Source organism: Burkholderia sp. COPS (assembly GCF_019425585.1).
In the GTDB taxonomy this organism is placed as follows: Bacteria; Pseudomonadota; Gammaproteobacteria; order Burkholderiales; family Burkholderiaceae; genus Burkholderia; species Burkholderia cepacia.
Genome location: NZ_WIXR01000009.1, coordinates 1 through 56,203 on the forward strand (window position 1 = coordinate 1; position 56,203 = coordinate 56,203).

Consider the following 56,203-nt stretch of genomic DNA (forward strand, 5'->3'; position numbering starts at 1 on the left):
GAAGCGCGACAGCATCGAGAAACGGCCCGGGCGCGCGCGGCCGGCGCCGGTGCTCGCGGCGCCGGCAGACACCGGTGCGGACGAAGTGGAAGCGGAGGTTCTCATCGTGGCGTCCTCACTGCGTCAGCACGACGCCGCTGGCCGGCGACCACGACACGAACACGTCGTCGTTCCACGCCGGCGCGTTGTCGTTCATCAGGTGCGAGCTCGACAGGTTCGACACCACCGTCTTGCCGCTCGGCAGGCGCACGTGGTACAGCGAGTAGCTGCCCATGTACGCGATGTCGGTCACGACGCCGCGTGCCCAGTTGTGCTTCGAACCGGGCTTTTCGCGCGACACGTGCACACGCTCCGGGCGCACCGAGATGCCGACCGGCATCCCGAGCGGGCCCGTCACGCCGTGGCTCACGTACATGCGCGCCTCGAGATCGTCGCTTTCGACGAAGATGTGGTCGGGTTCGTCCTCGACCACGCGTCCTTCGAACAGGTTGGTCGAGCCGATGAATTCGGCCGAGAAACGGCTGTTCGGGTATTCGTAGACTTCGCCGGGCGAGCCGATCTGCACGATCTTGCCTTCGCTCATCACCGCGAGGCGGCTCGCCATCGTCATCGCCTCTTCCTGGTCGTGCGTGACCATCACGCAGGTCACGTCGACCTTCTCGATGATGTTCACGAGTTCGAGCTGGGTCTTCTGGCGGATCTTCTTGTCGAGCGCGGACATCGGCTCGTCGAGCAGCAGCAGCTTCGGGCGCTTGACCAGCGAGCGCGCCAGCGCGACGCGCTGCTGCTGGCCGCCGGAGAGCTGATGCGGCTTGCGCTTCGCGTACTTGCTCATCTGCACGAGCGCGAGCGCGTCGGCCACGCGTTCCCGGATCTCGTTTTTCGGCGTGCCTTCCTGCTTCAGGCCGAACGCGACGTTCGATTCGACCGTCATGTGCGGGAACAGCGCGTACGACTGGAACATCATGTTGACCGGGCGGCGGTATGGCGGCAGCGACGCGAGGTCCTCGCCGTCGACGAAGATCTTGCCGGAGGTGGCCGTTTCCAGCCCGGCGAGCATGCGCAGCAGCGTCGACTTGCCGCAGCCGGAGCTGCCGAGCAGCGCGAACAGTTCGTTCTTCGCGATCGTCAGGTTCACGTTGTCGACGGCCGTGCTGTCGCCGAATTTCTTCACGACGTTTTCGATGCGGACGAACGTGTCGTTCGGCTCGAGCATGTGGGTCGTCGGTCGATGCATAGCATCAGGTGTACTGAATGAATCCCGTTTCATGATGGTCCGTTTCAAGCAGGTAAGCGAATCTCAGGCGTCACGCGCGACCGGCGGCAGTCGAGCCGTGCTGGCGGAGAGGGATCGAGCGATTCCTCATCCGGAATGAATGGCGCAACGAAACAGGTAGGGAAAACGCACGGCGATCGATGGCGATCAGTCGCGAACGACCGCGGCCACCCCGCTGGCTGTCATGAAGATTTCATCGGTTTTCATCGGGCTTTCCGCACGTTTCCGTCGTCTCCAGTGCGAATTTTTAAACCCGTCAAAAACCTTTTGGATCGCGGATTTCCGTTCCGGACATTGAACGGGATCGATGTTTGGGAAGGCGGGAAAACGGGGGCACGACCGGCTTCGCGCGGCAGCGCGGGCGCCCCGGCGGCACGGGCGCCGCCGGATGACACGGAAGACGAAACGGAGGGTGGGGAAAACGAGCAGCCGGGCGGCTGCAACGCGCGGCCTGGGCGCCGCGCGGGTCGCGTCACTTCGCGTTCAGTTCCTTCCAGCGCCGGTACACGTCGATCGCGCCGCCGTGCTTCTGCTGCACCATCGGCAACCGGCGTTCCTCGATCGGCTTCGCATATTCGGCATAGAACGTGTCGAGCTCGAAATACTTGCGGTCGTCGCGGTAGAACGGCGCATAGTCTTCGCGCGTCGTGATGTAGACCACGCGTTTCGGGCTGCAGTAGTACAGCGAGCCGAGGCACATCGGGCACGGGCTCGCGAGAATGTAGATCTCGCAGTCGGTCAGGTGCTCGGTGCCGAGCTTGCGGCACGCGTCGCGCACCGCGAGGATCTCGGCGTGCGCGGTCGGATCACAGGTCTGCGCGACGAGGTTCGGGCTCTCCGCGACGATCTCGCCGTCGCGGACGATCACCGTCGCGAACGGGCGGCCGCCCTCTTCCACGTTCTTCATCGCAAGATCGATCGTGCGTTTCACAAAATCCATGGCTGCGTCCTCGTTGAAACGGAATGGCGGGAACGTGCGGCGGCTTCAACCGGCCGATGCACGTCGGGCGGGAACCTGCGCGGCACCGCTGCCGCGGCGCCGCGCCGGCGTCAGAACGGCTTGGTCGGCAGGTACTTGCCGTCGAACGTGATCACCGCGCGCGAACCGCCTTCCGGATCGTCGACCTTCTTCACGTCGAGCCGGAAATTGATCGCGCTGATGATGCCGTCGCCGAACTTCTCGTGTACGAGTGCCTTCAACGTCGTGCCGTACACCTGCAGCATTTCGTAGAAGCGGTAAATCGTCGGGTCGGTCGGCACGCGATCGTCGATGCTGCCGCGCAGCGGGATCGTCTGCAGGAGCAGCACCGCGTCGTCGTCGAGGCCGAGCTTGTCGGCGACATTGCGCGCCGCATCGGCCGGCAGCGCATGCTGGCCGAGCAGCGCGGCCGTCACGAACGCTTCGCTCAGGCCCGTGCCTTCGGTGAGTTGCGCGAACGACAGGTTCTTGCGCGCCTTCGCGAGAACGACGGTCTCCGCGAGCGCGTGGCGGGCGGTCTGGCTGTGCTGGGACTGGATCATGGCAATTCCTCGTGGGTAGGTTGGAGCGATTCAGGCCGCGACGGGAAGCGTCGCGGGCATGGCGCGGACCTCGGGATGGTCCGCCAGGGAGACGAACCGGCCGGTCGCGCCGTCATGGGCGTCGATGCAGCCCGATTCGATGTCGTAGACCCAGCCGTGCAGCGCGAGCCGCCCTTCTTCGAGCGCGAGCCGCACGGCGGGGTGCGTCTTCAGGTTCGCCAGTTGCGCGACGACGTTCTCGCGCACCATCGAGTCGATCCGCTCGCGTTCGCTGCGATGCGTGCGCGCCTCGTTCACGACGCGCGCCGAATCGGCATAACGCAACCAGTGGCCGACGGCGGGCATGTGATCCATGCACTGGCAGGTGGCAATCGCGGTCATCGCGCCGCAATCGGAATGGCCGCAGATCACGACGTCGGTCACGCGCAGCGCGGCCACCGCGTATTCGACGGACGCCGACACGCCGCCCGGCTCGGGGCCGTACGACGGCACGATGTTGCCGGCATTGCGGATCACGAACAGGTCGCCCGGTTCGCGCTGCGTGACGAGTTCGGGCACGAGCCGGCTGTCCGAGCACGAGATGAACAGCGCGCGCGGATGCTGGCTGCGCGCGAGATCGCGGAACAGCGTGGCGCGCGCCGGATACGCGTCGCGCTGGAACTTCAGGAAGCCTTCGATGATGTCCTTCATCGCGTGTTCTCCGGTGCGGGTGGAATCGATGAAGAGCAGGTTACGCCGGGCTTCCAATAAGGTAAAAGACTGATTTATGATCCACCGGATAAGCAGGACTTATAGGAACCGCCATGCTGCTGCGCCATATCCACTACTTCCTGGCCGTCGCCGAGCATCGCAGCTTCACGCGCGCGGCCGCCGCGCTGCATGTGTCGCAGCCCGCGCTGTCCCAGCAGATCCGCCAGCTCGAGGAGACGCTCGGCGCGCAACTGTTCGACCGCACCGGGCGCGTGACGCGGCTGACCGACGCCGGCGACGTGTATTTCCGCTATGCGCGGCAGGCGCTGCACGATCTCGCGGAAGGCCGGCGCGCCATTCACGACGTGCAGGATCTCAGCCGCGGCTCGCTGCGCATCGCGGTCACGCCGACCTTCACGAGCTATCTCGTCGGGCCGCTGGTCGAGGCGTTTCACGGCCGCTATCCGGAGGTGTCGCTGTCGGTGCGCGAGATGTCGCAGGAACGCATCGAGGCGCTGCTCGTCGACGACGAGCTCGATGTCGGCATCGCGTTCGACGAGGTGCAGACGGCCGATATCGCAGCGGAACCGCTGCTGGTCGAAACGCTCGCGCTCGTCGTGAACCGCAGGCATGCGCTCGCCGGAAAACGCAAGGCCGGCCTGCGCGCGCTGCACGACGCGCCGCTCGTGCTGCTCACGGCCGAGTTCGCGACTCGCGTGCAGATCGACCGCTATTTCCGCGAACACGACGTGCGGCCGCGCGTGTCGATGGAAGCGAATTCGCTGGGGGCCGTGATCGAGATCGTGCGCCGCACGAACCTCGCGACGCTGCTGCCCGCGACGATCGCGAGCGGGCACGACGATCTCGTCGCCATCGCGCTCGATCCGGCCGTCCTGCGGCGCACGGCCGTGCTGCTGCAACGAAAGGGGGCATACCGGAGCGCGGCCGCGCGCGCGTTCGTCGAACTGGCGCTGGCGCATGGGGCGGGGCCCGTCAGGCGCGCGCGATGACCTCGGCCGCCGGGGCGCACGGCACGCGCGCTGGCGCTACCGGCGACCGATCGTGCCGCCGAACCGACTCACTGGAACACCGACATGCCGAACCTGCTACGCCGCCTGATACTCAACCCGGTTGCCGTCGCGGCATTGCTGGCGGGCGCGGCCTGGTGGATCCACGCACAAACGCGCGCCGACGGCCCGTATCGCGTCGTGGGATTCAACTACACCGATCGTGGTGTCTACAGTTTCGTGGTGGATGGCTTCGGCGCGGGCAGCGTGCACGCGCGCCAGTTCGGCGGCGGGGGCGGCACGATGTGCTGCATGAGCGTGCCGCGCGGCAAGAAGACCTGGCACGTCAGGATCACGTACGATCTGACGCCTGAAGAAGACGCCCGGAACCAGGCGCCCGACATCGTCGAAACCGACGTCGCCGTGCCGGCTTTGCCGAACCGGCGCGACGGTTATATCGAGTTTCACTTTCTACCCGGCCGCAAGATCGACGCCCGATGGGTGGCGTACCCGACGATGCCGCGCATGCGTGCCGCCGGGTAATCGGGAAGGGACTGCGCAGCCCACCCGCCCGGCACTGCGTCAGTTGTAACCGAGGATCGCCACCGCCGCGACGTCCGGCCGATCGATCGTATTCCCGACGAGCGACGTCATCGGCTCCTGCAGCACGGCCTGATATGACGTCACGCGCGCGGCCTCCGGCACGCCCGCGTCATCCGGTGCCGGTTCGTCGAACGCGGCATCGAAACCGCTGTAGAACTCCGGTTGCTTCTGCGAAAAAGTCATCTCCACTCCTTTACCTGATCAAGTTTTCGATGTTCTAACCGACCTGCTTCAACGCCGCCGCATGCACCGCCGCGCCGTCATGTGCGCCGTCATGCACGGCCTCCGATCGCGCCAGCTGCGCGCGCGTGCGCCGCGTGATGTGAATCACCGCGAACACGACAGGCGCGATCAGCAGGCCTTCCGCCAGTTCGGGATCGACCGGCAGGTTCATCACGTGCAGCGCCTTGAACGCCGCCGTCGCGAGCGACAGCACGTAGTACGAAATGGCGGCCACCGACAGCCCCTCGACCGCGTGCTGCAGATGCAACTGGTTGCGCGCGGTGCGCTCCATCCCGGCCAGCAAACGCGTCACGTCCTTTTCCTGCGCGAGGTTCACGCGCGTGCGCAGCAGGTCGACCGCCCGTGCGATCCGCGCGGCGATCTGTTCGTGGCGTGCCCATACGCTGCGACAGGTTTCCATCGCCGGCGCGAAACGCCGCTCCATGAATTCGGCGATCGTCGGCATCCCTTCGATGCGTTCCTCGCGCAACTCGTGGATGCGTGCCAGCACGAGCTTCTCGTACGCCCGCGACGCACTGAAGCGCGCGCCCGATCCCGACAGCGACTCGACCCGTACCGCCAGATGCGTGAGCTTGACGAGCAGCGCGGTGTCGTCGCCGTCGGCGCCGCTCGCGTCCATCCGCTGCATCAGCGCATGGAGCGCCGCGTGGATCTCGTCGAGCTCGCGGCTCATCCGGCGCGCGACGGGCAGCGCCAGCAGGGCCATCATCCGGTACGTCTCGATTTCATGCAGGCGCTGCAGCAGGCGGCCGCCCTGCTCCTCGCGGAAATCCTCGTCGACGACGAGAAAGCGCATGAAACCGTCGTCGCGCACATGCCAGTCGCAGAACACCTTGCCGCCGCCGAGCACGTTGCTGCCGACGAGCGCGGGCCCGTCGATCCAGCGGCGCAGGTCGCCGCAGACGAGCCGCGCGGCGTCGCCCGTGAGCAACTCCATGCGCACCGCGACGAAGCGGATGCCGGCGAGCCGCGCGAACCACGCGGCCGGAATGCCCTCGATCGCGAGATCGTCGAAATAACCGGTGTCGCGACGCGGCGCGACGAACGTGAAGGTCGAGAATTCGGTGTGGCGCTCCCACTTCAGGTGCCAGCCGCTCGGCGACTGCACCGCGTAGTGCGTCGCGCCTTCGTGCGGCGCGGCGATGCCGGTATCACGGCACAGCGCGTGCAGCAGCGTTTCGTGGATGTCGGGCTGGCCGTCCGCGTAGATCGCGTAATGCGTGAGCGACACGGCTTCGGCGAGCCGCAGGAACGGCCGGGCATGTAATTCCGCGGCCAACGCGGCGCGCAACGGATGGTCCATCATCGATACACCACGCTTCCCTGTTCAGTCCCGCACGCCGGATCGTCCGGCCCGAATGCCGCGCCGCCCTCGGGCGAAACGTCAGCGTGATCGCACTATGGCAGACACACAGCAACAATAAAAACGCATAATGCTGATCGTTACGTTCAGTTTTCCTGATACCCATGAAGATGCTCGATCACGACGTGCTGGCCACCGTCGTCGCCGTCGCGGAGACCGGCAACATGACCCGCGCGGCCGAGGCCGTGAACCGTTCGCAGTCGGCCGTGAGCATGCAGATCAAGAGCCTGGAAGACGCGATCGGGCGGCCGCTGTTCGTGCGCAAGCCGCGCAGCATCGTGCTGACGCGTGAAGGTGAGGTGCTGCTGGGATTCGCCAGACGAATGCTGGCGCTGCGCGACGAGGCGTGGGCGGCCGTGGTGCGGCCGGAAGTGACCGGCAAGGTCGTGATCGGCGTGCCGGACGACTATGCGTCGTCGCTGCTGCCGTCGGTGCTGAAGAAGTTCTCGGCGACCTACCCGAAGGTCGAGATCCAGGTGATGGGGCTGCCGAGCAGCGCGCTCGCGCCGCTGATCAAGGAAGGCACCGTCGATCTCGTCTGCGGCACGCGCATCAAGGGGCTGTCCGGCGACTTCATCCGCCACGAGCCGATGGCGTGGGCCGCGATGACGAACGGGCCGCGCGTGTGGGAAGAGCGGCCGCTGCCGATCGCCGTGTTCATGCCGGGCAGCGTCGCGCGCGAGAACGCGATCCGCAGCCTCGAACGCGCGAAGGTGCCGTACCGTACCTCGTATGAAAGCCCGAGCCTGCTCGGGCTGCTCAGCATGGTCGAGGCCGGCCTCGCGGTCGCGCCGCTCGCGCGCTGCGCGATACCCGCGCAACTGTCGATGCTCGGCCGCGCGCACGGGCTGCCCGACCTGCCGCCGCTCGAACTGATCCTCGCGCGCAGCACGAAATCGAAGCGGCCGCCGTGCGACTTTCTCGCGGAGCAGTTGATGGAAGACCTGCAGCGTCAGACCGGGCAGACCGGCGACGCGTGATCAGCGCATCGCGCCGAAACCGGCCGCGCCCAGTGCCGCGTTGACGTTCGCGGCCACCCGATCGACGAGCGCCTCCAGCGTATCGCCGCATACCTGCGTGTGTTCCGGCGCGACGTGCTCCGCGCGTTGCCAGCCCCACTGCGCGCCCGACGTGACCGACAGCGTCGCGCCGAAGCGGTTGCCGTGGCGGCGGCCGAAGGTGCTCACGCGCCGCCCGGCCACGTAGTCCTGTTCGGGCAGACAGAGCCGGATCTCGACCGCGACCTGGTCGCGATCGTTGACGCGCGCGGCCGGGCTGACCGTCGCTGCGAACACCTTGCCGATCCGCCAGGTCACGAAGCGCTCCCAGGCTGCAAGCGGCCCGCCGGCCGCGTCGACCCGCTCGGTGTCCACCGACCACTGATGCCGGTCGGGCACGACGATCGCCTGATGCAACAGCATTTCGGCCACGCGCACCGTCGTCACGAGCTGACGCTCGAGTTGCTGGCCCGACGGCAGCGACGCCGTCCGTAACCGGACGCTCGCCGGCCGCACGACAGGGACTGCTTCCAATAGATCCATGACTCCTCCGCATGCATGATCGGCACCGCGCACGCAGCATCGCGCGCCTGTCCGCCGCCTGACGGCGGACGGCACGGCGACCGGCGACCGGGCGGCGGATCGGACAAGCCATCAAGGAACGAACCACCATCCACGAGCAACAGCCGTTCCCGGCTTCACCGTGCCGTCGGCCCCACGCGCAACCGGCGCGCGACCGGCCCGATCACCGCATCGGCCTGCTGCGCGATCAGCATGCGCAGCGTGAAATCCAGGTCTTCCGGCGCGATGTCGAAGTGCACGTGGACCACGTCGCGCACGGCACGCGCGCCGACGACGTACACGCCGAGCGGGGAATGCAGCAGCGCCGCGAGCCGCGCGTGCGCGTGTTCTCCGGAGTCGGCCGTCAGCGTGACGGGCAACTGCAGGCGCGGGCGCGGCGGCGGGAACGGAATGACGTTGTCGGGTGCCCCGGCGCGCAACTGGCGGCCGGCGACATCGAAGGCGGGAACGGGATGAATGAAGGTCATGGAGCGGACGGAAGCCGTCTCGGCTGTTCGACACGTCCCCAGCTTAGAAGAGACCGCATAAACGTCGTGCAAAAAAACGGGCCGTCCGTGCAAAAAACGGCACGGGGGACACAACACGTCAATGACCAGTGGCCAGCGGCTGGCCGCCGGCCGTGCAGTCGCGATGCGCGCGCCGCGACCGCACGCCAGCCGCCACGATTCGCGCCATCACGCCGTGCGTCGGCCGCCGCGCTACGCGAACGCTTCGAGCGACGCACGCCGCCGCTCGTCGACCATCGATTCGATCAGCGACACCAGATCGTCGGTCAGCGGATCGCAGATGCCCGGCGAGCGATGCAGTTCGAGATCGGCCGCCGGCAGCAGCGGCAGCCCGTCCGTCTCGTCGAGCACGCGCCAGTTCTCGGGCAGCGTGCAGCGGTCGATCATCGTCACGGCCGCGCCGTGGTTCACCGCGATCTTGATGCCGGTCGGGCTCTGGCTCGTATAGACGACGTGATACGGCCGCCCGGCCGTCGCGAGCGCCTGCAGCCCGCGCTGCCGGTAGCAGCACGTCTCCGGAAACAGCGCGAGCGGCACCGACGCCTGCGGGCCGAGCACGAAATCGCGGTGCGCGGCCCACACGACATCGTGCCGGCCGAGCAGCCGCCCGCCCGCGTTCGGCCCGTGCCGCACGACGAGCGCGACGTCGAGCTCGCCGGCCTGCAGCCGTTCGAGCAGTTCGAGCGACGTGCGGCAATGCACGTGAAAGCGCGCGCCCGGCCGCATCGCATAAAACGACTTCAGCAGGTCGGGCAGCCACAGCTCCGCGTAGTCCTCCGGCAGCCCGAAGCGCACGACGCCACGATCGCTGCTCGCCTGCTTCAGCGCGAGGATCGCGTCGTTCTGCACCTGGATGATGCGGCGCGCATGGATCAGGAAATTCTCGCCGTCGCGTGACAGTTCGAGCCGTCGGCTGTTGCGCATGAACAGATGCGTGTCGAGCCGCTCCTCGAGCGTGCGGATGCGCAGGCTGATCGTCGACTGCGTGCGATGCAGTTGCCGGGCCGCCGCGGTGAAACCGCCGCTCTCGACCACGGCGACGAATGCCCGGATCAGTTCCGGATCGAGCGAACTGAGCTTCGACCAATCGGGCCTTTGAATGGCAGCCATCGGAATTACTCGCTTTCGAAAAAAGAAGGGAAGACGAAAGATAGGGCTCGGAGTACGCCGATTGTTGTCCGGATGCGCCCGGCCCTCCAACCCCTGCCCGGGTATGACAAACCCGGAGCCGGTACGCGAATGCCCACCCGCCGATCCCGCCCCGCCCGCCGTCACGACACCGGCCGAGGCCCGCCCGGCGGGCGTCCGCGTGACGGGCCAAGGGCTTTCCCGGAGACGACGAAAACTCATAGCCCGATCAGGAAACATCGATTCACCGGCCGCGCCGCGGCCCACCACAATCGCCTCACACCCAACCTCATCGACGAGACATCGCAATGACCGCATCCCAACCCAGGCAGCTTTACATCGGCGAAGGCTTCGAAGGCCCCGGCGTCAACCTCGCGCACATCAACGTGCTGGTCGGCCCGCGCAACGGCCCCGCGGGCCAGGCGTTCGCCACGGCCCTCGCGACGCCGTCGGCCGGCCATGCGCCGTTCGTCGTGATCGCGCAGCCGGGCGTGCCGACCAAGCCGCTCACGCTGTACGTCAACAAGGCGCAGATCGCCGGCGATTTCCACGGCAACGCCACGTGGGGCGCGTCGCAGGCCGGCATCGCGAAGGCCGTCGCCGAAGCGCTCGAGAACGGCACGCTGCCGCCCGAAGCGGAGAACGACTGGGTCGTCGTGTCGGCGAACTGGGTGAACCCGCAGACCGACGATCTCGATGCCGTGTTCGAGAACAACTATCGCGCGTGCCGCACCGCGATCGTCGCCGCGATGGAAGGGCTGCCGCATCGCGACGCGGTATTCGCCGCCGCGCGCGACGTGTCGAACCCGTTCTACACCCCGAAGAAAAACTGAAGACGACAAGCGGCCGACACAAGGCCGCACCTGGAGGAAGCATGGAATACGTCCGCCTCGGCCAGTCCGGCCTGAAGGTGTCCCGCCTGTGTCTCGGCACGATGAACATGGGCACCCCCGACTGGAAACCCTGGATCTTCGACGAAGCGCAGAGCGAGCCGATCGTGCGCCGCGCGCTCGACGCCGGCGTCAACTTCATCGATCTCGCCGATTTCTATTCGACGGGCGTCGGCGAGGAAGTGGTCGGCCGCATCCTGAAGCGCAACGCGCGCCGCGAGGAGCTCGTCGTGACGACCAAGGTCGGCTACGACATGGGCAGCTACCCGAACGCGGGCGGCCATTCGCGCAAGCACGTGCTCGACGGCATCGACGCTTCGCTGAAGCGGCTCGGGATGGATTACGTCGACATCTTCATGCTGCACTTCTTCGACGTGAACACGCCCGTCGAGGAAACGATGAGCGCGCTGCACGACATCGTGCGCGCGGGCAAGGCGCGTTATATCGGCGTATCGACGATGTACACGTGGCAGTTCGCGAAAATCATGCAGGCCTGCGAACGACACGGCTGGGACAAGCCGATCAACATGCAGCTGCAGCTGAACCTCGCGTATCGCGAGGAGGAACGCGAGATGGTGCCGTACTGCATCGACCAGGGCGTCGGCGTGTCGGTGTTCAGCCCGCTCGCGCGCGGCCTGCTGACCTGCGAGCCGCAATCGACGCGCAACCAGACCGACTTCTTCACCGCGCAGATGTACGGCGATGCCTCATCGCTCGCGATCGCGGAATCGGTCGCGAAGGTCGCGAAGCGCCGCGGCGTGCCGCCCGCGCAGATCGCGCAGGCGTGGGTGCTGAGCCGCCCCGGCGTCGCGAGCATGCTGGTCGGCGCGGATTCCGTCGCGCAGTTCGACAGTGCGCTCGGCGCGCTCGAGACGCAGCTCACCGAAGAGGAATTGCACGAACTGGAGCGCAACTACACGCCGTGCGACCTGATCAACGACTACACGGCCGGCAAGCGCATCGCGCGCGCGTCGCGTCCGGCGCAAGGCAGTTTCGCGACGGACTGAGGCCCTGAAGGAACGACACACGATGAACGAATTTCTGAGGACCGGCCATTACATCGGCGGTGAATGGCACGAACCGCATGGCGCGAGCGATGCAACTTATCCGGTGCTGAACCCCGCGACCGGCGAGACGATCGCGAAAGTCGCGAAAGGCGGCGCCGACGACACGCAGCGCGCCATCGACGCAGCCGCGCACGCGTTCCCCGCGTGGCGCGCACTGACCGCGAAGGAACGCGGCGCACGCGTGAAGCGCTGGGGCGAACTGATGCTCGAACATCGCGACGCGCTCGCCGAGCTGCTGACGCGCGAGCAAGGCAAGCCGCTCGCGGAAGCGCGCGGCGAAGTCGCGTACGCGGCGAGCTTTCTCGAATGGTTCGCGGAAGAAGCGAAGCGCATGTACGGAGACGTGATCCCGAGCCCGAAACCGGATGCGCAGATCGTCGTCACGCGCGAGCCGGTCGGCGTCGTCGCGGCGATCACGCCGTGGAATTTCCCGCTCGCGATGATCACGCGCAAGGCCGGCCCCGCGCTCGCGGCCGGCTGCACGATGGTGCTGAAGCCGTCCGAGGAAACGCCGCTGTCGGCGTTCGCGCTCGCGGTGCTCGCCGAGCGTGCGGGCGTGCCGGCCGGCGTGTTCAACGTCGTGTCCGGCGACGCGGTCGCGATCGGCGAGACGCTGACGAGTTCGCCCGTCGTGCGCAAGCTGTCGTTCACGGGCTCGACGCGGGTCGGCAAGCTGCTCGCGAAGCAGTCGGCCGACACGCTGAAGAAGCTGTCGCTCGAACTCGGCGGCAACGCGCCGTTCATCGTGTTCGACGATGCCGATCTCGATGCGGCGGTCGCGGGCGCGATCGCGTCGAAGTTCCGCAACACGGGCCAGACCTGCGTGTGCGTGAACCGCTTTCTCGTGCAGGACGGCGTGTACGACGCATTCACGCGAAAGCTCGCGGACGCCGTGCGCACGCTGCGCGTCGGCAACGCGCTCGCGGGTGAGGTCGACCAGGGGCCGCTGATCAACGAAGCGGCGCTCGGCAAGGTCGAGCGGCACGTGGCCGATGCGGTCGCGAAGGGTGCACACACGCTCACCGGCGGCAAGCGTCACGTGCTCGGCGGCACGTTCTACGAGCCGACCGTGCTGACCGGCATGACGGCCGACATGCTGATCGCCGAAGAGGAAACCTTCGGCCCCGTCGCCGGCTGCTTCCGCTTCACGACCGAGGAAGAGGCCGTCGCCGCGGCCAACGATACGCCGTTCGGGCTGTCCGCGTACTTCTATACGCGCGATCTCGGCCGCGCGTGGCGCGTGTCGGGTGCGCTGGAAAGCGGAATGGTCGGCGTCAACGACGGGATCATCTCGACCGAAGTCGCGCCGTTCGGCGGCGTCAAGCAATCGGGGCTCGGCCGCGAAGGCTCGAAGTACGGCCTCGACGAATACGTGGAACTCAAGTACACGCTGATGGCCGGCCTCGGCCGCTGACCGCTCCCCGCGGTCGACCCGCGCCGCGCGCCGCCCGGCCGCGCGGCGCCTTTCACGGCGCTCGCGGCGCAGCGCCGCGCCGCCTGCGCGCGCCGCCGCGCGCCAGATAACAATCCAGGAGGCAGCTTGACCCAAGCCAACGTTCAATCCGGCACCGCGCGCGCGTTGCCGCTGTCGCGTGGCGCCGATGCGCCGCGCCGCCCCGTCGCGCTCGACGACGTGCCGCTCAACCGTTTCCACGTGAAGATCGCCGGCCTGACGTTCGGCGCGCATTTCACCGAAGGCTACACGCTCGGCACGATCGGCTACGCGCTCGCCGCGCTCGGCAGGCAGATGCCGATCGACGCGTTCTGGATGGGGATGATCGGCAGCTCGGCGCTGATCGGCATCTTCTTCGGCAGCCTCGTGTTCGGTTGGCTGTCCGACCGGATGGGCCGGCAGAAGATCTTCCTGACGAGCTTCGTGATCATCACGGCGGCCGCGTTCGCGCAGTTCTTCGTCACGTCGCCGCTCGAACTGTGCGTACTGCGCGTGCTGATCGGCTTCGGGATGGGCGGCGATTTCACCGTCGGCCACGCGATCCTCGCCGAATTCTCGCCGCGCAAGCATCGCGGCGCGCTGCTCGGCTCGTTCAGCGTGATCTGGACGATCGGCTATGTCGCCGCGAATGTGCTCGGCCTTGCGTACGGCGACGCCACGCCCGACGCATGGCGCTGGCTGCTCGCATCGGCTGCCTTGCCTGCGCTGATCGTGCTGGTCCTGCGAATCGGTACACCCGAATCGCCGCGCTGGCTGCTCGGCAAGGGCCGCGTGCAGGAAGCACGCGCGATCGTCGCGAAGCATTTCGGGCCGCACGTGATGCTCGACGGCTCGGCCGAACCGCATGCGAATGCCGGCTTCGCGCGGCTGTTCCAGCGTGACCTGATCCGCCGCACGCTTTTCAACTGTGCGTTCTTCGTGTGCCTCGTGATTCCGTATTTCGCGATCTACACGTTCCTGCCGACGATCCTGAAGACGATCGGCCTCGCCGAGGGCTTCGGTGCGGATTTGCTGCTGAACGCGTTCCTCGTGCTGGGCGCGCTGATCGGCATCTGGCTGACGATCCGGCTGTCGCGACGCGGTTTCCTGATCGGTTCGTTCGCGGTGACGTGCGCGTCGCTCGTCGCGCTCGCGGTGCTGCCGTCGTCGGCGGCCGTCGCGATGATCGTCGCGTTCGCGATCTTCACGCTGACGATGTCGGCGTTCAGCAACCTCGTCGGCGTGTTCCCGCCCGAGTGCTTCCCGACCGAAGTCCGCGCGAGCGGCGTGGGTCTCGCGATCGCGTGCAGCCGGCTCGGTTCGGCGATCGGCACGTTCCTGCTGCCGGCCGGCATCGCGACGCTCGGCTTTCACGCGACGATGTTCGCGCTCGCGGGCGTGCTGCTGGTGGGGATGATCGTGTCGATCGCGTGGGCGCCGGAGACGAAGCATCTGACGCTGGAGGAGGCGTCGGGGCATTGACGCGGGAGGCGGGCTGCGTGCCCGCCTGCTTCGTCACGCTCGAGGCTTTCGCTTCGACTCGCCGCCGATGCGCGCCGGCGGTGCTGATCGCGATTCGAACGAACCCGGCCTTGGCCGGGTTCGCGCATTCCGGGCGCGATGCAGTGCGCGCGTTCGTTCAGAACAGAATCGACGCGTAGTCCCGCGCGCCGTGCAGGATGTGAAGAATGTCGATCCGCGCCGGCGGATCACCGACGACCCGATAGAAGATCTGGTAGTTGCCGTGCACGCGGTGCCGCACGCCGTGACGCTCGAAGCGCGGCACCAGTGGAAACGCGAGCGGCATCGCGGCCAGCCCCAAACACTTGTCGCGAATCTCCTGCACGAACGTCACGGCGCGTTGCGGGTTGTCGCGTGCGATGTAATCGGCGACCGCTTCGAGTTCGTCAATCGCAAAATCGGACAGGCGCACGATCAGGCCTGCCGATCCGCCTGCGCCCGATACTTCGCCTCGAGACGATCGAAGACTTCCGCCGCCTCGGCGCCGCGTCCTGCTTCCGCATCGGCCAGGCTGCGCGCGATCACCGCGTCCAGCGCATTCAGTTGCGCCTCGCGATCCTGGATCAGGCGCACGCCTTCGCGCAGCACTTCGCTCTTGGATCCGTAGCGCCCCGATTCGACCAGCTTCGCGACATAAGCCTCCAGTTGCTGGCCCAGTTCCGCACTGATCATGTCGACCTCCCGACCGGATTGAATTCGATCCGCCGAGCGTACCCCGGTTATCAACTATTATCAAGAAGACACGCTCCGGACGGACCGGCACGAACACTTTCACGGCCGATCGGGTGAATGGACGGAACGGGATTCAGGCAGGCTGCGGCGGCGCCGGCATTCATCCGGGTTTCGCCTTCACTCGTGTAGCCTTGCCGAACGACCACCATGCGGACACCGATCATGATTGAAGACATCGTCACGCCACAACCCGGCCTGAAGGTCTACCCGCCGGACACCGACGTCTTTGCCGAGCCCGATGCCGCACTCGCGCGCCATCTGCATCCGCTCGTGTCGATCGACCTGGCGACGGTCGATCCGTCGTGGCAGGGCTGGATCCACCTGCTCAGCCCGGTCGAACCTTATGACGGGCTCGTCGGGCAGGACACGGCCGCGTACCACAACGACTATCTTCGCGCGAACTGGATCGGGTTCCGGCTCGACGATAACAACCGCTACACGCTGCTCGGCGACCCGCGCTACTTCTATCTGGAAAACCCGCCCGCCCCGCGCGACGCAGCCTATCGCAAGGAACTGGAGGCGCATTACGCCGAGCAACAGGCCAGCATCGAAGCCGCGCGCAAGCGGTTCGCCGAATACGGCGTGCTCTACTCGTCCAACCGGTACGCGCCGGACGAGCGCGATTTCAGCCGGGAAAAGCCGTGCAATCTCGTCGACCAGCTTGGCGGATCGGTCGGCTGGGGCAACTGGTCGGGCACGTCGGATTTCCCGGTCGACGACAGCGATCCGGACGACATCCGGCCGATCGGCCCCGACGGTGCGCGCTTTCGCTTCGTCGCCGGCGTGACCGGATGGGAATATCGCGCGGCGGGCGCCGACTGGATTCTCCTGTTTTACGAACCGGTCAGCCGCGTGGCGCTGCTGACGTTCGACTGGTCGTAAGGCGGGCGGGACGGCAGGCGTTCCGCCTCGCGGTTGGCCGTTCGGCGGACTCTGCACGGCGGATTCGCGGCGATATGCTGGGGTTTTCCGCTTTTCGACCGCAACCATGCCCGCCCGCCTTGCCGACCTCAGCCATGTCCTGCCGTACGAGACGACGTACTTCGACGATCGGCTCGCGGTCGAACGAAACGGCCTGGATATTTCCGCGTTGCTGGGGGTGGACGGTCACGTTCCCGACGCGTTGCTCGTCGCGTTATGCGGCGCGCCGTCCGGCTCCGACATTCAGGCCTATCTCGACAGCGCCGGCAAGTTGACGTTCGCCGTCACCCATCCGACGCTGATTCGATCCGAAAACCGGATATCGGTATTCCGAACCGTTGATACGCGAGTGCTTGAACTCCGTGCAATCGATCTGGCCGACGGCGCGGTCGCCGGACTCGGCGCGGCAATGCTCTGGAGAATCGTTCGAGCGTGTGATACGTTGGACATCGCCCGGATCAGTGCCTTGGCGATGGGTGGCCGCAAATCGCCGCCGGAACCCGGCGGGCCCCGGCTCCATGGATACTACGCATGGCCGAGGTTCGGTTTCGATGCGCCCATTCCGGGCGCGCATGCGGATGAAGCAGCCCTGTTCCAGTATTTCCAGGGATATCCGGTCGGGTTGGCCGACGGGTCGCTTCGATCCCTGCGCACGCTTTATGCGACCCGGGTTGGGCGAGACTTCTGGCGAGTCGCCGGCTCGCATCGGTGGATGACATTCGACGTTACGCCGCATGGTGCATCCGTGCTGACACTGCAGGATTACTTGATCGAGAAGGGGATTTACGGATGACGGGAAAGCACGGCCGAATCGCCGGATTCCACGTTGCGCGGCCTTCGGCGGCACGCAGTCGCACAACGAGCGGGAATCGTGTCGTCCGGCGCGCAGAAATGAGACGGCTCCTTGAAGAATTCCTCGCGAGCGAACTCCGTCGCAGTCTCGCGCGTACGTCCGCCGTCGAGCTGGCCGCACCGCCGGCCGGCGCGTCGGCGCCGCCGCCGAGAGCCGTCTTCAACGTGGGACGCATCGATCCGTCGAAGTCCACGTTGCCCATCATCTCGGAAGCCGAAGCCAAAGCTATCGGGGGCCGGGAAACGTTCATGCACTTCGGTCTGGATCCCGATCTGTACACCGCGACGTGTGACACTCTCTGACAGATCGGAATGGGAGGATCGGTGCGTGAACGATCGACGTGCGTCGTCGTGATCGACGCGCGCATCGCAATCCCCCCGTCCGCGCCCCCTACCCCTTCCGCCCCACCTGCTCCCGCAACCACGCGGCAAACGCAAGCACGTGCTCGACCGCGACACTCTCCGGCTCGACATCGAGCCAATAGCCGAACGGCCCGATCGGCTGCACCGGCGACAGCCGCACGAGGCTGCCTTCGGCGATCTCCTCCTCGATCATGTTCAGGTCGACCACCGCGAGCCCTGCCCCCTTGCGCGCCGCGCGGATCGCCTGTTCGAGCGTGGAAAACTCGATGCCGTCGCCGATCCGCGCCACCGGCACGCCCGCCTGCTCGCACCAGTCGGCCCACAGCGTCAGGCGCTTGCCTTCGTGCAGCACATGCAGCGACGGCAGCCGGCCGAGCAGCACGTCGAGCGCATCGCCGCGATAACGCGGCGCACCGACGAGCGCATGCCGCTCCATCATCAGCAGCTCCGACTGCATCCCGGCGCGCGACGCGCGCCCGAAGCGGATGTGGCAATGGCAATCGTCGGCCGGCTCGGTGCGGATCGACAGCTCGACGTCGGGCAGCGTCTCCGCGAGCGTGCCGAGCCGCGGCGAGAACCACTGCGTCGCGAACGTCGGCGGCAGCGACACCGTCAGGCGCCGCTTCGCACCCGGACGCGTGGCGGCGACTTCGTCGACGCCGCGCTCGATCGTGTCGAACGCCTGCCCGATGAACGGCAGCAAGCGCTGGCCGGCCTCGGTCAGGCGCACGCCCTTGTGATCGCGCTCGAACAGCCGCGCGCCGAGCGCTTCCTCGAGCAGCCGGATCTGCCGGCTCACCGCCCCCTGGGTCACGCACAGCGAAACCGCCGCACGGTTGAAGCTCAGGTGACGCGCGGTCTCCTCGAAAAATCGCAGCGCGATCAACGATGGCAGGCGTCGCATGATGTGTGTCCCCTTCGTTCGTATCGTTCGTATCTTTAGTGTCGTTCGTGCCGTTGCCGGCCGTCACCGCCGTCCATCCCGCGTGCCGCCCGATCACAACCGTGCGCGACAGCCGCCGCGCCGTAAAACCCCCGAGGGCCCGCCCCCTCGTTCGCCTCCATTCATCGTCCCCGCGCCCGCGCCGCCCGCCTACAATAAGCATCCCGCACCAAACACGACACCGCCCCGTGAGACGCAAGATGCCGGCGCTGAACGCGCTGAAAGCCTTCGAGATGGCCGGCCGCACAGGCAGCTTCACGCGCGCGGCCGAACTGCTCAACGTAACGCAGAGCGCGGTGAGCCGCCAGGTTCGCCAGCTCGAGGGCCAGCTCGGCGAAACCCTGCTCGAGCGGCGTCATCACCAGCTCGAACTGACGGCGGCCGGCCGCGTGCTGCTGCGCGCACTGCAGCAATCGTTCGACAAGATCGAGCTGACCGTACGCAGCCTGCAGGAAAAAACCCACCTGAACCGCCTGCGCGCGAACGTGCCGCCCACCTTCGCCGCGCGCTGGCTGATGCCGCGGCTCGGCCGGCTGCGCGACGCGCATCCCGAATTCGAGCTGAGCCTCACGACCCGCATTCACGACAGTCTCGGCGAATCGCGCGTGCTCGACTGCGCAATCCGCTTCGGCGACGGCGAATGGGACGGCTTCGACAACGCACTGCTGATGCAGGAGCAGCATATCGCCGTCTGCGCACCCGCGCTGTATGCGCGGCTGCGACAGGACGGCGCGCCGATCGACCTGAACCGCTTCACGCTGCTGCACGTGCTCGCCACCGACGACCAGCGCTACCTGACCTGGCAGCACTGGCTGAAGGCCGCCGGCATCGCCGACGTCGACACGCGCGGCGGCTACGAATTCGACCTGCTCGACCACGCGATCCGCGCGGCGATCGACGGCCTCGGGATCACGATCGCCGATCGCCACATGGTCGCGCGCGAACTGGCGACCGGGCAGCTGATGCAGGTGCTCAACGTGCACGTCGACGGCCATCAGTCGTACTGGTTCGTCACGCGGCCCGAACAGACGAACCTGCCGCACATCGTCCAGTTCCGCGACTGGCTGCAGCAGGAAGTGTGGCTCGCGAAGCGCCACCTCGAACCGTCGTCGCCGCTTCCGCAAGTGCCGCTGGCCTGACACGCGATCCGCCTCCCGCCGCCGACCGCTGGCCGCTGGCCGCTGACCGCCGGCCGCCGGCCGCCAACCGCGGGCGACACCTTACCGGCTCCCGCACAGGTCCGCACGCTGAGCGGTCGAAAATACGACAGGGCCGCCGCCCGCGCTCCATCCCGCCACCACCGCAGCAGCCTTGCCGGACGGCCGACTCCGGCCGATTCGCCGAGTAACGTGCGTTTTTCTCATGCCCGGCACGAAAATAAGTCGTTTGTCGTGCGCTAAACGCATGAAGAGAATGGCCTCTGTCCCGTGCCGCGCGTGTCGCCACCCGAAGCGATCCGCCTGCATTCATCGGAGGAGTCACTTCATGCGCACCGAACGCAATTACGTGAACGGCCGTTTCGTCGCCCCGGAAAGCGACGCGTTCATCGTCGTCCACAATCCCGCCACCGAGGCGCCGTTCGCGCGCGTGCCGGCCGCGACGCCGGCCGACGCACTCGCCGCCGTCGACGCCGCGGCCGCCGCGCAGAAGGTGTGGCGCAAGCTGCCGAGCGCCGAGCGCGCCGCGTACCTGCACCGCTTCGCCGACGCGCTGACCGCGCGTGCACCCGAAATCGGCGCGGCGCTCGCGCAGGAATCCGGCAAGAGCGTCGAGGACGCGTCGAACGAAGCCGTCTACGCGGGCCAGATCACGCGCTATCACGCCGAGTGGGCACGCCGGATCGAGGGCGAGATCATCCCGAGCGACACGCCCGACGAAAACCTGTTCCTGCAGCGCGAGCCGATCGGCGTCGTCGCGTGCCTGATCCCGTTCAACTATCCCGTCTACACGCTGCTGCGCAAGGTCGCGCCCGCGCTGATCGCCGGCAACACCGTGGTCGTGCGGCCGAGCAACCACACGCCTGTGTCCGCGTTCGAGATCGCGAAGGCGGCCGACGAGGCGGGCTTCCCGCCGGGCGTCGTCAACATCCTGACGATGGATCACGCGACGGCCGAAGCGCTGTGCACGCACCCGGCAGTCGGGATGATCACGCTGACCGGCAGCGTGAACGCCGGCCGCAAGGTGCTCGATTACTGCAAGGCGAACATCGCGAAGCCGTCGCTCGAACTCGGCGGCAAGACGCCCGCGATCATCGAGCCCGACGCCGATCTCGAACGCGCGGCCGCTGCACTCGTCGCGTCGAAGACGACTCATTGCGGCCAGCTCTGCACGGCGATCGAGCGCGTGTACGTGCACGACAGCGTGCACGACCGTTTCGTCGCACTGCTGAAGGAGAAGATGGCGGCCGTACGCATCGGCGACCGGGCGGAGGACGCCACGCGGATGGGCCCGCTCGTCAGCGCATCGGCACGCGCGCACATCCACGGGATGGTCGAACGCGCGATCGCGGCAGGCGCGACGCTCGAAACCGGCGGCGCGATCCCCGACGGCCCCGGCTTCTTCTACCCGGCCACGCTGCTCACCGGCGTGCGGCAGGACATGGAGATCGTGCGGGAGGAGACCTTCGGCCCGATCATGCCGGTGCTGCGCTACGCGACGATCGACGAAGCGATCGCGCAGGCGAACGACCACCAGTTCGGCCTGTCGTCGGTGCTCTACACCGAGCACTACCGCACCGCGATGACCGTCGCGAACGCGATCGAAGCCGGCGAACTGTACGTGAATCGCACGCCGGCCGATCCGTACCAGGGCTTCCACGCCGGCTGGAAACGTTCGGGCCTCGGCGGCGACGACGGCAAGCACGGGATGCTCGAATTCACGCAGACGCGCCTCGTCGTCATGAAGTACTGACACCGCGATACCCACGCACCGTTTCCGGCGCGCATACCAGGGCACCACGCCACGCCGCGCGCCGGCCCTGACCAGACCATAAAAAAACTGCAGGCGTCCGCCTCAAGGACGCCTGATGGAGGAAGACATCATGCCGACCCAACCGTCGACGCCCGCGGCGTCGCTCGCGTTGCAAGACGAAGCGCTCGCCGCTCATGCGTCGCAGCATTCCCGCGCGCAACGTTACCTGCAACTGCTGCTGCTCGTGATTGCCGCGGGCGCGATCTATCCGATGCTGTATCTGCGGCAGGTGTACCAGCCGACGATGCTGCAGTTCTTCCATATCGACGACGTGCAGCTCGGCTACCTGTACTCGTCGCTCGGCACGATCTTCCTCGTCAGCTACCTGCCGAGCGGCTGGCTCGCCGACCGCCTGTCGCCGCGCTGGCTGATCTGCTTCTCGCTGCTCGCGACGGGCGCGCTCGGGCTCGTCTACGCGACCGGGCCGTCGTTCAACACGCTCGTGCTGATCTTCGGCGGCTGGGGGCTGACGACCGGCCTCACGTTCTGGGCCGCCGTGATCAAGCGCGTGAACATGATCGCGGGCCGCGACGAACAGGGGCGCTTCTTCGGGCTGCTCGACGGCGGCCGCGGGCTCGTCGAGGCGCTGCTCGCGACGGTCGCGATCACGCTGTTCGCCTACGTGACGCAGGCGCACGGCGGCACCGACGCGGCCGGCTTCAGGCTCGTGGTGCACCTGTACGCGTTCTTCTGCATCGCGCTCGGCGTGCTGCTCGCGCTGGTGAAGGATCCCGCGGGCACGAGCGGCCGTGCGGCCGCCGCGAAGCGCCGCACCGGCAGCGACCGCCAGGGCAACGTGCTGACCGACCTGAAGACGCTCGCGGCGATCCCCGAGCTGTGGCTCGTCGCCGCGATCGTGTTCTGCGGCTACCAGGTGTTCTGGGCGACCTACAGCTTCTCGGCCTATCTGCACGAAGGCAATTTCGGGCTCAGCGCGACGGCGGCCGGCTTCATCACGACGCTCAAGCTGTGGATGCGCCCGATCGGCGGCATCGGCGGCGGCTTCCTCGGCGACCGCGTATCGAAGGTGTCGGTGCTGTTCTGGGCGCTGCTGCTCGCCGCGCTGTCGCTCGTCGGCCTGATCGCCGCGCCCGCGCACAGCCCGCAGGCGATGCTCGTCGTGCTCGTGCTGTTCATCGGCATCCTCACCTACGCGATCCGCGGCCTGTACTGGTCGCTGCTCGACGACTGCAAGGTGCCGGCGCATTGCGCGGGCCTCGCGATCGGCCTGATCTCGGTGCTCGGCTATTCGCCCGACGTGTTCGTGCCGCTGATCAACGGCTACGTGACGCAGACCTGGCCGGGCGCGCACGGCTACCAGCTCTATTTCGGCTATATCGCGGCCATCGCGCTCTGCGGCGCGGGCGCGGCCGCCTTACTCAAATACCGTCTCACCCGCATTCACCGAATCCAGGAGTCCGCATGAAGATCGTTTCGCTCGAAACCCATATCGTCGCCGTGCCGCCGCCGCATGTCGGCGGGATGTACTGGATCTTCGTGAAGCTGAAGACCGACGACGGCATCGAAGGCGTCGGCGAGATCTATTCGGCGACGTTCGGCCCGAAGGCGATGGCCCCGATCATCGACGACGTGTTCGAACGCCACCTGCTGAACCGCGACCCGCATCACGTCGAACGGCTGTTCCGCCAGGCCTATTCGAGCGGCTTCACGCAGCGACCGGACCTCACGATGATGGGCGTCGTCAGCGGCCTCGAAATGGCGTGCTGGGACATCATCGGCAAGGCCGCCGGCAAGCCCGTGTACGAACTGCTCGGCGGGCAGATCCACGAGCGGCTGCGCTCGTACACGTACCTGTACCCGAAGAACGCGAAGGGCGAATACGACTACGACGATCCCGATCTCGCGGCCGAATGCGCGGCCGAAAACGTGAAGCTCGGCTTCACCGCCGTGAAGTTCGACCCGGCCGGCCCGTACACGGCCTACTCGGGCCACCAGCTGTCGCTGGACGTGCTCGACCGCTGCGAGACGTTCTGCCGCAAGGTGCGCGAAGCCGTCGGCAGCAAGGCCGACCTGCTGTTCGGCACGCACGGGCAGATGGTGCCGTCGTCGGCGATCCGGCTCGCGAAGCGGCTCGAGAAGTACGACCCGCTGTGGTTCGAGGAGCCGGTTCCCCCGGGCCAGGAAGAAGCGATCGCGCAGGTCGCGAAGCACACGTCGATCCCGATCGCGACCGGCGAGCGCCTGACCACCAAGTACGAGTTCCACAAGCTGCTGCAGGCGGGCGGCGCGTCGATCCTGCAGCTGAACGTCGCGCGCGTGGGCGGCCTGCTCGAAGCGAAGAAGATCGCGACGCTCGCCGAAGTGCACTACGCGCAGATCGCACCGCACCTGTACAACGGGCCGGTGGGCGCCGCTGCGAGCATCCAGCTCGCGACCTGCACGCCGAACTTCCTGATCCAGGAAAGCATCATGACGTGGGGCGGTTTCCATGCCGAAGTCGTGAAGACGCCGATCCGCTGGGAGGACGGCTACATCATCCCGTCGAACGAACCGGGCATCGGCATCGAGCTCGACATGGACGTCGTGCGGCGCCACACGCCGTACACGGGCGAACGGCTGCACCTGCAGATGGGCGAACACCCCGTCGACGTGAAGGATCTCGCCCCCGCGAAGGGCTGAGCGCAAAGGACAGACATGAGCTACGACTACATCATCGTCGGCGCGGGCTCGGCCGGCTGCATCCTCGCGAACCGCCTGAGCGAATCGGGCCGGCACTCGGTGCTGCTGCTCGAGGCGGGCGAACGCGACGCGTCGTTCTGGTTCAAGGTGCCGGTCGGCTTCACGAAGACCTACTACAACCGCCGCTACAACTGGATGTACTACAGCGAGCCCGAGGCGCAACTCGCCGATCGCAAGCTGTACTGCCCGCGCGGCAAGGTGGTCGGCGGGTCGGGCTCGATCAACGCGATGGTCTACGTGCGCGGCCAGCGCAGCGACTACGACGACTGGGCGGCCGCCGGCAATCCGGGCTGGGCGTACGACGACGTGCTGCCCTACTTCCGCAAGCTCGAAACCCACGCGGCCGGCGCGATCGATCCGCAGCATCACGGCGCGACGGGGCCGATTCACATCACGTCGATGAAGGCCGACGTGCATCCGATCGTCCACGAATTCCTGAAGGGCTGCGGCGAACTGAACCTGCCGCGCACCGACGACTTCAACGGCGCGCAGTTCGAAGGCGCGGGCATCTACGACCTGAACACGAAGAACGGCGAACGCTGCTCCAGCAGCTTCGCGTACCTGCGTCCCGCGCTGGGCCGCGCGAACCTCACGCTGCGCCCGGGTGCGCTCGTGCGGCGCGTGACCTTCGACGGCACGCGCGCCACCGGCGTGGTCGTCGCGGGCGCGCACGGCGACGAAACGCTCGTCGCCGCGCGCGAGGTGATCCTCGCGGCCGGCGCGGTCGATACGCCGAAGCTGCTGCAGTTGTCGGGCGTAGGCGATCCGGCGCTGCTCGCGCGCCGGCGCGTGCCGCTCGTGCATGCGCTGCCGGCCGTCGGCCGCAACCTGCAGGACCACCTGTGCGTGAGCTTCTACTTCAAGGCGAACCGGCCGACGCTGAACGACGAGATGGGCACGCTGCTCGGCAAGATGAAGATCGGGCTGCGCTACCTGCTGACGAAGCGCGGGCCGCTCGCGATGAGCGTGAACCAGGCCGGCGGCTTCTTCCGCGGCACGGACGATGCGCAGGAACCGAACCTCCAGCTCTACTTCAACCCGCTGTCGTACCGGATTCCGAAGAGCGACCGCGCGAGCATCAAGCCCGAGCCTTACTCCGGATTCCTGATCGCGTTCAACCCGTGCCGGCCGACGAGCCGCGGCACGATCGAGATCGCATCGAACCGCGCGGAAGATGCCGCGAAGATCCACGTCAACGCGCTCACCACGCGGAAGGATCTCGACGAGGCCGTGCAGGGCAGCAAGGTGATCCGTGCGCTGATGCGCGCACCGGCGCTGAAGTCGATGACCGTCGAGGAAATCTCGCCGGGGCCGCAGGTCGATTCCGACGAGGCGATGCTGCAGTATTTCCGCGAGCAGTCGGGTTCGATCTACCATCTGTGCGGCTCGTGCGCGATGGGGCCGGACGCGGCGACGTCGGTGGTCGATGCGTCGTTGCGCGTGCACGGGCTGCAGGCGCTGCGGATCGTCGATGCGTCGGTGTTCCCGAACATCACGTCGGGCAACATCAACGCGCCGACGATGATGGTCGCGGAGAAAGGCGCGGATCTGATCCTGGCGGATGCGGGGCACGGCGAAGCGTCTGCCGTGAGCGCAAGCGAACGGGAAACGGTCACGCATTGAAGCGGCTGCGTGTTCGCCGATTGCCGTCCCGGCAATCGGCTTCACGACGCCACTCGATGCAACGTCAGCGCCGCTGACTATACCCAATAGGACAACACGATCAACGGGTCCCCCCCTTCCTTCGTTGCTCGCCAATTGATGAACGCGCTGCACTCGACGAGTGCGGCGAAAATCTCCGGATTGCGCTCCTTCAACGCTCCCGCATCGTCGATCCGCAGCGACACGATGCCGTGCTCGTAGCAATAGTCGCTCATGCAATCATTCCATGCATCCATGTTCCGGCCGTAGTAACCCGGAAATCCGAATTCGCCCGCGAAGTAGTCGTGAAACTTCGCCCAATCGCCAAGCGCTTTTCCGTCCACACTGAATCGGTTCATCGAGCCCTCTCGTTCACAGTAGAATCACTGCCGCCGTTCGTCATTCACGCCCCCAAGGCCGCTCGCCCGCATCGAACCGGTCACACCCGCCCGGGCCGATCCCGCAGATCGCCGGCACGTCGCAGCGTGCCGCCTCCCGTCCTTCGAGTCACATTCAGTCCCCCGCTCTGCCCCGCGCCTCCACCTCGTCGAACACCCGCACGATGTGATCGATCATCGCGCTCATCCGCGCGGTATGCCGCAGATCCTTGTGCGTGACCATCCAGACTTCATAGGGCCGCGCCGACGTGCGAGCCGGCCACACGCGCACCAACCCGTCGCGCTCGGCGATCGGCACCGGGAGCTCGGCGAGCCCTAGCCCGGCGCGCGCGGCCGCGCGCAGCATGAGATTCGAATTCAGCGCCGACACGATTCGGCCCGCGCGCACCGGTTCCCCGACCACCGTCAGCGGGCTGCGCGCATTCAGGTGCGGCAGGAAGCACACGAGGTCATGCCCTTCGAAGCCGGTGCCGGGCACCGGCTCGCCATGCCGCTCCAGGTATTCCTCCGACGCGTACAGCGCCGTCGGCCATGCTGCGAGCCGGCGCATGAGCAGATCGGGATTGTCGGGCTTGATCGTGCGGATCGCGATGTCCGCCTCGCGCTTGGCCAGGTTCTCCACCTGCGTCGACGTGTTGAGCAGCACGCGCACGTCCGGATGCTCGTCGTGCAGGTTGCGCATCGCGCGCATCACGAATTCGAGCCCGATCGTATCGGTCGTCGTCACGCGCACGTCGCCGGCGAGGCGCCGGTCGACGCCCTGGGTCTGCCGCACCAGATCGATCGCCGACTGCTCCATCTTCTCCACGTTGCGCAGCGCCACCTCGCCCACCGCGGTCGGCACGTACCCGGCCGACGTGCGCAGGAACAGCGTCGCCCCGAGCGCGCGCTCGAGCGCCGCGAGCCGCCTGCCGACCGTCGCCTGGTCGAGCCCGACCGCCCGCGCAGCGCCGCGCAGGCTGCGTTCACGGTGGATCGCGAGAAAAATCCGTGCATCGTCCCAGTTCAAGCGCCCTCTCCCGGTGTGATGCAAATTTGCATCTGTGGTCGTGAAAATCGCTGCGCGAATTCATCAAGACCCAAGCCTATACTTTTTTCACCGATCACTCACCTGTCTTTCCGAGGCAAACATGTCCGATACGCTCTCCCCCGTTCCCGCCGACATGGCGGCAGTCGAAATCACCCGCCCCGGCGGCCCCGAAGTCCTCGCGACCGCACGTCGCCCCGTGCCGCGGCCGAAAGCCGACGAAGTGCTGATCCGGGTTCACGCCGCCGGCGTGAACGGCCCGGACGTGCTGCAACGCAAGGGGCTCTACAACCCGCCGCCCGGCGCATCCGACATCCCGGGCCTGGAAATCGCGGGCGAAGTGGTCGCGACCGGCGAAGCCGTGCACGACTTCGCGCCGGGCGACCGGGTCAGCGCGCTGGTGACGGGCGGCGGTTATGCGGAATACGCGGTCGCCCATCACCTCACGACGATGAAGCTGCCGCCCGGCCTCGACATGATCGAAGCCGCGGCGATGCCGGAAACGTTCCTGACGGTCTGGCTGAACCTGGTCCAGCGCGGGCGGCTGCAGGCAGGCGAGTCGGTGCTGATCCACGGCGGCGCGTCGGGCATCGGCACCACGGCGACGATGATCGCGAAGGCGATGGGCGCGTCGACCGTCATCACGACGGTCGGCTCGGAAGCGCATCGCGCCGCGAGCCTGCGCCTCGGCGCGGATCACGCGGTGCATTACCGGGAAGAAGATTTCGTGGCCGAAGTCGACAGGATCACCGCCGGCAAGGGCGTGGACGTGATCCTCGACATCATCGCGGGCGACTACGTCGCGCGCAATTACCGGGCCGCGGCGATGAACGGGCGGATCCTGCAGGTCAGCGCGCTCGCCGGGCCGGCGAAGGAACTCGACGTGTGGCCGATGATGACCAAGCGCCTCACGCACATCGGCTCGACGCTGCGCTCGCGCACGCCGGAGGAGAAAGGCGCACTCATCGCCGAACTCGAACGGCACCTGTGGCCGCACGTCGCGGCGGGCACGGTCAAGCCGCAGGTGTTCCGCACCTTCGCACTCGACGACGCGCGCGGCGCGCACGTGCTGATCGACTCGGGCGAGCACGTCGGCAAGATCGTGCTGACGACGGCCGCGCACCGCGCGGCCTGACCGGGCACGACGCGTCAGTTCACGCTCGTGCGCTTCTCGACGAACCGCTTCACGTAATCGTCCGCCGGACGCGACAGGATATCGTCCGGCGTGCCGACCTGCACGAGCGTGCCGTCACGCAGGATCGCGATCCGGTCGCCGATGCGCAGCGCCTCGTCGAGATCGTGCGTGATGAACACGATCGTCTTCGCGAGCGTCGCCTGCAGTTCGAGCAGCTGATCCTGCATCTCGGTGCGGATCAGCGGATCGAGCGCGGAAAACGCCTCGTCCATCAGCAGCACGTCGGTATCGGCCGCCAGCGCGCGTGCCAGCCCGACACGCTGCCGCATCCCGCCCGACAGCTCGTCCGGGTAATGATCGCCATACCCGTCGAGCCCGACCTTCGTCAGCCAGTTGCGCGCGGCGTCGGCCGCGTCCTGCCGCTTCTCGCCGCGCGTGCGCAGCGCATACGCGGCGTTGTCGAGCACGGTCTGGTGCGGCAGCAGCCCGAAGTTCTGGAACACCATGCTGACCTTGTAGCGGCGCAGCTCGCGCAGCCCGTGCGCGTCGAGCTTGATCACGTCGCTGCCGTCGATCACGATCTCGCCGGCCGTCGGCTCGATCAGCCGGTTGAAGTGCCGCACGAGCGTCGATTTCCCGGAGCCCGACAGCCCCATGATCACGAAGATCTCGCCCGACTCGATGCCGAGGCTCACGTCGTTGAGCCCGACGTTGCAGCCCGTTTCGGCCAGCACCTCGGCCTTGCGCCTGCCCGAGCGCAGCAGGTCGAGCACGCGCGCATGCGCGGCCTGCGGCCCGAACAGCTTGTACACGTGTTTGACGTCGATGGTCGCCATGTCTGCCTCCGTTCCTATGCGCGCGACGATTGCGTCGCCTGATTCGAATCGACGGCCGCCGGCTGCGCCTTGCGCGGCAGCCGGTACGGCACGCGCGACGCGCCTTTCTGCCGGCGCTGCTGCGCGAGCCGGCGGCGCGCGCGTCGCTCCTGGCCGAAGCCCTGGCTGATCCGGTCGATCACGATCGCGAGGATCACGATCGCGAGGCCGGCTTGCGTGCCCTTGCCGACGTCGAGCGTCTGGATGCCCGCGAGCACGTCCTCGCCGAGCCCGCGCGAGCCGATCATCGACGCGATCACGACCATCGACAGCGCCATCATCGTCGTCTGGTTGATGCCGGCCATGATGCTCGGCCGCGCGAGCGGCAGCTGCACGTTGACGAGCAGCTGCCAGCGCGTCGTGCCGAACGCACGCGCGGCCTCCGTCACGTCCGGATCGACCTGGCGGATGCCGAGATCGGTCAGGCGGATCAGCGGCGGCAGCGCATAGATGATCGTCGCGAGAATCGCGGGCACCTTGCCGAGCCCGAACAGCATCAGCACCGGGATCAGGTACACGAAGCTCGGCAGCGTCTGCATCACGTCGAGCACGGGCAGCAGCATCCGCCGCAGCCACGCGCTGCGCGAGGCGAGGATGCCGGCCGGCACGCCGATCGCGACCGACAGCACCGTCGCGACGAGCATCAGCGCGAGCGTCTGCATCAGCTTGTCCCACAGGCCGAAGCAGCCGATCGCGTAGAGCAGCAGCATGAAAAGTGCGCCGAGGCCGATGCGGCGCGTCGCATTCCACGCGATCGCGCCGACGACCAGCAGCACGAGCCACGGCGGCGCCACGCGCAGCGCGCCTTCGAGCGGCACGAGCAGGTAGCGCAACACGAGCACGCTGAAGTGATGGAAACTGTCGCCGTATTGCGCGACGAAAGTCTCGAGCGCGCTGTTCACCCAGTCGGCGATCGACAGGTGCAGAAAGAAGCCGTTCATGTTGATTCTCCGTCGCGCCGCGAAGGCGCGTGACGGCGGCGGCGGGCGCGGGCCCGCCGCCGCGCGCAGGTTACGCGCCCTTCAGGCTGCCGGCGATCTTCTGCGCGACGTCGGCCGGCACCCACTGCTTCCACATGTCCTGGCGGGTCTTCAGGAACTGCGTGGCCATCGCCGCGCCGTCGATCTTCTTCGTCGTCATCTCGAGGATCGTCTGGTTCAGGAAGTCCATCGGGAAACGCACCTTGCCGAATACGCCGACGAGATCGGGATTCGCATCGGCGAACGGCTTCGACACGCCGACCGTCAGCCGCGACACCATGTACGACGACGCGCACTGGTGCGTGCTGCTCTCGTCGCGCAGCGTCTTCCAGCATGCGTCGTTATAGGCCGGCATCTTCAGCGCGGTGAACTTGTACTTCGCCATCAGCGCGGCCGGGCCCCAGTAATAGAACACGATCGGCGCGCCGCGCTGGTACGCGGACGCGATCGCCGCGTCGAGCGCCGCGCCGGTGCCCGGATGGAAGTTCGTGTACGACTGGTCGAGCTTCAGCACCTTCAGCAGACGCGTGTTCACACGCTCGCAGTCCCAGCCCGTCGGGCAGTTCAGGAAGCGGCCCTTGTCCGGCTCCTCCTCGTCGGCGAACACCTGCTTGAACTTCGGCAGATCGTCGACCGACACGAGCCCGGGCGCGACCGGCTTGATGTTGCGCGCCGGATCGCCCTTCACCACGTAGTCGGGCACGAACCAGCCTTCGGTCGTGCCGCCCGGCAGCGTGTCGCCGATCAGTTTCACGGCGCCCGACGAGACAGCCTTCGCGGTGATCTCGCTGCGGCCCGTCCACTGCTCGGCCCAGATCTGCAGGTCGTTGCGCGCGAGCGCCGTTTCGGTGGCGGCCGTGCTGCCCGGCACGACGTCCGTCTTGCAGCCGTAGCCCTTCTCCATGATCTGCCGCAGCACTTCGGTCGCGAACGACCCGCTCTCCCACGTGATGCCCGCGAAATGGACCGTCTTGCCGTCGGCGCACGCGCCGCCGGCCGCGTGGGCCGTGGGCGCGGACAGGATCGCCGCGGCGGCGAGAAGGACCGTTTTCAGTCGTCGAATCTGCATGGTGGGTCGTCTCCAAATCGAATCTGTTGTTTGTGCGTCGCGGCATGCGCGGCGACCGGCGAATCGTGCATCCAGCCACGTCCGGTCAGCCTGCATGTTTCAGCCGCCAATATGTTTAGGGAAACGAGTAATTCCGATCATGGCTATCGGCAGCGCCAATCGATCTCCGGGTGCGCCGCCAGGCCCGCCTGGCGGGCCTCTCGTCCGATTTACCGCGCCTGCGCACGGGCCCGGCCAGGCTGCGTCGCGCCCCCGTCCGGCGATGGCCAGACCGGCGTTGGCGCGGCGCCGCGCACACGGTTTCGACTGTCGAAACGGCCGGTCGCGACCCCATTGGCGAACCCGATCCCATCCATCGAAATTACTCGCTTCCGGTTCCTCTTCGGCTTGGGAAGAATGCGCGGTGTCATCGGAGGAGACACGACCCGGCACAGCCGGTCGCCGCGCCGCCGCGCATCGCGCGTTTCCGGCGCCGCGCGCGCTGCGCCGGAAACGCCCCGGATGACGGGGCGCGCCTCGCCGGTCGCGCCCACGACAACCGATACAAGAAGCTGGATATCCCGGAGATCTCTCAATGAAAAAGACCCTGACGGCGCTCGCCGTAACGGCAACCTTCGCCGCCCCCGTGTTCGCGCAGAGCAGCGTCACGCTGTACGGCGTGATCGACGAAGGCCTGAACTACACGAACAACGTCGGCACCGGCCACGTCTACGAGATGGCGAGCGGCTACGCGCAGGGCAGCCGCTGGGGCCTGAAGGGCAGCGAGGATCTGGGCGGCGGCATGAAGGCGATCTTCCAGCTCGAAAACGGCTTCGACGTGAATTCCGGCCGGCTCAACCAGGGCGGCCGCATGTTCGGCCGCCAGGCGTATGTCGGCCTGAGCCAGGCGCAGTACGGCACGCTGACGTTCGGCCGCCAGTACGACTCCGTCGTCGACTATCTCGCGCCGACCACGGCCAACGGCAACTGGGGCGGCTACCTGCTCGCGCACCCGTTCGACAACGACAACACCGACAACTCGTTCCGCCTCGACAACACGGTGAAGTACGCGAGCCCGAACTTCGGCGGCTTCACGTTCGGCGGCGCGTACAGCTTCAGCAACAGCACGAACTTCTCGGACAACCGTGCGTACAGCTTCGGCGCGCAGTACCAGAACAACGGGCTGCTGATCGGCGCCGCGTACCTGCAGGCGAACCATCCGGGCAACGGCTCGGCCGGCGCGATCACCGCGAACGACGCGAGCTACATCGCCGAGCGCATGCGCGTGTTCGGCGCGGGCATCAACTACACGTTCGGGCCCGCGACGGTCGGCTTCGCGTACACGAACTCGAACTACAAGAACCCGACCGGCAACGGCTACCTCGGCACGCCGGGCGCGATCATCGCACCGGGCGCGACGGTCAGCGCGATCAAGTACCAGAACTTCGAGGTCAACGGTTCGTACCAGGTCACGCCGGCGTTCATGGTCGGCGCGCAGTACGTGCTGTCGCTCGAGAAGTACGACGCGTCGACCGGCGACGCGAAACCGAAGATCCACTCGGTCGGGCTGATGGCCGACTACAACCTGTCGAAGCGCACCGACGTATACGTGCAGGCCGCGTACCAGCACATCGCCGGCGACAAGACGAACTCGATCCTCGACAACGCGTTCATCCCCGGCACCGACGCGCCGTCGTCGACGTCGAACCAGGTGGCCGTGCGTCTCGCGCTGCGCCACAAGTTCTGACGCAACCCGGTTCTCCGTTCTTCACGCGACACCCGCGCCGGCCGGCCCGAGGTGTCTTCGCCCGCCCGCACGCGCCAGCCTGCCGGCGGGTTTTTTCATGCGCGCTGCAACGCGCGTGACCGACCGATGACGCCGGAACGGGCAACCGGCGCGCAATCGCCCCAGCAACCGTGACAGGTCAACGGACGACGATCCGTCGATACACTGTGGGCCTGCGCAACGGCCGCCATCCCCGCCTTCCTCGATGCCGGCCGTCGCCTTCATTACGCACGGCCCGCCGCCTTTCACCCGCGCCGTGCGCCTGCCGCCCATCCCCGAGGAGTGTCACTTGAAGCACTGGCGCCGCGCGCTGTTCACCTTCGCCGCCGGCCTTCTGGCCGCCGCGACTTCCCATGCCCGCCCGGTCTGCACCGTCGTCGCCGATGCCGCCACCGGCCAGATGCTCGTGCAGCAAGGCGACTGCGCGACCCGCGTCACGCCCGCGTCGACGTTCAAGATCGCCATCAGCCTGATGGGCTTCGATGCGGGCGTCCTGAAGGACGCTCACACACCGACGCTCGATTTCCACACCGGCTACCCCGACTGGGGCGGCGCGCCGTGGCGCGAGCCGACCGATCCGGCGCGCTGGATGAAGCTGTCGGTGTTCTGGTACTCGCAGCAGGTCACCCAGGCGCTCGGGCAGGCGCGCTTCCAGCAATACACGAGCGCATTCGGCTACGGCAACGCGGACGCGACCAGCCCGCAGGGCGAACTGAACGGCGTGATGGGCGCCTGGGTCAATTCATCGCTGCGCATCTCGCCGCTCGAACAGGTCGGCTTCATGCGCAAGATCGCGAACCGGACACTGCCCGTCAGCGCGCACGCGTACGACATGACCGAGCGCATCACGCTGATCGACACGCGGCCCGGCGGCTGGATCGTGCACGGCAAGACGGGCACCGGGTCGCCGGGGCGCAAGTACGATGCGTCGCATGCGTACGGCTGGTTCGTCGGCTGGGCGGCCAAAGGGCCACGCACGCTCGCGTTCGCGTACCTGATACAGGACGACGAGCGGCAGACGCCGAACGCCGGCCTGCGCGCACGCGACACGTTCCTGGCGACGCTGCCCGCCCTCGCCGAACCGGGCAGGCCGCAATGAGCGCCGGCCCGCGCAACGCGCGGATCGACCTGCTGCGCGGGATGTCGATCGTGCTCGTCCTGCTGCATCACTTCAACATCCCCTACTCGCTGCGCGAGACGTCGCTCGCGCGCGTATTCGGCTGGGAAACGGTGCATGCGGTGGTGCGCAACGGCAACTACGGCGTGACGATGTTCTTCGCGATCTCGGGCTACCTGATCACGTCGAATGCGCGGCACCGCTGGGGCAACCTCGGCGCGGTCGACGTGCGCGCGTTCTACGTGTCGCGCGTCGCGCGCATCGTCCCGTGCCTGCTCCTGCTGCTCGCGCTCGTCAACGGCCTCGCGGCGGCCGGCGTGCCGATCTTCCGGAACCACGCGCCGGAGGGCATCGCCGTGTCGTTCTGGCTCGTGAATCTCGCGTCGCTGACGTTCTGGATGAACGTGCTGATCAGCGCATACGGGTGGGTCAACTACGCGCTCGGCGTGCTGTGGTCGCTGTCTGTCGAAGAGGTGTTCTACCTGTCGTTTCCGCTGTTGTGCATCGCGCTGCGCCGCGATGCGCGGCTGGTCGCGTTCTGGGTGGTTATCGCCGCGATCGGGCCCGTGTACCGCTTCACGCATGCCGGCGACGAAGGCGGGTTCCTCTATGCGTACCTCGCGTCGTTCGACGGGATCGCGATCGGCTGCTGCACCGCGTTGCTGGCCGAGCGCAAACGCTGGCAGCGGCTCGCCGCGCCGCTCGTGCAGGGGCTCGTCGCGGCGGCGATGGCCGCGCTGTATCTGGCCTGGCCGATCGCGGAAAGCCACGTCGCCGGCGTCACCGCGATGGCGCTCGGCACGGCCGTGCTGCTGATCGGCGCGCACGTCAACGGCACGCGCGCGCCGGGCCGCCTGCTCGCGCCGTTGCGCCGGGCCGGCACGCTGAGCTACGAGCTGTACCTGTTTCACCTGATCGTGCTCGGCGGGCTGCGCACGTTCTGGCCGCCGTCGGCCACGCATGGCGACACCCGGCTGCTATTGCTGATCGCGTATCTGGCGTTGTCGGCAGTGCTGAGCGCGGCGATCGCGCGCGGCTATGCGACACCGCTCGACCGCTTCATCAAGCGGGTCGCATCGCGGCCGTCAACGCGCGTGCCGGACGGCGCGCGGTTCTAGCGGATCGTCGGCCGCCCCTGCCGGGTGACACGACTTCGGAAAAAGAAAAAAGCGGCCAGCGCCCGGCCGTATCGCGATGGCGATACCGGCCGGCCTGACCGCAAACCCCGCGTACGCATCGCACGATCGGCCGAAGCCGTCGGGTGATCGGTAGCGTGTCGCCGCCCGCCGGTCAATCCAGATAGTCGGCGTACTCCTTGCGCGCGTAGCGGGCGAGCGTCGTCCACGGCGGCGGCTCGCGCCGCGCGGCCGGCGCCGGTGTCAACGTCAGCTTGCGCACGACGCGGCCGTCGGCACTCCGGTATTCGACCGACAGCGGCGCCTGCAGCGTCTCGCTCCACAGGATCCGGTTCACGCCGCGCGCGCCGGGCGTATCGACCGCCTGCTCGTACCAGAGGGTGCCGGGCGCGTCGCCGCGCTTCGCGACCGCGAGCCGCTTCAGCTGCGACGGCGGCGTGACGTAGTACGCGTTGTCCCACGAGCCGTCGAAACCCGTGGTTTCGTACTCGGCCGGCGGCACGCTGACGACCGTCCGGTTCGCCGCATCGACGTACTCGATGCGGGCCGTCTTGCCGTCGTAAGTCACATGCCGTGCAGCCGCCTGGAAGTTGAAATGCCTGTGGCCCGCGTGGGCGGCCGCCGGTTGCACGCCGGCGCGGCGGCCCGGGCCCGCATCGTGGTCATGATCGTGATCGTCACCCTGCCCGCCGCCGGCCGACACGGCGGGCAGCACGCGTTCGACCCACACGTGCCCGTCGCGCCGCACCATCCGTTCGCGATACAGCGTCGTGCGCGTCACGCCGTCGGCCGTCACCGTGCGGCTCTCGTGCAGCAGCACGGCGTCGAGATCGGCCGCTGCACAAGCCGGCAGCGCAATCATCCCGCCGGCGAGCGCACAGAAGATCTGGCGTTTCATCGCGCGTTCCTGTTCATCGTGCCATCACCCGCCTCAGAAACCGAACGCCGAGCGCACGAGACCGAACACCTTCGTGTTGTCGATCGTGCCCTTGAACGCCTTCGCATCGGCGCCGTCGGCGAACAGCATCACGTCGCCGCCGCCGTGCGTTTCCGAACCCGCGCTGCCCATCCGCACGCCCACTTCCTGCAGATACGCATCGTTCGTCGCAGTGGCCGAATCGACCGACGCGCGCACGTTCGGCCGGTTCGCGCCGTTGCCGAACACCAGCGTCGTGTAGGTATTGCCGTCGGCGTCCTTGCTCGGCTGGCCGTCGCGATAGTTGCGGCTGATGTCGAGAATCGGGTTGCCGCGCTTCGAATAACCGTTGATCGTCATCGTGTGGTCGTGGTCGGCCGTCACGACGATCAGCGTGTTCGACAGGTCGACCTTCGACAGCGCGACGCGGATCGCTTCGTCGAATGCCGCCGTGTCCTCGAGCGCGCGCTTCGCGTTGGTGCCGTGCAGCGCGTGATCGATCCGGCCGCCTTCGACCATCAGGAAATAGCCGTTCGAATTCTTCGACAGCACGTCGATCGCCTTCGACGTCATCTCGGCAAGGCTCGGCTGCGACGGCCCTTCGCCCTTGCCCGCGACGCGGTCCAGCTCGTACTCGAGATGGCTCGTCGAACTGAACAGGCCGACCAGCTTGCCGTTGCCGGCCTGCGCGAGCTGATCCTTCGTCGCGACGACCGTGTAGCCCTTCGCCTTCATCTCGTTGAGCAGGTTGCGCCCGTCCGCGCGGCCGCGCTTGTTGGCCACCGGATCGAACGGCGTCCAGTGGTTGCGGCCGCCGCCCATCAGCACGTCGACGCCGTCGCCGAGCGCCGCGTTATAGCCCGCGCCGCCCGGCGCCGCCTGCGCGGCGATGTCGTATTGCGCGTCGCGATGGCAGATGTGCGAATAGGTCGCGGCGGGTGTTGCGTGCGTGAGCTCGGTCGTCGTGATCGCGCCGACCGCCTTGCCGCGCGCCTTCGCCAGTTCCAGCAGCGTCGCGACCGGCTGGCCGTTGCCCGGCGCGCAGTTGTTGACCGTCTTGTTGCCGTTCGCGTCGTTGCCCGGCGCAACCGCGCGCGTGTCGGACGACATCGACAGCACTTCGTTGTTCATCTTCACGCCGGTCATGTACGCGGCCATCGACGGCGCGCTGTCGGTCGTCTGCGCGTCGTTCGAGAAGGTCTTGATGCGCGCGGTGCGCGCCAGCTTCTCCATCGTCAGTTGTCCCGACTCACCGACCTTGTAGATCCGGCTCGCCGTCACGGTCGTCGGCCCCATGCCGTCGCCGAGAAAGAAAATCACGTTTTTCGCCTGGCCGGCGGCCTGCGCCGCGCCGCATGCGAAACCCGCGACGGCCAGCGCCGCCGCGATGCACTTGATGGTCGACATCCTGTATTCCCCTGTACCCGTGTAGTCGGCGCTCACAGCTGCACCGCGTTGCGCACCAGCTCGAAGACCTTGTTGTTCTCGATCACGCCGTGGAACGCATCCGCGCCGCGGCCGATCGCGCCGAGGAACACATCCGTGCCGCCGTGCGTCTCGTTGCCCTTGTCCATGCGTACGACCGCCTCCTGGCGATAGTCGTCGGCGCCGGTCACCGCGTCGGTGAGCGCGGTGCCCGCGCGGCTGCCCTGCACGCGGTTCTCGCCGTTGCCGAAGCCGATGATCGTGTACGGCGCGCCGTCCGCATCCTTCGCGACCGCGCCCGTCTGGTAGTTGCGCAGCACGCCCAGCACGCCGGCCTTGCCCGCTTCGGTCTTGCCGGTGCGCGCCGCATAACCGTTCAGCACCAGCGTGTGGTCGTGGTCGGCCGTGACGACGATCAGCGTGTTCTTCAGGTCGGGATCGGTCTTGCGCACCTTGTCGAGCGTGGCCTTGATCGCGTTGTCGAACGCAACCGTGTCCTGCAGCGCGCGCTTCGCATTGGTGTCGTGCAGCGCGTGGTCGATCCGGCCGCCTTCGACCATCAGGAAATAACCGTTCGGGTTCTTCTGCAGCACGTCGAGCGCGCGCGTCGCCATGTCGGTGAGGCTCGGCTCCTTCGTCGCGCCGCGATCGAGGTCGTAGCTCATGTGGCTCGACGAGAACAGGCCGACCAGCTTGCCGCTCTTCGTCGCATCGGCCGCCAGCAGGTCGTCGCGGTTCTGCGCGAACGCGTAGCCCTTCGCCTTCAGTTCGTTGACGAGGTTGCGCCCGTCGGTGCGCTTGCCGCCGCCGTCCTTCGGCACGAAGAATTGCGTGCCGCCGCCGAGCACGACGTCGACGCCGTCGCCGAGCGCACCGTTGTAGCCCGCGCCGCCCGGCACGAGCTGCGCCGCGATGTCGTTCTCGGCGTCGCGATGGCACACGTGCGCATACGTCGCGGCGGGTGTCGCGTGCGTGACGCGCGTGGTCGTCACGACGCCGGTGGCCATGCCCTTCGCCTTCGCGATCTCGAGCAGCGTCGTCGCCGATTTGCCGTTGTTCGCGCCGCAATTGCCGGTCAGGCTCGCGCTCGGCTCGATCGCCTTCGTGTCGGGCGACATCGAGATCACTTCGTTGTTGGTCTTCACGCCGGTCATGTACGCCGACATCGACGGCGCGCTGTCCGTCACCTGCGCATCGTTCGAATAGGTCTTCACGAACGCGGTTTCCGGCAGCGTATCGATCGTGAGCGCGCCGTCTTCACCGACGCCGTAGATGCGTGCGGCGGTGAGCGTCGTCATCCCCATGCCGTCGCCGAGGAAGAAGATCACGTTGCGCGCGGCCGTCTGAACGGGCGGCTGGGTAGGCGACGTGCTGGTCGGGCCGTCATCGCTGCCGCAGCCGGCGAGCGCAAAGGCGCCCGCGCACAGCAGCGCCGCCGTTTTGATTCGATTCATGGTGCCGGTTCTCCCCGCCGTTGATGCTTTCGAAATGAAAGGCGATGGTAGGAACGCGATGTGACGGCAATGTGAATGGAAACTGGAAGGTATCGAATGAATTATGAAAGGCAGCGGCGAGGCGCCACGGCCGGGCGCCGCGCGTGCCGCGACGTCATTCCGCGTGTTCGGCGGCGATGTTGCGCACGGTCACGATGCGCGCTGGCGGAATGTTCGCCCACACGATCCGGCTGCCGCAGGCAACGAATGCCGAATCGCCGAGCGGGTGACGGCCGGGCGGCCGCAGGTCGTACGTGAACTGGATCATCACGCCGTCGGCGGACAGCACGCGATGGCACTGGCCGACGATCGCCGTCACGTCCTGGCGCGGCAACGTGCGCAGCGGCAGGCACGACACGATCGCGTCGACGCGCGCATCGGCTGGCAGCAGGCGTTCGAGCTGCCGTGCATCGCCCGACACGATCGAGATGCCCGGAAAGCGTCGCCGCAGGTGCTGGACGAACGCCGGCGAACGCTCGACCACGACGAGCCGCCGCGGCGCGACGCCGCGTTCGAGCAATGCCGCGGTGATCGCGCCGGTGCCGCCGCCGAGCTCGACGACGAGCCCGTCGCCGTCCGGCACCGCGTCGGCCATCTCGCGCGCCAGCTGCCGCGAACTCGGGCACAACGCGCCCACCGCGGCCGGACGGCCGACCCACTCGCGCACGAACAGCGCCGAGACACGCCACGCATTCGGCCACATCACAGGCAGCCCTCGAACGATTGCGCCGCCGGCAACGACGCGTCGAAGACTTCATGGAACAGGGCTACGGCGACACGGGGCTTTGGCATGCGCATCCTCCTGGACGAATCGGTCCGTCGCAGGAAGCGCGACGATCAAATCGATTCTAGGAAACGCAAACTTAAGGCGACGTGAAGATTGACCCTGATTCCCCTGATCAATTCGTACCGGATCAACGGCCGACGCCCGCCCCGTGCGCGGCCCGTCTCACCGCAGGTTGGTTCTCGCCAGCTCGACGATCTCGTCGCCGCGCCCGCTGAGGATCGCGCGCAGCATGAACAGGCTGAAGCCCTTCGCATGCGCGAGTTCGATCTTCGGCGGCATCGCGAGCTCGTACTTCGACGTGACGACGTCGACGACGGCCGGCCCGTCATGCGCGAACGCCGTGCGCAGCGCTTCCTCGACGTTCTCCGAGTGCTCGACCCGCACGCTGAAGATGCCCGCGCCCTTCGCGATCGCCGCGAAATCGGTCGGGCTCAGGTCGACGTTCGTATCCAGATAACCGGCCGCCTTCAGCTCCATCGACACGAAGCCGAGCAGGCTGTTGTTGTACACGACGATCTTGACCGGCAGCTTGAGCTGGCGCGCGGTGAGCAGGTCGCCGAGCAGCATCGACAGCCCGCCGTCGCCGGACAGCGACACCACCTGCCGCCCCGGATGCGCGCCCTGCGCGCCAAGCGCCTGTGGCATCGCATTCGCCATCGAGCCGTGATTGAACGAACCGTGCAGTTGCCGCTTGCCGTTCATCGTCAGGTAGCGCGCGGCCCACAGCGTCGGCGTGCCGACGTCGGCCGTGAAGATCGCGTCCTCCGCCGCGACTTCGTCGACGATCTTCGTCAGGTATTGCGGATGAATCGCGCGGCCCGGCGGCTCGGCCACCGCGAGATCGTCGAGCCCCTTGCGCGCGGCCGCGTAGTGCTTCAGCGCATTCTCGAGGAAACGCCGCTGCGTCTTGCGCGTCAGGCGCGGCAGCAGCGCCGCGATCGTTTCCTTCACGGTGCCGACGAGACCAAGCGCGAGCGGTGCGCGATGGCCGAGCTGCGAGCCTTTCCAGTCGATCTGCGCGATCTTCGCGTTCGACGGATAGAACGGCCGGTACGGGAAATCCGTGCCGAGCATCAGCAGCGTGTCGCACGATTCCATCGCGTGATAGCCCGAGCTGAAGCCGATCAGCCCCGTCATCCCGACGTCGAACGGGTTGTCCCATTCGACGAACTGCTTGCCGCGCAGCGCATGCACGACCGGCGCGCCAAGCGTGTCGGCCAGCGCGACCACCTCGTCGTGCGCGCCCTGCGTGCCGCTGCCGCACAGCAGCGTGACCGCGTCGGACGCGTTGAGCAGCGCCGCGAGCCGGTCGAGATCGGCGTCGGCCGGCAGGATCGACGGCGGCGCCGATTCGCTCCATGCCGGCGCTTCTTCCGGGCCGTCGCCCAGCGCGATGTCGCCCGGCAGCACGATCACCGCGACGCCGCGTTCGTCGATCGCGGTACGCATCGCGCGCGCGAGCACGCGCGGGAACTGCGATGCGTTCGTCACGAGTTCGGCGAAATGGCTGCACTCGCGGAACAGCTCCTGCGGATGCGTTTCCTGGAAGTAGCCGAGGCCGATCTCGGTCGACGGGATGTGCGCGGCGATCGCGAGCACCGGCTGATGATTGCGGTGGCAGTCGTAGAGGCCATTGATCAGGTGCAGGTTGCCGGGCCCGCAACTCCCCGCGCACACCGCGAGCCGCCCGGTCGACGCGGCATCCGCGCCGGCCGCGAACGCGGCGCTTTCCTCGTGCCGCGTATGCATCCAGCGGATCGAGCCGATCTGGCTCAAGCTGAACGACAGGCCGTTCAGGCTGTCGCCCGTCACGCCCCAGATACGCTCGACGCCCGCTGCCGCCAGCGTCTTCGCCAGGTATTCCGCCATCGTCTGTCTAGCCATCATGCCCTCGCTCGTTGATCGGTCGTCACACGATTGATCCGGCAACGGCGGCCGCCGTTGCCGCTGACGGGACGAGCATACGCGATCGTCCCGCGCGGCGTCGTGACGATGCAAGCGCCCTGCACGCCGCCGCGGCAGCGATCCGTCATGCCGCCCGCAGCCCCTTTCGATGGCGTCGGGCAATCGTCGGCGCTTTGTCATGGTTCCGACTCCAGCCGGCAGCCGAAAGGCGGGCAGGCGCGCCTGCGACGCCCCGCTCAGCTCCAGTCGGATGCCGCTTCGTCCGGATCGACGAGCGTCAGTCCGGACGCCGGCAACGGCAGCGCGGTCTTGTAGCGCACCTGCTTCAGCGCGAAGCTCGACCGGATGTTCGATACGCCGGGGATCGTCGTCAGGCGCTCGATGATGAAACGCTCGAGCGTGCGCATGTCGGGCATCACGACGCGCAGCAGGTAGTCGGCGTCGCCCGACATCAGGTAGCACTCCATCACCTCGGGCCGCTGCGAGATCGCTTCCTCGAAGCGCTGCAGCGCATCCTCGACCTGCTTCTCGAGGCTGACCTGGATGAACACGTTGATCCGCAGCCCGAGCGGCTCGGGGTCGAGCAGCGTGACCTGCTGCCGGAACAGCCCGAGCTTCTCCAGCGCGCGCACGCGGTTGAAGCACGGCGTGGCCGACAGGTTCACCGCACGCGCGAGTTCCGCGTTCGTGATCCGCGCGTTCTGCTGCAGCTGGTTCAGGATGCCGATGTCGATGCGGTCGAGCCGCCGCGGGTTTGAACTCATGGTCGAAATATTCCGGAAGAGTGGCCACAACCAGAATATTTACACTATCGGCGCGTGAAATCCCAATGAAATCAGACGCATATTTTGCGGATCGGCGGGTAGCATGATCCGACCGATTGCCACTGATGCGCGCCGCTCCCAACCGGCGCGCGGGAGACCTGCGATGACGGACCTGTCGAACGGTATCGACGCCACGCGGCGCGCGGGCGGCGCTCACGCCGACACCGACCCTGAAGAAACCGCCGAATGGCTGGAGGCGCTCGACGCCGTCGTCGCGCACGTCGGCAAGGAGCGCGCCCAGTACCTGCTCGGCCGGCTGGCCGCGCATGCGCACACGCGCGGGCTCGCGGCGCCGCGCGGCCCGGTCACGCCGTACGTGAACACGATCGCCGCGCACGAGCAGCCGCCCTATCCGGGCGACACCGATCTCGAGGAACGGCTGTCCGCCGCGCTGCGCTGGAACGCGCTCGCGATGGTCGTGCGCGCGAACCGTGCGTACGGCGAGCTCGGCGGCCACATCGCGAGCTACGCGTCGGCATCCGACCTGTTCGAAGTCGGCTTCAACCACTTCTTCCGCGCGACGCCGGCCGGCGCGGGCGATGAAAGCGGCCCGGGCGGCGATCTCGTGTACTTCCAGCCGCATTCGTCGCCGGGCGTCTATGCACGTGCGTATCTCGAAGGTTTTCTCGGCGAGGATCACCTCACGCACTATCGCCGTGAAATCACCGGGCCCGGGCTGTGCTCGTATCCGCACCCTTGGCTGATGCCCGATTTCTGGCAGTTCCCGACCGGCTCGATGGGCATCGGCCCGATCAACGCGATCTACCAGGCGCGCTTCATGCGCTACCTGCAGCATCGCGGCCTCGCGAACACTGCGGGCCGCACCGTGTGGGGCTTCTTCGGCGACGGCGAGATGGACGAACCCGAATCGCTCGGCGCGCTGTCGCTCGCCGCGCGCGAGGGGCTCGACAACCTCGTGTTCGTGATCAACTGCAACCTGCAGCGGCTCGACGGCCCGGTGCGCGGCAACGGCCGCGTGATCGACGAACTCGAGGCGCAATTCGCGGGGGCCGGCTGGAACACGATCAAGGTGCTGTGGGGCTCCGACTGGGATCCGCTGTTCGCGCGCGACCACGCCGGCGCACTCGCACGCGCATTCGCCCATACCGTCGACGGGCAGTTCCAGACCTTCTCCGCGAACGACGGCGCATACAACCGCGCGCGCTTCTTCAGCCAGGACCCTGCGCTCGAAGCGCTCGCCGCGCAGCTCACCGACGCGGAGATCGACCGCCTGCGCCGCGGCGGCCACGACGCGCGCAAGCTGCACGCCGCGTATGCGCGTGCGCTCGCGCACCGCGGCCAGCCGACGGTGATCCTCGCGAAAACGATGAAGGGATACGGGATGGGTGCGGCCGGCCAGGGCCGGATGACGACCCATCAGCAGAAGAAGCTCGACGTCGACGATCTGAAGGCGTTTCGCGACCGCTTCCGGTTGCCGCTGTCGGACAGCGACGTCGAGCAGTTGACGTTTTACAAGCCAGCGGAAGACAGCCCGGAAATGCGTTACCTGCATGCCCGCCGGGCTGCCCTGGGAGGCTATCTGCCCAGAAGGCGGATGGCGGCATCGAAGGGGCTGACCGTCCCTTCGATGCCGGCCTGGGGTGCGTTCGCGCTGGATGCGGCCGGCCGCGAGATGTCGACGACGATGGCGCTCGTGCGCATGCTCGCCGCGCTGATCAAGGATCGCGAGCTCGGCCCGCGCGTCGTGCCGATCGTCGCCGACGAAGCGCGCACGTTCGGCATGGCGAGCCTGTTCCGGCAGGTCGGCATCTACTCGCCGCTCGGCCAGCGCTACGAGCCGGAGGATCTCGGCTCGATGCTCTATTACCGCGAGGACACGCGCGGCCAGATCCTCGAGGAAGGCATTTCGGAAGCGGGCGCGATCTCGTCGTGGATCGCCGCCGCGACGTCGTACAGCGTGCACGACCTGCCGATGCTGCCGTTCTACATCTACTACTCGATGTTCGGCTTCCAGCGCATCGGCGACCTGATCTGGGCCGCCGCCGACCAGCGTGCGCGCGGCTTCCTCGTCGGCGCGACGTCCGGGCGCACGACGCTCGGCGGCGAAGGGTTGCAGCACCAGGACGGCAGCAGCCACCTCGCCGCGTCGACGATTCCGAACTGCCGCGCATACGATCCCGCGTTCGCGTACGAAGTCGCGACGATCGTCGATGCCGGCATGCGCGAGATGGTCGAGCAGCAGCGCGACGTGTTCTATTACGTGACGGTGACGAACGAGAACTACGCGCAGCCGTCGATGCCCGGCGGCGATGCGCAAGCCTTGCGCGAAGGAATCCTGAACGGGATGTATCCGCTGGCGGCGGAATCGCATGCGACCGCGCAAGTGCAGTTGCTCGGCGCGGGCGCGATCCTCGGCGAAGTCATCGCCGCGCAACGCATGCTGAAGGAAGACTGGGGCATCGATGCGGCCGTGTGGAGCGTCACGAGCTTCACCGAACTGCAGCGCGACGGGATGGAGGCCGAGCGTCGCGCGCGGCTCGACGACGACCACCCGCACGCCACGCCGTATGTCACCGGCGCGCTCGCCGCGACGCGCGGGCCCGTGATCGCCGCGACCGACTATGTGCGCGCGGTGCCCGAACTGATCCGCGCGTACGTGCCGCGCCGCTACGTGACGCTGGGCACCGACGGATTCGGCCGCAGCGACACGCGCGACGCGCTGCGCGCGTTCTTCGAGGTCGATCGTGCAAGCATCGTGCTCGCGGCGCTGAAGGCGCTGGCGGACGGGCACGAGATCGACCCGGCCATCGTGCGGGCCGCGCGCGAACGCTACCGGCACGACACATCGCCGGATACGCCGCCCTGGCAACGCTGACGCAAAAACGCCGCGCGACCTGCGCGGCGTTTTTGCATGGATCGGCCGTTGCATGTCGTGACCACCGACGGTCATTGACGCCTCGCGCGCCACACCATCCGCCGCCGAACCGCACTACACCGGCAACGCGTGCGTCGACAGAATCTCCTTGAGCACCATGAACGAGCGCACCTGCCGCACGCCCGGCAGATAGATCAGCTGCTCCGCATGCAGCCGGTTGAAGCTCTCGTTGTCGCGCGTGCGCACCAGCATGAAGTAGTCGAACTCGCCGGTCACGACGTGGCATTCGACGCATCCCGACACCTTCTGCGCGGCCTTCTCGAACGCGGCGAACGCCTCCGGGGTCGAGCGGTCGAGCACGAAGCCGATCACGACGAGCATGCCGGCCCCGAGCGGCTTCGGGTCGAGCAGCGCGACGATCCCGCGAATCATCCCCATCTCCTTGAGCCGCTCGACGCGCCGCAGGCACGCCGGCGCGCTCAGCTTAACCTTCGCGGCGAGGCTCACGTTCGAGATCGACGCGTCCTGCTGAAGCTGCCTGAGGATCGCGCGATCGATGCGGTCGAGCGCGGGCGCCGCGTCGGCCGGCGCCACGGCATTTCTGCTTAATTTCATTGCGTCACTCTCCAATTCTTCGATCCGTAATTGCTTCTACATCGCCAGATTCATTATCAACGTAGGCCGATGGCATTTATTTCGCAAGCTCATTTCGTACGTACTTGCCTATCATTTTTCCATCGGGAGCCCGCGTGCCGGCACTTCCCGAACGAGCTGCTTCCCGTACCCCCCCTGCCTTTCCGGAGACCCGAGTCGATGAACCTGCAACGTTTCCCCCGTTATCCGCTGACGTTCGGCCCGACCCCGATCCAGCCGCTCAAGCGCCTGAGTGCACACCTCGGCGGCAAGGTCGAGCTGTATGCGAAACGCGAGGACTGCAACAGCGGCCTCGCGTTCGGCGGCAACAAGACCCGCAAGCTCGAATACCTGATCCCCGACGCGCTCGCGCAGGGCGCCGACACGCTCGTATCGATCGGCGGCGTCCAGTCGAACCAGACGCGCCAGGTCGCGGCCGTCGCCGCGCATCTCGGGATGAAATGCGTGCTCGTGCAGGAGCACTGGGTCAACTACGACGACCCCGTGTACGACCGGGTCGGCAACATCCAGCTGTCGCGCATGATGGGCGCCGACGTGCGGCTCGTGGCGGACGGCTTCGACATCGGCATTCGCCGCAGTTGGGAAGAGGCGATGGAAAGCGTGCGGCAGGCGGGCGGCAAGCCCTATCCGGTGCCGGCCGGCTGCTCCGAGCATCCGCTCGGCGGGCTCGGCTTCGTCGGCTTCGCCGAAGAAGTGCGTGCGCAGGAAGCACAGCTCGGTTTCAAGTTCGACTACATCGTCGTGTGCTCGGTGACGGGCAGCACGCAGGCGGGGATGGTGGTCGGCTTCGCGGCCGACGGGCGCGCGGACCGCGTGATCGGCATCGACGCGTCGGCGACCCCGGAAAAGACCCATGCGCAGATCACGCGCATCGCGCGGCATACCGCTGAAATCGTCGAGCTCGGGCGCCGCATCGACGAACAGGACGTCGTGCTCGACACGCGTTATGCCGGCCCGGAATACGGCCTGCCGAACGACGGCACGCTGGAAGCGATCCGGCTGTGCGCGCGGCTCGAAGGCGTGCTGACCGATCCCGTCTATGAAGGGAAATCGATGCACGGGATGATCGACAAGGTGCGCAACGGAGAATTCGAGCCGGGGTCGAAGGTGCTGTATGCGCATCTCGGCGGGGTGCCGGCGTTGAGTGCGTATGCGGAGATTTTCCGCAACGGGTAACGCCCGAGCGATCGCGATCCGGCGCGCCCGTGTGCGCGCCGTCACGGCGCCGGCCCGGTCGACTTTGTCGACATCGGGACGGCGCCGTTTCTTCGTTGTGACACGTCCTGCGTCCTCTGGCTGCCGCTTGCTCCGTCCCATCGCGGTGCTCAGCCGCTTTCATTCCCTTCCCCAGCCGCTTCGCACGCGGTATCCCCCGTTTCCTCCTCGCTGATCATCGCCTGCATCGGACGCGACTTGTCTGTCAAAAAACATTGACCATAGGACGTGCTCTCAAATCATTCGTACCTGTACTAAGCCTCACGTGTCCCATTTAGTAGGCGTTCTATTTAAATCACCTCCCTGCTTACCGAAAATTGACACGGTCGAGTCGATTGCAACGTTTCGCAAACATTCGCCCGCAACAGCACGGCCAAAACCGCCGATGCACGCGCGCAACCGGCCGACAAAGTCAGGCGCCGTCGTCGTCCATCGATTGCCCATCCCATGCACTGCAAGACCGCCGCCCCTCGGCCCGATCCGGGGGTGACAACGCATCGGCATCGAAAACGCACGACGCACCGCCCATCCGACCAATCGACAGGGGCAGGGGTATATGGATACGCCATTCGAAATCCGGCAAGCACACGAGTCGCCCGTCGCAGGGGGATCGCTCGCACGCGTGTCCGATGTCGCGCTGATCTCGATCGGCGCGCTGGCCGCGGCACTGGTGCTGCCCGATACAGGCACCGACCGATCGCCCGAACTGGCTGCCGTTGCCTGCGCGGCGACGTTCGCGCTGATGCTGTTCCCCGCGTTCGGCATCTACCGGATGCCGGACGGACGGACGAAACGCCGCGCGGCGATCCTCACCGTACTCGCGTGGCTGCTCGCGCAAGGCTGCGCGGCGCTCGTGATGCACACGCTGGCGCCCGAGTCGAGCATCCCGGCGAACTGGTACCTCCTCTGGACGGCCGCAAGCGGCGCCGCGCTCTGCGTGCCTCGGCTCGTCGCCAGCCGAACGCTCGGGCGGATCGGGCATCCGCCCGCAGGCGGCCATCCGGTCGCGATCGTCGGCACCGGCGCCCATTGCGACGCGGTGCGCGACCGGATTGCGCGGATGCCGTCGGCGGGATTCCGCGCCGCCGCCACATTCGATCCCGACCATGCCCGCCCCGATGTCCGCGCCGACGTCCCGCACTTCGATGCGCTTGACACGTTCGCGCAGCACGTACGCGCGCACGCGATCCCCGAAGTCTGGCTCGCGCTGCCGATCGGCGACACGCGCACCGTGATGGCCGTGATCGATGCGTTTCGAAACGATCTCGTCAACATCCGGCTCATGCCTGACGTCAGCGCGATGACGATGTTCGACGGCGGCATGGTCGACCTCGTCGGCGCGCCGGCGATCAATCTCGTTGCGTCGCCGCTGTCGTCCCGCGCGCTGCTTCAGAAAGCCGTTTTCGATCGCCTCTTCGCGGCCGCGGTGCTGATCGGCACGGCGCCGCTGCTGCTCGCGATCGCGGCGGCGGTGCGGCTCTCGTCGAAGGGCCCTGCGTTGTTCCGGCAGCAGCGCCAGGGCGCGAACGGCAGCACCTTCACGATCCTCAAGTTCCGCACGATGCGGCTGCACGACGACGGCCGTGAAGTGCGGCAGGCCACGCGCGGCGATCCCCGCGTCACGCGCATCGGCGCGTTCCTGCGCCGCACGAGCCTCGACGAACTGCCGCAGTTCGTCAACGTGCTGCGCGGCGAGATGTCCGTCGTCGGGCCGCGCCCGCACGCGCTCCAGCACGACAACCTTTATCAGCCGATCGTCGACGGCTACATCCATCGCTATCGCGTGAAGCCGGGCATCACGGGCTGGGCCCAGATCAACGGGCTGCGCGGCGAAACCGACTCGATCGAGAAGATGCAGCGCCGCGTCGAGGCCGATCTCCATTACCTGCGCAACTGGTCGTTCTCGCTCGACATGCGGATCGTCTCGGCCACCGTTCTGCGCGGCTGGGTGCATCACAACGCGTACTGACCTGCACGCAATGCGCGCCTTTCGAAGCGCCGACTATCACTAAGGATAACTGATGACAAACCCGACACCCGAGCGATCCGATACCGCCCATCCGCGTTGCATGCGTTTGCTGCTGGCCATGGCCGCGAGCGTCACGCTGTCAGCCTGCGTTCTCGCGCCCGGCATGCGGATGAGCCCGCCGTCCGACGCGGCAGACGCGCACGCCGCCAGCGGTGCCCCCACGTTCCGGATCACGCCGATCGATGCCGGCCTGATTCGCGAACTCGATGCGCAATCGGCGAGCCGGCAAACCGGGCAGTCCGATCGGCTTGCCGCATCGCCCGGCCCGTACCGGATCGGCCCCGGCGACGTATTGCAGATCACCGTGTGGGACCACCCCGAACTCGCGGCGTCGCAAGGCCCCGCGCCGCAGAACGCGCCGCGTGCGGCGGATCCGGCATCCGGCTTCGTCGTCGATCCGAAAGGCAACCTGTCGTTCCCGTTCGCGGGCACCGTGCACGTCGCGGGGTTGACCGCCGACGCCGCGCAGGCGCGGATCGTCGCCGCGCTGTCGCGCGTGTATCGCGGCCCGCAGGTGACGTTGCGCGTCGCGTCGTTCCGCTCGCAGCAGGTCTACATCGACGGCGAGGTTCGCACGCCGGGCGCCCAGCCCGTCAACGACGTGCCGATGACGCTGTACGAGGCGCTGGGCCGCTCGGGCGGCCTCAGTCCGGCCGCCGACCAGAGCCGCATGACGCTGGTGCGCGACGGCGTGACCTATCCGCTCGACCTGAGCCGGATGCTGCGCAACGGCCGCAATCCGGCCGACGTCGTGCTCGCCGCCGGCGATCTCCTACACGTGCCGGCCCGCAGCGACTACGGCGTATACGTGATGGGCGAAGTCAACAAGCCGTCGCTCGCGGTGCCGCTGCGCGACGGGCGCCTGACGCTGTCCGACGCGCTGTCCCAGGCCGGCAGCGTGAACGCCGGCACGGCCGACGCAGCCCAGATGTTCGTGATCCGCGGCTCGGGCACGGACAGCCCGCAAGTGTTCCATCTCGACGCGCGCTCGCCGGTGTCGATGGTGCTCGCGAACGAGTTCGAGCTGCAGCCGAAGGACATCGTCTACGTCGACGGCAACGGCCTCGTGCGCTTCAGCCGCGTGCTCAGCCTGCTGTTGCCGGGCGTCAATACCAGCGCCACCGCGGCGCTCGCCGTCAAATGAGCGCGATCTCGACGCTGCTCGTCGTGTGCATCGGCAACGTCTGCCGCAGCCCGATGGCCGAAGCGCTGTTACGCGCGCGGCTGCCGGGCGTCGACGTGCAATCGGCCGGCCTCGGCGCGCGCGACGGCCAGCCGGCCGATCCGCATGCGGTCGACCTGATGCGCGAGCGCGGCCTCGACATCGCCGCGCACCGCGCACGCCGCGTGCCGCCCGGGCTCGCGATGCGCGCCGACCTGATCCTGACGATGGACGCCGACCAGCAACAGCGGCTCGAACGCCGCCTGCCGGCGATGCGCGGCCGCGTGTTCCGGCTCGGCATGCCCGATCCGTCCACCGGCCGCGCGCACGGCTTCGACGTCCCCGATCCGTATCTGGGCCCGCGCGCGTCGTTCGAGCACAGCCTGCGGCTCATCGAATGCGGCGTCGACGCATGGTGCGCGCGCATCGCGCCGGCCGCCCCTCCCACACCTGCCCTTTCCGATTCGAACCGATGACATCCACACCTTTCCACGAGCATGCGCACGACCGCGACGCCGAGCTCGATCTCGCCGGCGCGATCGACGTGCTCGTTTCCCGACGCTGGCTGATCGCCGCCGTCACCGCCGCCTGCATGGGTGCCGGCACGCTGTACGCGTTCCTCGCACCGCGCCAGTACCAGGCCGACATCATGGTGCAGGTCGAGGACAGCGGCGACACGTCGGCCGCCAAGAGCGCACTCGGCGACGTGTCGTCGCTGTTCGACATCAAGTCGAGCGCCGCGGCCGAAGCGCAGATTCTCGCGTCGCGGCTCGTCGTCACGCGTGCGGTCGACGAGCTGCGCAGCTACATCGTCGTACAGCCGAAGCGCTTCCCGGTGGTCGGCGAATTCGTGTCGCGCTTCAACACGGGAATCGCACGCCCCGGCCTGCTGGGGATCGGCGGCTATGCGTGGGGCGCCGAAAGCGCAACACTGGCGCGCTTCGATGTGCCGAAGGCGCTCGAAGGCGAGCGCTTCGAACTCTCGCTGCTCGACTCGTGGCGCTACCGGCTGACGGGTGCCGCGCTGCCCAAGCCAGTCACGGGTACGTTCGGTCACCCGGAATCGTTCGCGACCGCCTACGGCCCGATCGCCATCGACGTCACCCGCATCGACGCGCTGCCCGACACCCGCTTCACGCTCATGCGCGAATCGCGTGCCGGCACGATCGACGCGCTGCGCCGCGGGCTCGACGTCCAGGAAAAGATCAAGCAATCGGGCGTGATCGTCGCGACGCTGCGCGGCGCCGACCCGCAGCGCGTGCAGGCGCAGTTGCAGGCCGTCGCGAGCCACTACGTGCGCCAGCACATCGAGCGCAAGTCCGCCGACGCCGCGCAATCGCTCGCGTTCCTCAACGCGCAGTTGCCGGTGCTCAAGAAGCAGTTGCAGGACGCCGAACAGCGCTACACCGACATGCGCAATGCGAACGGCGCGATCGACCTCGATGAGGAAGCAAAGCTGATCCTCCAGCAATCGGCCGATGCGAAAACGCGCCGGCTCGAACTGGAGCAGAAGCGCGACGCGATGAATGCGCGTTTCGCGCCGGGCCATCCCGACATGATCGCGCTCGACGCGCAGATTGCGACGCTCGCACGCGAACAGCAGTCGTTCGAACGTCAGGTCGGCCGCCTGCCCGACCTGCAGCAGAACGCCGTGCGCCTGATGCTCGACGTGAAGGTCGACACCGATCTCTACACGGCGCTGCTCGCCAACGCGCAGCAGCTCGAACTGGTCAAGGCCGGCAAGACCGGCAGCGTCCGGCTCGTCGACACGCCCATCGCACCCGAAGACCCGGTGCGCCCGAACCGGCCCGTCGTGATCGCCGCCGCCGCGCTGCTCGGTTTCGCGCTCGGCGTCGCGCTCGCGTTCGTGCGCGACTATCTGTTCGGCGGCGTGCGCAGCGCCGACGAGATCGAGCGGCCGCTCGGTATCGACGTCTATGCGACCGTTCCGGCATCGTCCGGCCAGCGGCAGGTCGCCCGGCGCAGCGCGCAACGGCTGCCGGGGCCGCACCTGCTGAGCGTGCTCCAGCCGCACGACCCGGCAGTCGAAAGCCTGCGCAGCCTGCGCACCGCGCTGCGCTTCGCGATGCAGCGCGCGCCCAACAACGTGCTGCTGCTGACGGGCCCCGTGCCCGGCGCCGGCAAGTCGTTCGTCGCGTCGAACTTCGCGGCGCTGCTGGCCGCCAACGGCGAGCGCGTGCTGCTCGTCGACGGCGACCTGCGCCGCGGTTACCTGCACGACGCGCTCGGCGTCGGGCGCGAGGCGGGTTTCGCCGAGCTGCTGTCCGGCACCACGACGCCGGACGCGACGATCCGCCGCGACGTGATCCCCAACCTCGACTTCATTCCGACCGGCGCGATCCCCGCGCATCCGGCGGAACTGCTCGTCGACGAGCGTGTCGGCACGCTGCTCGACACGCTGTCGGCCCGCTACGACCGCGTCGTGATCGATGCCGCGCCGATCCTCGCCGTCACCGACGCCGTCGTGCTCGGCCGCCATGCGGGCACCGTGCTGCTCGCGGCCCGCGCGGCGTCGACGCGCGTGGCCGAACTCGGCGAAGCGATCCGGCGTCTCGCGCACAACGGCGTCGATGCGAGCGGCGTGCTGCTCAACGGCGTCGATCCGCGCTCGGGCCGCTACGGTTCGCGCTATGGCGCGTATCGCTACACCGAGTATTGCTACACGCCACCGCGTCGTGGCTTGACGTTGTCGATCGGACGGTCGCTGCGCTCGCTCGTCGCGCGCTTTCGGCGAGGCGCACCGCGATGAACGATCTCCGACACCTCGAACGCCGAGCCGCTGGGCAAGCAACGCGCCCCGCCGCATCGCCAGCGGCCGGCACATCCGTCCCGTCGCGCGCACCCCGCATTCGACCGCTTCGTGTCGCACTCGTCGTCGAGGCGGCGGGCGGCGGCGTGGCCGTCCATCTTGCCGACCTGATCGACGGACTGAGCAAAACCGGCGACGTCGAACTTCACCTGATCGTGCCGCGCGGCCCGCGCTTCGACGGCACGATCCTCGATGCGCGCGTGCTGGCGCTGTGCGCGAGCGTGCACCATGTCCCCATGCATCGCGCCGTCGGCTGGCGCGATGCGTGGGCCGTCGCCCGCGTGTATCGGTGCCTGCTGCGGATTCGTCCGGACATCGTGCACAGCCACAGTTCGAAGGCCGGCGCAGTCGCGCGTCTGTGCATCGGCCCGTGGCGGCACGTGTACACCCCGCACGCAATCTACACGCTCAACCCGACCCTGAGCGGCCTGCAGCGCCGCGTGTACGGCACGATCGAAGCGTTGCTCGGCCACTTCCGCTCGCACCGGATCGTCGCCGTCTCGCGCGACGAAGCGCGGCATCTGCACGACGCGCTCGGCATCCCCGCCCATCGCGTCGCGACGATCTCCAATGGTGTCGCGGCGTCCGCGACACTGCCGCGCCGCACCGCACGGCAGGCGCTGGGCCTCCCGGACGACGCGATCGTCGTCGGCTTCGTCGGGCGCCTCAGCCACCAGAAAGGCGTCGACCGGCTCGTGCGGATCGCGCGCGGCGTCTATCGCCAGTGCGGCCTCGACGTGCGCCTCGTCGCGATCGGCCCCGGCGACTTCGCGGCGGCAGCCGGCCCCGAGGCCGACGACGTGCCGCCGAATCTTCATGTCGTCGGCCCGGTCGATCGCGCCAGCCGATATTTCTCCGCATTCGACCTGTTCGCGCTGCCGAGCCGCTATGAAGGGTTTCCTTACGTGTGCCTCGAAGCGATGGCCGCCCAGGTACCGATCGTCGCATCGCGCGTTGCGGGCGTGACCGAACTGGTCGAAGGGCACGCCATCGGCGAAGTCGTGCCGAACGACGACGACACGACGCAATTCGCCCGCACCGTCGTCGCGCTCGCCCGCGACGCAGCGCGACGCGACGCCATGCGCGACCACTGCGCGGCTACGCTCGCGCAATTCTCCGCCGCGACGATGGTGCGGCACACGCACGACCTGTATCGCGCACTCGTACAAGGACACCCCGCATGACTTCATCCCCTCATGTCGCGCTGCTGCACGCGTACAGCGCCTGCAACACCGGCGACGGCCTGCTGGTCGACCTGTCCGTCTCGCTGCTGCAAGAGGCGTTCGGCGACGCGACACGCGTGTCGGTCGTCGCCGCCGATCCCGCGTCGTTTGCCGGTCACGACGACGTGCGCCCGGCCCCGGTGCTCGCCGATCGCGGCTGGCGCCGGCTCACCGCGGCCGCCCGCGCCGCGCTGCCCGTGCGCGCGAATGGCCGACTGCGCCCGACCGTCGAACTGCTCGACCGGGCCGACCTGATCGTCGGCGTCGGCGGTGGATACCTGCGCGCGCGCAATCCCGTCGAGGCGCTCAAGCTCGAAGCCGGGCACCTGCTGCAGATGCGCGCAGCGCGCGCATCGGGCAAGCCAGCCGTGTATCTGCCGCAGAGCATCGGGCCCGTACTGTCGGCCCATCCGGTCGGCGCCCACCAGCGCTCGCTGCTTGCCGGATTCGACACCGTCTTCGTTCGCGATGACCGTTCCGCAGCCTTCCTCGCAGAGAACCCGAACACGCGTCGCGCCCCCGATCTCGCCGTGCTCGATTTCGAGCATCGCAGCGATGCGATCCTGCAGCGCGCGGCGCGCGCGAATCACGACGTGCGGCACATCGCATTCGTGCTGCGCCGCGCGCCTGCGTGGTCCGCCGCGCAACGCGCACGCTACGACGCGTCGATCCGGCGGCTCGTCAAACAGGCGAACGCATCGTGCCGGATCAGCTTCGCGGTACAGAGCACCGGTCGCGGCAACGACGATCTCGCGTACTACCGCAGCCTCGGCATCCGCGAAACACCGGTGCCGCTCAGGTCATTGCTCGAGCACGACCGGCCCGACGTCACGGTGTCGGTGCGGCTGCACGGCGCGCTCGAATCGATCCTGCACGGCGTCCCTGCGTTCCACGTCAGCTACGAACGCAAGGGCTTCGGCGCCTACTCGGACATGCGGCTCAACGACTGGGTCGCCAACGGCGCGGATTTCGACCCCGCCGACGTCTTCGATACGATCTTCGCGCCCGGCGCGACGGCCGCGTTCTGGGACGCCGCACAAACCGGCTTCGCCGGCATCCGTGCGGCCCGCGTGCGCGTGATCGATACGCTGCGCGCCGCAGGCGGCATCGACGAAGGTGGACGATGCTGACACGCCTTCTGTTGCGCTTCTCGGCGCTCGGCCTGAAATTCGCGCTCGCGATCGTCGTCGCGCGCACGCTCGGCTTCGACGCGATTGCCGCGTACGGGCTGGCGGTGGCCGCATCGGTCATTGCGTCGAAAGTGCTTGGCCTCGGCTTCAGCCCGGAACTGAACCGCCGCCTGAGCGAAACCAACCCGATGCCGGCGATCGCTCACGCGCGTCGCCTCTGCGTCGTCTATGGCGCGCTCTACGTACTGCTCGCCGCCGCGCTTGCCGTGGCGACGCTGAACGAGCCCGCCGCCGCGCTGCTCGCACGATTCGGGCTGCCGGCA

The 56,203-nt window shown here is 67.8% G+C and carries 52 protein-coding genes (1 of these 52 cut by a window edge); 28 read left to right on the plus strand and 24 right to left on the minus strand.

Features of this window, described 5'->3' with window-relative positions; translation table 11 throughout:
* Positions 1-115 precede the first annotated feature (115 nt).
* The 4 genes from potA to FOZ70_RS05880 all read right to left on the minus strand — a co-directional run bounded on the left by potA (position 116) and on the right by FOZ70_RS05880 (position 3,487).
* On the minus strand, positions 116-1,237 hold the full coding sequence (potA, locus tag FOZ70_RS05865; protein ID WP_226167724.1) for a polyamine ABC transporter ATP-binding protein: 1,122 nt from the start codon (positions 1,235-1,237) through the stop codon (positions 116-118).
* A 511-nt stretch (positions 1,238-1,748) separates the two neighbouring features.
* On the minus strand, positions 1,749-2,216 hold the full coding sequence (locus FOZ70_RS05870) for a nucleoside deaminase (RefSeq protein ID WP_060049259.1): 468 nt from the start codon (positions 2,214-2,216) through the stop codon (positions 1,749-1,751).
* Positions 2,217-2,326: 110 nt separating this feature from the next.
* Positions 2,327-2,797 carry a cyanase gene (gene cynS, locus FOZ70_RS05875; RefSeq protein WP_219705174.1) on the minus strand — a complete coding sequence of 157 codons (471 nt, stop codon included), beginning with the start codon at positions 2,795-2,797 and terminating at the stop codon, positions 2,327-2,329.
* A gap of 30 nt (positions 2,798-2,827) precedes the next feature.
* Complete coding sequence (locus FOZ70_RS05880) at positions 2,828-3,487, minus strand: carbonic anhydrase (protein ID WP_021160504.1); 660 nt, start codon at positions 3,485-3,487, stop codon at positions 2,828-2,830.
* A 113-nt stretch (positions 3,488-3,600) separates the two neighbouring features.
* Here FOZ70_RS05880 and cynR point away from each other — a divergent pair, with 113 nt between their 5' ends.
* Together cynR and FOZ70_RS05890 are read left to right on the plus strand one after the other, a co-directional pair.
* A complete protein-coding gene (gene cynR, locus FOZ70_RS05885) occupies positions 3,601-4,497 on the plus strand; it encodes a transcriptional regulator CynR (RefSeq protein WP_059621225.1) in 897 nt (298 codons plus the stop codon).
* Positions 4,498-4,581: 84 nt separating this feature from the next.
* On the plus strand, positions 4,582-5,037 hold the full coding sequence (locus FOZ70_RS05890) for a DUF3304 domain-containing protein (protein WP_021160506.1): 456 nt from the start codon (positions 4,582-4,584) through the stop codon (positions 5,035-5,037).
* Positions 5,038-5,076: 39 nt separating this feature from the next.
* Here FOZ70_RS05890 and FOZ70_RS05895 read toward each other — a convergent pair whose 3' ends face one another.
* The gene (locus FOZ70_RS05895) at positions 5,077-5,280 is read right to left on the minus strand and encodes a hypothetical protein (RefSeq protein ID WP_021160507.1); all 204 of its coding nucleotides are present in this window, start codon (positions 5,278-5,280) and stop codon (positions 5,077-5,079) included.
* 34 nt (positions 5,281-5,314) lie between these two features.
* Entirely contained in the window at positions 5,315-6,646 is a 1,332-nt protein-coding gene (locus FOZ70_RS05900; RefSeq protein ID WP_219705176.1) for a DUF3422 domain-containing protein, read from the minus strand.
* A 161-nt stretch (positions 6,647-6,807) separates the two neighbouring features.
* On the opposite strand from FOZ70_RS05900, the gene FOZ70_RS05905 reads away from it, so the two are divergent.
* The gene (locus FOZ70_RS05905; protein WP_021160509.1) at positions 6,808-7,683 is read left to right on the plus strand and encodes a LysR family transcriptional regulator; all 876 of its coding nucleotides are present in this window, start codon (positions 6,808-6,810) and stop codon (positions 7,681-7,683) included.
* On the opposite strand, the gene FOZ70_RS05910 is transcribed toward FOZ70_RS05905, so the two are convergent.
* The 3 genes from FOZ70_RS05910 to FOZ70_RS05920 all read right to left on the minus strand — a co-directional run bounded on the left by FOZ70_RS05910 (position 7,684) and on the right by FOZ70_RS05920 (position 9,899).
* Positions 7,684-8,244 (minus strand): hypothetical protein, encoded by a 561-nt coding sequence (locus FOZ70_RS05910; protein ID WP_059553713.1) that lies wholly within the window; start codon positions 8,242-8,244, stop codon positions 7,684-7,686.
* A 155-nt stretch (positions 8,245-8,399) separates the two neighbouring features.
* Positions 8,400-8,750 carry a hypothetical protein gene (locus FOZ70_RS05915; RefSeq protein WP_021160511.1) on the minus strand — a complete coding sequence of 117 codons (351 nt, stop codon included), beginning with the start codon at positions 8,748-8,750 and terminating at the stop codon, positions 8,400-8,402.
* A gap of 231 nt (positions 8,751-8,981) precedes the next feature.
* Complete coding sequence (locus FOZ70_RS05920; protein ID WP_027789893.1) at positions 8,982-9,899, minus strand: LysR substrate-binding domain-containing protein; 918 nt, start codon at positions 9,897-9,899, stop codon at positions 8,982-8,984.
* Between the two features lie 326 nt (positions 9,900-10,225).
* Here FOZ70_RS05920 and fae point away from each other — a divergent pair, with 326 nt between their 5' ends.
* The 4 genes from fae to FOZ70_RS05940 all read left to right on the plus strand — a co-directional run bounded on the left by fae (position 10,226) and on the right by FOZ70_RS05940 (position 14,788).
* Positions 10,226-10,750 carry a formaldehyde-activating enzyme gene (gene fae, locus FOZ70_RS05925; RefSeq protein WP_027789894.1) on the plus strand — a complete coding sequence of 175 codons (525 nt, stop codon included), beginning with the start codon at positions 10,226-10,228 and terminating at the stop codon, positions 10,748-10,750.
* Positions 10,751-10,791: 41 nt separating this feature from the next.
* Positions 10,792-11,814: an aldo/keto reductase gene (locus tag FOZ70_RS05930; protein ID WP_021160515.1), complete on the plus strand. Its 1,023-nt coding sequence runs from the start codon at positions 10,792-10,794 to the stop codon at positions 11,812-11,814.
* Between the two features lie 22 nt (positions 11,815-11,836).
* Positions 11,837-13,288, plus strand: a complete 1,452-nt coding sequence (locus tag FOZ70_RS05935) for an NAD-dependent succinate-semialdehyde dehydrogenase (protein WP_059587175.1) — start codon at positions 11,837-11,839, stop codon at positions 13,286-13,288.
* Positions 13,289-13,453: 165 nt separating this feature from the next.
* A complete protein-coding gene (locus FOZ70_RS05940) occupies positions 13,454-14,788 on the plus strand; it encodes an MFS transporter (protein WP_258025570.1) in 1,335 nt (444 codons plus the stop codon).
* Positions 14,789-14,945: 157 nt separating this feature from the next.
* Here FOZ70_RS05940 and FOZ70_RS05945 read toward each other — a convergent pair whose 3' ends face one another.
* Both FOZ70_RS05945 and FOZ70_RS05950 read right to left on the minus strand, forming a co-directional pair.
* Positions 14,946-15,245 carry a type II toxin-antitoxin system RelE/ParE family toxin gene (locus tag FOZ70_RS05945; protein WP_048021583.1) on the minus strand — a complete coding sequence of 100 codons (300 nt, stop codon included), beginning with the start codon at positions 15,243-15,245 and terminating at the stop codon, positions 14,946-14,948.
* Positions 15,242-15,499 carry a type II toxin-antitoxin system ParD family antitoxin gene (locus FOZ70_RS05950; RefSeq protein WP_048021519.1) on the minus strand — a complete coding sequence of 86 codons (258 nt, stop codon included), beginning with the start codon at positions 15,497-15,499 and terminating at the stop codon, positions 15,242-15,244. Before FOZ70_RS05950 ends, FOZ70_RS05945 begins: the two co-directional genes overlap by 4 nt.
* A 222-nt stretch (positions 15,500-15,721) precedes the next feature.
* Between FOZ70_RS05950 and FOZ70_RS05955 the strand changes: the two genes are divergently transcribed.
* From FOZ70_RS05955 to FOZ70_RS05965, 3 genes are all read left to right on the plus strand, one after another.
* On the plus strand, positions 15,722-16,441 hold the full coding sequence (locus tag FOZ70_RS05955; protein WP_063807164.1) for a hypothetical protein: 720 nt from the start codon (positions 15,722-15,724) through the stop codon (positions 16,439-16,441).
* A 106-nt stretch (positions 16,442-16,547) separates the two neighbouring features.
* Positions 16,548-17,273: a hypothetical protein gene (locus tag FOZ70_RS05960; RefSeq protein ID WP_219705179.1), complete on the plus strand. Its 726-nt coding sequence runs from the start codon at positions 16,548-16,550 to the stop codon at positions 17,271-17,273.
* A 98-nt stretch (positions 17,274-17,371) separates the two neighbouring features.
* Complete coding sequence (locus tag FOZ70_RS05965; protein WP_059621219.1) at positions 17,372-17,635, plus strand: hypothetical protein; 264 nt, start codon at positions 17,372-17,374, stop codon at positions 17,633-17,635.
* A gap of 88 nt (positions 17,636-17,723) precedes the next feature.
* Here the strand turns inward: FOZ70_RS05965 and FOZ70_RS05970 are convergent, their stop codons facing one another.
* Positions 17,724-18,599, minus strand: coding sequence for a LysR substrate-binding domain-containing protein (locus FOZ70_RS05970; protein ID WP_219705181.1), 876 nt, complete (start codon positions 18,597-18,599; stop codon positions 17,724-17,726).
* Positions 18,600-18,838: 239 nt separating this feature from the next.
* On the opposite strand from FOZ70_RS05970, the gene FOZ70_RS05975 reads away from it, so the two are divergent.
* The 5 genes from FOZ70_RS05975 to FOZ70_RS05995 all read left to right on the plus strand — a co-directional run bounded on the left by FOZ70_RS05975 (position 18,839) and on the right by FOZ70_RS05995 (position 25,931).
* A complete protein-coding gene (locus FOZ70_RS05975) occupies positions 18,839-19,777 on the plus strand; it encodes a LysR substrate-binding domain-containing protein (RefSeq protein ID WP_011356424.1) in 939 nt (312 codons plus the stop codon).
* A 346-nt stretch (positions 19,778-20,123) separates the two neighbouring features.
* A complete protein-coding gene (gene aldA, locus FOZ70_RS05980) occupies positions 20,124-21,548 on the plus strand; it encodes an aldehyde dehydrogenase (RefSeq protein WP_219705182.1) in 1,425 nt (474 codons plus the stop codon).
* 130 nt (positions 21,549-21,678) lie between these two features.
* Entirely contained in the window at positions 21,679-23,034 is a 1,356-nt protein-coding gene (locus tag FOZ70_RS05985) for an MFS transporter (RefSeq protein WP_219705184.1), read from the plus strand.
* Entirely contained in the window at positions 23,031-24,248 is a 1,218-nt protein-coding gene (locus FOZ70_RS05990) for a mandelate racemase/muconate lactonizing enzyme family protein (RefSeq protein WP_219705186.1), read from the plus strand. The genes FOZ70_RS05985 and FOZ70_RS05990 overlap by 4 nt, the downstream gene beginning before the upstream one ends.
* Positions 24,249-24,263: 15 nt before the next feature.
* The gene (locus FOZ70_RS05995; protein ID WP_219705188.1) at positions 24,264-25,931 is read left to right on the plus strand and encodes a GMC family oxidoreductase N-terminal domain-containing protein; all 1,668 of its coding nucleotides are present in this window, start codon (positions 24,264-24,266) and stop codon (positions 25,929-25,931) included.
* A gap of 77 nt (positions 25,932-26,008) precedes the next feature.
* On the opposite strand, the gene FOZ70_RS06000 is transcribed toward FOZ70_RS05995, so the two are convergent.
* Both FOZ70_RS06000 and FOZ70_RS06005 read right to left on the minus strand, forming a co-directional pair.
* On the minus strand, positions 26,009-26,308 hold the full coding sequence (locus FOZ70_RS06000) for a barstar family protein (RefSeq protein WP_059652498.1): 300 nt from the start codon (positions 26,306-26,308) through the stop codon (positions 26,009-26,011).
* A 154-nt stretch (positions 26,309-26,462) separates the two neighbouring features.
* Positions 26,463-27,356, minus strand: a complete 894-nt coding sequence (locus FOZ70_RS06005) for a LysR family transcriptional regulator (protein ID WP_021160529.1) — start codon at positions 27,354-27,356, stop codon at positions 26,463-26,465.
* A gap of 121 nt (positions 27,357-27,477) precedes the next feature.
* Here FOZ70_RS06005 and FOZ70_RS06010 point away from each other — a divergent pair, with 121 nt between their 5' ends.
* Entirely contained in the window at positions 27,478-28,509 is a 1,032-nt protein-coding gene (locus FOZ70_RS06010; protein ID WP_081064045.1) for an NAD(P)H-quinone oxidoreductase, read from the plus strand.
* A gap of 14 nt (positions 28,510-28,523) precedes the next feature.
* On the opposite strand, the gene FOZ70_RS06015 is transcribed toward FOZ70_RS06010, so the two are convergent.
* The 3 genes from FOZ70_RS06015 to FOZ70_RS06025 form a co-directional block, all read right to left on the minus strand.
* Positions 28,524-29,345: a betaine/proline/choline family ABC transporter ATP-binding protein gene (locus tag FOZ70_RS06015; RefSeq protein WP_059621212.1), complete on the minus strand. Its 822-nt coding sequence runs from the start codon at positions 29,343-29,345 to the stop codon at positions 28,524-28,526.
* 14 nt (positions 29,346-29,359) lie between these two features.
* Complete coding sequence (locus FOZ70_RS06020; protein ID WP_059498223.1) at positions 29,360-30,325, minus strand: proline/glycine betaine ABC transporter permease; 966 nt, start codon at positions 30,323-30,325, stop codon at positions 29,360-29,362.
* A gap of 70 nt (positions 30,326-30,395) precedes the next feature.
* Positions 30,396-31,433, minus strand: coding sequence for an ABC transporter substrate-binding protein (locus FOZ70_RS06025; RefSeq protein WP_193094565.1), 1,038 nt, complete (start codon positions 31,431-31,433; stop codon positions 30,396-30,398).
* Positions 31,434-32,007: 574 nt separating this feature from the next.
* Here FOZ70_RS06025 and FOZ70_RS06030 point away from each other — a divergent pair.
* From FOZ70_RS06030 to FOZ70_RS06040, 3 genes are all read left to right on the plus strand, one after another.
* Positions 32,008-33,159: a porin gene (locus tag FOZ70_RS06030; RefSeq protein ID WP_021160535.1), complete on the plus strand. Its 1,152-nt coding sequence runs from the start codon at positions 32,008-32,010 to the stop codon at positions 33,157-33,159.
* A 328-nt stretch (positions 33,160-33,487) separates the two neighbouring features.
* Complete coding sequence (gene blaOXA / locus FOZ70_RS06035) at positions 33,488-34,297, plus strand: OXA-1043 family class D beta-lactamase (RefSeq protein WP_059553727.1); 810 nt, start codon at positions 33,488-33,490, stop codon at positions 34,295-34,297.
* Positions 34,294-35,433 (plus strand): acyltransferase, encoded by a 1,140-nt coding sequence (locus FOZ70_RS06040; protein ID WP_219705190.1) that lies wholly within the window; start codon positions 34,294-34,296, stop codon positions 35,431-35,433. Before blaOXA ends, FOZ70_RS06040 begins: the two co-directional genes overlap by 4 nt.
* Positions 35,434-35,605: 172 nt before the next feature.
* On the opposite strand, the gene FOZ70_RS06045 is transcribed toward FOZ70_RS06040, so the two are convergent.
* The 6 genes from FOZ70_RS06045 to FOZ70_RS06070 form a co-directional block, all read right to left on the minus strand.
* Complete coding sequence (locus tag FOZ70_RS06045; RefSeq protein WP_060321236.1) at positions 35,606-36,349, minus strand: hypothetical protein; 744 nt, start codon at positions 36,347-36,349, stop codon at positions 35,606-35,608.
* Between the two features lie 33 nt (positions 36,350-36,382).
* On the minus strand, positions 36,383-37,774 hold the full coding sequence (locus FOZ70_RS06050; protein WP_059553733.1) for an alkaline phosphatase: 1,392 nt from the start codon (positions 37,772-37,774) through the stop codon (positions 36,383-36,385).
* A gap of 32 nt (positions 37,775-37,806) precedes the next feature.
* Entirely contained in the window at positions 37,807-39,246 is a 1,440-nt protein-coding gene (locus FOZ70_RS06055; protein WP_059498231.1) for an alkaline phosphatase, read from the minus strand.
* A 154-nt stretch (positions 39,247-39,400) separates the two neighbouring features.
* Positions 39,401-39,991, minus strand: coding sequence for a methyltransferase domain-containing protein (locus FOZ70_RS06060; RefSeq protein ID WP_219705193.1), 591 nt, complete (start codon positions 39,989-39,991; stop codon positions 39,401-39,403).
* A 243-nt stretch (positions 39,992-40,234) separates the two neighbouring features.
* The gene (gene poxB / locus FOZ70_RS06065) at positions 40,235-41,956 is read right to left on the minus strand and encodes a ubiquinone-dependent pyruvate dehydrogenase (RefSeq protein WP_059676624.1); all 1,722 of its coding nucleotides are present in this window, start codon (positions 41,954-41,956) and stop codon (positions 40,235-40,237) included.
* A 257-nt stretch (positions 41,957-42,213) separates the two neighbouring features.
* Positions 42,214-42,741 carry an Lrp/AsnC family transcriptional regulator gene (locus tag FOZ70_RS06070; protein WP_027789923.1) on the minus strand — a complete coding sequence of 176 codons (528 nt, stop codon included), beginning with the start codon at positions 42,739-42,741 and terminating at the stop codon, positions 42,214-42,216.
* A 163-nt stretch (positions 42,742-42,904) separates the two neighbouring features.
* On the opposite strand from FOZ70_RS06070, the gene mdeB reads away from it, so the two are divergent.
* Positions 42,905-45,637, plus strand: coding sequence for an alpha-ketoglutarate dehydrogenase (mdeB, locus tag FOZ70_RS06075; protein WP_219705196.1), 2,733 nt, complete (start codon positions 42,905-42,907; stop codon positions 45,635-45,637).
* Between the two features lie 114 nt (positions 45,638-45,751).
* On the opposite strand, the gene FOZ70_RS06080 is transcribed toward mdeB, so the two are convergent.
* On the minus strand, positions 45,752-46,252 hold the full coding sequence (locus tag FOZ70_RS06080) for an Lrp/AsnC ligand binding domain-containing protein (protein ID WP_021160546.1): 501 nt from the start codon (positions 46,250-46,252) through the stop codon (positions 45,752-45,754).
* A 198-nt stretch (positions 46,253-46,450) separates the two neighbouring features.
* Between FOZ70_RS06080 and FOZ70_RS06085 the strand changes: the two genes are divergently transcribed.
* The 8 genes from FOZ70_RS06085 to FOZ70_RS06120 all read left to right on the plus strand — a co-directional run.
* Entirely contained in the window at positions 46,451-47,467 is a 1,017-nt protein-coding gene (locus FOZ70_RS06085; RefSeq protein WP_059587145.1) for a 1-aminocyclopropane-1-carboxylate deaminase, read from the plus strand.
* A gap of 595 nt (positions 47,468-48,062) precedes the next feature.
* Positions 48,063-49,475 (plus strand): undecaprenyl-phosphate glucose phosphotransferase, encoded by a 1,413-nt coding sequence (locus FOZ70_RS06090; RefSeq protein ID WP_060225758.1) that lies wholly within the window; start codon positions 48,063-48,065, stop codon positions 49,473-49,475.
* A 52-nt stretch (positions 49,476-49,527) separates the two neighbouring features.
* The gene (locus tag FOZ70_RS06095) at positions 49,528-50,679 is read left to right on the plus strand and encodes a polysaccharide biosynthesis/export family protein (protein ID WP_059587142.1); all 1,152 of its coding nucleotides are present in this window, start codon (positions 49,528-49,530) and stop codon (positions 50,677-50,679) included.
* Positions 50,676-51,173, plus strand: coding sequence for a low molecular weight protein-tyrosine-phosphatase (locus tag FOZ70_RS06100; protein WP_060225757.1), 498 nt, complete (start codon positions 50,676-50,678; stop codon positions 51,171-51,173). The genes FOZ70_RS06095 and FOZ70_RS06100 overlap by 4 nt, the downstream gene beginning before the upstream one ends.
* A complete protein-coding gene (locus tag FOZ70_RS06105) occupies positions 51,170-53,467 on the plus strand; it encodes a polysaccharide biosynthesis tyrosine autokinase (protein ID WP_219705198.1) in 2,298 nt (765 codons plus the stop codon). The genes FOZ70_RS06100 and FOZ70_RS06105 overlap by 4 nt, the downstream gene beginning before the upstream one ends.
* Positions 53,464-54,711 carry a glycosyltransferase family 4 protein gene (locus FOZ70_RS06110; protein WP_219705200.1) on the plus strand — a complete coding sequence of 416 codons (1,248 nt, stop codon included), beginning with the start codon at positions 53,464-53,466 and terminating at the stop codon, positions 54,709-54,711. The genes FOZ70_RS06105 and FOZ70_RS06110 overlap by 4 nt, the downstream gene beginning before the upstream one ends.
* The gene (locus FOZ70_RS06115; RefSeq protein ID WP_219705202.1) at positions 54,708-55,880 is read left to right on the plus strand and encodes a polysaccharide pyruvyl transferase family protein; all 1,173 of its coding nucleotides are present in this window, start codon (positions 54,708-54,710) and stop codon (positions 55,878-55,880) included. The genes FOZ70_RS06110 and FOZ70_RS06115 overlap by 4 nt, the downstream gene beginning before the upstream one ends.
* Positions 55,874-56,203, plus strand: the beginning of a protein-coding gene (locus FOZ70_RS06120; protein WP_219705204.1) for a polysaccharide biosynthesis protein. 963 nt of this gene lie beyond the right edge of the window; only the first 330 of its 1,293 coding nucleotides appear in the window; its start codon is at positions 55,874-55,876; its stop codon lies beyond the right edge, outside the window. Before FOZ70_RS06115 ends, FOZ70_RS06120 begins: the two co-directional genes overlap by 7 nt.

What these genes read in the sequence shown, in the direction of transcription:
- potA (WP_226167724.1), bottom strand. Translation starts at nt 1,237, where the DNA reads ATGCATCGACCGACGACCCACATGCTCGAGCCGAACGACACGTTCGTC.
- FOZ70_RS05870 (WP_060049259.1), bottom strand. Translation starts at nt 2,216, where the DNA reads ATGGATTTTGTGAAACGCACGATCGATCTTGCGATGAAGAACGTGGAA.
- cynS (WP_219705174.1), bottom strand. Translation starts at nt 2,797, where the DNA reads ATGATCCAGTCCCAGCACAGCCAGACCGCCCGCCACGCGCTCGCGGAG.
- FOZ70_RS05880 (WP_021160504.1), bottom strand. Translation starts at nt 3,487, where the DNA reads ATGAAGGACATCATCGAAGGCTTCCTGAAGTTCCAGCGCGACGCGTAT.
- cynR (WP_059621225.1), top strand. Translation starts at nt 3,601, where the DNA reads ATGCTGCTGCGCCATATCCACTACTTCCTGGCCGTCGCCGAGCATCGC.
- FOZ70_RS05890 (WP_021160506.1), top strand. Translation starts at nt 4,582, where the DNA reads ATGCCGAACCTGCTACGCCGCCTGATACTCAACCCGGTTGCCGTCGCG.
- FOZ70_RS05895 (WP_021160507.1), bottom strand. Translation starts at nt 5,280, where the DNA reads ATGACTTTTTCGCAGAAGCAACCGGAGTTCTACAGCGGTTTCGATGCC.
- FOZ70_RS05900 (WP_219705176.1), bottom strand. Translation starts at nt 6,646, where the DNA reads ATGATGGACCATCCGTTGCGCGCCGCGTTGGCCGCGGAATTACATGCC.
- FOZ70_RS05905 (WP_021160509.1), top strand. Translation starts at nt 6,808, where the DNA reads ATGAAGATGCTCGATCACGACGTGCTGGCCACCGTCGTCGCCGTCGCG.
- FOZ70_RS05910 (WP_059553713.1), bottom strand. Translation starts at nt 8,244, where the DNA reads ATGGATCTATTGGAAGCAGTCCCTGTCGTGCGGCCGGCGAGCGTCCGG.
- FOZ70_RS05915 (WP_021160511.1), bottom strand. Translation starts at nt 8,750, where the DNA reads ATGACCTTCATTCATCCCGTTCCCGCCTTCGATGTCGCCGGCCGCCAG.
- FOZ70_RS05920 (WP_027789893.1), bottom strand. Translation starts at nt 9,899, where the DNA reads ATGGCTGCCATTCAAAGGCCCGATTGGTCGAAGCTCAGTTCGCTCGAT.
- fae (WP_027789894.1), top strand. Translation starts at nt 10,226, where the DNA reads ATGACCGCATCCCAACCCAGGCAGCTTTACATCGGCGAAGGCTTCGAA.
- FOZ70_RS05930 (WP_021160515.1), top strand. Translation starts at nt 10,792, where the DNA reads ATGGAATACGTCCGCCTCGGCCAGTCCGGCCTGAAGGTGTCCCGCCTG.
- FOZ70_RS05935 (WP_059587175.1), top strand. Translation starts at nt 11,837, where the DNA reads ATGAACGAATTTCTGAGGACCGGCCATTACATCGGCGGTGAATGGCAC.
- FOZ70_RS05950 (WP_048021519.1), bottom strand. Translation starts at nt 15,499, where the DNA reads ATGATCAGTGCGGAACTGGGCCAGCAACTGGAGGCTTATGTCGCGAAG.
- FOZ70_RS05955 (WP_063807164.1), top strand. Translation starts at nt 15,722, where the DNA reads ATGATTGAAGACATCGTCACGCCACAACCCGGCCTGAAGGTCTACCCG.
- FOZ70_RS05960 (WP_219705179.1), top strand. Translation starts at nt 16,548, where the DNA reads ATGCCCGCCCGCCTTGCCGACCTCAGCCATGTCCTGCCGTACGAGACG.
- FOZ70_RS05965 (WP_059621219.1), top strand. Translation starts at nt 17,372, where the DNA reads ATGAGACGGCTCCTTGAAGAATTCCTCGCGAGCGAACTCCGTCGCAGT.
- FOZ70_RS05970 (WP_219705181.1), bottom strand. Translation starts at nt 18,599, where the DNA reads ATGCGACGCCTGCCATCGTTGATCGCGCTGCGATTTTTCGAGGAGACC.
- FOZ70_RS05975 (WP_011356424.1), top strand. Translation starts at nt 18,839, where the DNA reads ATGCCGGCGCTGAACGCGCTGAAAGCCTTCGAGATGGCCGGCCGCACA.
- aldA (WP_219705182.1), top strand. Translation starts at nt 20,124, where the DNA reads ATGCGCACCGAACGCAATTACGTGAACGGCCGTTTCGTCGCCCCGGAA.
- FOZ70_RS05985 (WP_219705184.1), top strand. Translation starts at nt 21,679, where the DNA reads ATGCCGACCCAACCGTCGACGCCCGCGGCGTCGCTCGCGTTGCAAGAC.
- FOZ70_RS05990 (WP_219705186.1), top strand. Translation starts at nt 23,031, where the DNA reads ATGAAGATCGTTTCGCTCGAAACCCATATCGTCGCCGTGCCGCCGCCG.
- FOZ70_RS05995 (WP_219705188.1), top strand. Translation starts at nt 24,264, where the DNA reads ATGAGCTACGACTACATCATCGTCGGCGCGGGCTCGGCCGGCTGCATC.
- FOZ70_RS06000 (WP_059652498.1), bottom strand. Translation starts at nt 26,308, where the DNA reads ATGAACCGATTCAGTGTGGACGGAAAAGCGCTTGGCGATTGGGCGAAG.
- FOZ70_RS06010 (WP_081064045.1), top strand. Translation starts at nt 27,478, where the DNA reads ATGTCCGATACGCTCTCCCCCGTTCCCGCCGACATGGCGGCAGTCGAA.
- FOZ70_RS06015 (WP_059621212.1), bottom strand. Translation starts at nt 29,345, where the DNA reads ATGGCGACCATCGACGTCAAACACGTGTACAAGCTGTTCGGGCCGCAG.
- FOZ70_RS06020 (WP_059498223.1), bottom strand. Translation starts at nt 30,325, where the DNA reads ATGAACGGCTTCTTTCTGCACCTGTCGATCGCCGACTGGGTGAACAGC.
- FOZ70_RS06025 (WP_193094565.1), bottom strand. Translation starts at nt 31,433, where the DNA reads ATGCAGATTCGACGACTGAAAACGGTCCTTCTCGCCGCCGCGGCGATC.
- FOZ70_RS06030 (WP_021160535.1), top strand. Translation starts at nt 32,008, where the DNA reads ATGAAAAAGACCCTGACGGCGCTCGCCGTAACGGCAACCTTCGCCGCC.
- FOZ70_RS06040 (WP_219705190.1), top strand. Translation starts at nt 34,294, where the DNA reads ATGAGCGCCGGCCCGCGCAACGCGCGGATCGACCTGCTGCGCGGGATG.
- FOZ70_RS06045 (WP_060321236.1), bottom strand. Translation starts at nt 36,349, where the DNA reads ATGAAACGCCAGATCTTCTGTGCGCTCGCCGGCGGGATGATTGCGCTG.
- FOZ70_RS06050 (WP_059553733.1), bottom strand. Translation starts at nt 37,774, where the DNA reads ATGTCGACCATCAAGTGCATCGCGGCGGCGCTGGCCGTCGCGGGTTTC.
- FOZ70_RS06055 (WP_059498231.1), bottom strand. Translation starts at nt 39,246, where the DNA reads ATGAATCGAATCAAAACGGCGGCGCTGCTGTGCGCGGGCGCCTTTGCG.
- poxB (WP_059676624.1), bottom strand. Translation starts at nt 41,956, where the DNA reads ATGGCTAGACAGACGATGGCGGAATACCTGGCGAAGACGCTGGCGGCA.
- FOZ70_RS06070 (WP_027789923.1), bottom strand. Translation starts at nt 42,741, where the DNA reads ATGAGTTCAAACCCGCGGCGGCTCGACCGCATCGACATCGGCATCCTG.
- mdeB (WP_219705196.1), top strand. Translation starts at nt 42,905, where the DNA reads ATGACGGACCTGTCGAACGGTATCGACGCCACGCGGCGCGCGGGCGGC.
- FOZ70_RS06080 (WP_021160546.1), bottom strand. Translation starts at nt 46,252, where the DNA reads ATGAAATTAAGCAGAAATGCCGTGGCGCCGGCCGACGCGGCGCCCGCG.
- FOZ70_RS06085 (WP_059587145.1), top strand. Translation starts at nt 46,451, where the DNA reads ATGAACCTGCAACGTTTCCCCCGTTATCCGCTGACGTTCGGCCCGACC.
- FOZ70_RS06090 (WP_060225758.1), top strand. Translation starts at nt 48,063, where the DNA reads ATGGATACGCCATTCGAAATCCGGCAAGCACACGAGTCGCCCGTCGCA.
- FOZ70_RS06095 (WP_059587142.1), top strand. Translation starts at nt 49,528, where the DNA reads ATGACAAACCCGACACCCGAGCGATCCGATACCGCCCATCCGCGTTGC.
- FOZ70_RS06100 (WP_060225757.1), top strand. Translation starts at nt 50,676, where the DNA reads ATGAGCGCGATCTCGACGCTGCTCGTCGTGTGCATCGGCAACGTCTGC.
- FOZ70_RS06105 (WP_219705198.1), top strand. Translation starts at nt 51,170, where the DNA reads ATGACATCCACACCTTTCCACGAGCATGCGCACGACCGCGACGCCGAG.
- FOZ70_RS06110 (WP_219705200.1), top strand. Translation starts at nt 53,464, where the DNA reads ATGAACGATCTCCGACACCTCGAACGCCGAGCCGCTGGGCAAGCAACG.
- FOZ70_RS06115 (WP_219705202.1), top strand. Translation starts at nt 54,708, where the DNA reads ATGACTTCATCCCCTCATGTCGCGCTGCTGCACGCGTACAGCGCCTGC.